At 66.2% G+C, this 56,479-nt stretch carries 50 protein-coding genes and 1 other RNA gene (2 of these 51 running past the window's edge); 25 read left to right on the top strand and 26 right to left on the bottom strand.

Annotated elements, in window-relative coordinates:
• On the bottom strand, window positions 1-5 hold the 5' portion of the coding sequence (locus DESPIGER_RS07330; RefSeq protein ID WP_072335009.1) for a BTB/POZ domain-containing protein KCTD2. The gene continues 256 nt to the left of window position 1, outside the view; only the first 5 of its 261 coding nucleotides appear in the window; the start codon lies at window positions 3-5; the stop codon falls past the left edge of the window.
• Between the two features lie 383 nt (window positions 6-388).
• On the opposite strand from DESPIGER_RS07330, the gene DESPIGER_RS07325 reads away from it, so the two are divergent.
• Complete coding sequence (locus DESPIGER_RS07325) at window positions 389-1,312, top strand: diaminopimelate dehydrogenase (protein ID WP_072335006.1); 924 nt, start codon at window positions 389-391, stop codon at window positions 1,310-1,312.
• Between the two features lie 403 nt (window positions 1,313-1,715).
• Here the strand turns inward: DESPIGER_RS07325 and DESPIGER_RS07320 are convergent, their stop codons facing one another.
• The 5 genes from DESPIGER_RS07320 to DESPIGER_RS07300 form a co-directional block, all read right to left on the bottom strand.
• The gene (locus tag DESPIGER_RS07320; protein ID WP_072335003.1) at window positions 1,716-1,949 is read right to left on the bottom strand and encodes a thioredoxin family protein; all 234 of its coding nucleotides are present in this window, start codon (window positions 1,947-1,949) and stop codon (window positions 1,716-1,718) included.
• A gap of 156 nt (window positions 1,950-2,105) precedes the next feature.
• The gene (locus DESPIGER_RS07315; RefSeq protein WP_156831650.1) at window positions 2,106-3,179 is read right to left on the bottom strand and encodes a permease; all 1,074 of its coding nucleotides are present in this window, start codon (window positions 3,177-3,179) and stop codon (window positions 2,106-2,108) included.
• Window positions 3,180-3,245: 66 nt separating this feature from the next.
• A complete protein-coding gene (locus tag DESPIGER_RS07310; RefSeq protein WP_072335000.1) occupies window positions 3,246-3,569 on the bottom strand; it encodes an ArsR/SmtB family transcription factor in 324 nt (107 codons plus the stop codon).
• A 231-nt stretch (window positions 3,570-3,800) separates the two neighbouring features.
• Window positions 3,801-4,631, bottom strand: a complete 831-nt coding sequence (locus DESPIGER_RS07305; protein WP_173783290.1) for a nitroreductase family protein — start codon at window positions 4,629-4,631, stop codon at window positions 3,801-3,803.
• A gap of 142 nt (window positions 4,632-4,773) precedes the next feature.
• Window positions 4,774-5,796 carry an alpha-hydroxy-acid oxidizing protein gene (locus tag DESPIGER_RS07300; RefSeq protein ID WP_072334994.1) on the bottom strand — a complete coding sequence of 341 codons (1,023 nt, stop codon included), beginning with the start codon at window positions 5,794-5,796 and terminating at the stop codon, window positions 4,774-4,776.
• Window positions 5,797-6,552: 756 nt separating this feature from the next.
• On the opposite strand from DESPIGER_RS07300, the gene DESPIGER_RS07295 reads away from it, so the two are divergent.
• The 6 genes from DESPIGER_RS07295 to DESPIGER_RS07270 all read left to right on the top strand — a co-directional run bounded on the left by DESPIGER_RS07295 (window position 6,553) and on the right by DESPIGER_RS07270 (window position 11,611).
• Entirely contained in the window at window positions 6,553-7,341 is a 789-nt protein-coding gene (locus DESPIGER_RS07295; RefSeq protein ID WP_072334991.1) for an HpcH/HpaI aldolase family protein, read from the top strand.
• 26 nt (window positions 7,342-7,367) lie between these two features.
• A complete protein-coding gene (locus DESPIGER_RS07290) occupies window positions 7,368-8,282 on the top strand; it encodes an NAD-dependent epimerase/dehydratase family protein (RefSeq protein ID WP_072334988.1) in 915 nt (304 codons plus the stop codon).
• A 156-nt stretch (window positions 8,283-8,438) separates the two neighbouring features.
• Window positions 8,439-9,209: a 3-deoxy-manno-octulosonate cytidylyltransferase gene (locus DESPIGER_RS07285; protein WP_072334985.1), complete on the top strand. Its 771-nt coding sequence runs from the start codon at window positions 8,439-8,441 to the stop codon at window positions 9,207-9,209.
• On the top strand, window positions 9,210-9,815 hold the full coding sequence (locus DESPIGER_RS07280; RefSeq protein ID WP_072334982.1) for an acyltransferase: 606 nt from the start codon (window positions 9,210-9,212) through the stop codon (window positions 9,813-9,815).
• A 180-nt stretch (window positions 9,816-9,995) separates the two neighbouring features.
• Window positions 9,996-10,634 (top strand): HAD family hydrolase, encoded by a 639-nt coding sequence (locus DESPIGER_RS07275; RefSeq protein WP_072334979.1) that lies wholly within the window; start codon window positions 9,996-9,998, stop codon window positions 10,632-10,634.
• On the top strand, window positions 10,631-11,611 hold the full coding sequence (locus DESPIGER_RS07270; protein WP_072334976.1) for a hypothetical protein: 981 nt from the start codon (window positions 10,631-10,633) through the stop codon (window positions 11,609-11,611). The genes DESPIGER_RS07275 and DESPIGER_RS07270 overlap by 4 nt, the downstream gene beginning before the upstream one ends.
• Before the next feature lie 89 nt (window positions 11,612-11,700).
• Here the strand turns inward: DESPIGER_RS07270 and DESPIGER_RS07265 are convergent, their stop codons facing one another.
• The 4 genes from DESPIGER_RS07265 to DESPIGER_RS07250 form a co-directional block, all read right to left on the bottom strand.
• Window positions 11,701-12,651, bottom strand: coding sequence for a DUF5655 domain-containing protein (locus tag DESPIGER_RS07265; RefSeq protein WP_072334973.1), 951 nt, complete (start codon window positions 12,649-12,651; stop codon window positions 11,701-11,703).
• A gap of 108 nt (window positions 12,652-12,759) precedes the next feature.
• The gene (gene truA, locus DESPIGER_RS07260) at window positions 12,760-13,533 is read right to left on the bottom strand and encodes a tRNA pseudouridine(38-40) synthase TruA (protein ID WP_072337621.1); all 774 of its coding nucleotides are present in this window, start codon (window positions 13,531-13,533) and stop codon (window positions 12,760-12,762) included.
• Between the two features lie 339 nt (window positions 13,534-13,872).
• Window positions 13,873-14,664 carry a bifunctional hydroxymethylpyrimidine kinase/phosphomethylpyrimidine kinase gene (gene thiD, locus DESPIGER_RS07255; RefSeq protein ID WP_072334971.1) on the bottom strand — a complete coding sequence of 264 codons (792 nt, stop codon included), beginning with the start codon at window positions 14,662-14,664 and terminating at the stop codon, window positions 13,873-13,875.
• Window positions 14,665-14,850: 186 nt separating this feature from the next.
• On the bottom strand, window positions 14,851-16,284 hold the full coding sequence (locus DESPIGER_RS07250; RefSeq protein WP_072334968.1) for a carbon starvation protein A: 1,434 nt from the start codon (window positions 16,282-16,284) through the stop codon (window positions 14,851-14,853).
• 448 nt (window positions 16,285-16,732) lie between these two features.
• Here DESPIGER_RS07250 and DESPIGER_RS07245 point away from each other — a divergent pair, with 448 nt between their 5' ends.
• Together DESPIGER_RS07245 and DESPIGER_RS07240 are read left to right on the top strand one after the other, a co-directional pair.
• Window positions 16,733-18,283, top strand: a complete 1,551-nt coding sequence (locus tag DESPIGER_RS07245; protein WP_072334965.1) for a hypothetical protein — start codon at window positions 16,733-16,735, stop codon at window positions 18,281-18,283.
• 295 nt (window positions 18,284-18,578) lie between these two features.
• Complete coding sequence (locus DESPIGER_RS07240; protein WP_072334963.1) at window positions 18,579-19,262, top strand: hypothetical protein; 684 nt, start codon at window positions 18,579-18,581, stop codon at window positions 19,260-19,262.
• 241 nt (window positions 19,263-19,503) lie between these two features.
• Here DESPIGER_RS07240 and DESPIGER_RS07235 read toward each other — a convergent pair whose 3' ends face one another.
• The 3 genes from DESPIGER_RS07235 to DESPIGER_RS07225 all read right to left on the bottom strand — a co-directional run bounded on the left by DESPIGER_RS07235 (window position 19,504) and on the right by DESPIGER_RS07225 (window position 26,224).
• Window positions 19,504-20,736: an MFS transporter gene (locus DESPIGER_RS07235; RefSeq protein ID WP_072334961.1), complete on the bottom strand. Its 1,233-nt coding sequence runs from the start codon at window positions 20,734-20,736 to the stop codon at window positions 19,504-19,506.
• A gap of 202 nt (window positions 20,737-20,938) precedes the next feature.
• Window positions 20,939-23,509: a PEP/pyruvate-binding domain-containing protein gene (locus DESPIGER_RS07230; protein WP_072334959.1), complete on the bottom strand. Its 2,571-nt coding sequence runs from the start codon at window positions 23,507-23,509 to the stop codon at window positions 20,939-20,941.
• A gap of 153 nt (window positions 23,510-23,662) precedes the next feature.
• Window positions 23,663-26,224, bottom strand: coding sequence for a sigma 54-interacting transcriptional regulator (locus DESPIGER_RS07225; RefSeq protein WP_072334956.1), 2,562 nt, complete (start codon window positions 26,222-26,224; stop codon window positions 23,663-23,665).
• Between the two features lie 230 nt (window positions 26,225-26,454).
• On the opposite strand from DESPIGER_RS07225, the gene DESPIGER_RS07220 reads away from it, so the two are divergent.
• From DESPIGER_RS07220 to DESPIGER_RS07175, 10 genes are all read left to right on the top strand, one after another.
• Window positions 26,455-26,760 (top strand): DVU0150 family protein, encoded by a 306-nt coding sequence (locus DESPIGER_RS07220; protein WP_019246963.1) that lies wholly within the window; start codon window positions 26,455-26,457, stop codon window positions 26,758-26,760.
• A gap of 18 nt (window positions 26,761-26,778) precedes the next feature.
• Complete coding sequence (locus DESPIGER_RS07215) at window positions 26,779-27,834, top strand: sulfite exporter TauE/SafE family protein (protein ID WP_072334954.1); 1,056 nt, start codon at window positions 26,779-26,781, stop codon at window positions 27,832-27,834.
• An 11-nt stretch (window positions 27,835-27,845) separates the two neighbouring features.
• A complete protein-coding gene (locus tag DESPIGER_RS07210) occupies window positions 27,846-28,436 on the top strand; it encodes a DUF4881 domain-containing protein (protein ID WP_072334951.1) in 591 nt (196 codons plus the stop codon).
• Window positions 28,437-28,567: 131 nt separating this feature from the next.
• The gene (locus DESPIGER_RS07205) at window positions 28,568-28,882 is read left to right on the top strand and encodes a hypothetical protein (protein WP_072334948.1); all 315 of its coding nucleotides are present in this window, start codon (window positions 28,568-28,570) and stop codon (window positions 28,880-28,882) included.
• 110 nt (window positions 28,883-28,992) lie between these two features.
• Entirely contained in the window at window positions 28,993-29,835 is an 843-nt protein-coding gene (locus tag DESPIGER_RS07200; protein WP_072334945.1) for a hypothetical protein, read from the top strand.
• 323 nt (window positions 29,836-30,158) lie between these two features.
• Entirely contained in the window at window positions 30,159-30,671 is a 513-nt protein-coding gene (locus tag DESPIGER_RS07195; protein WP_072334942.1) for a YchJ family protein, read from the top strand.
• 12 nt (window positions 30,672-30,683) lie between these two features.
• The gene (locus tag DESPIGER_RS07190) at window positions 30,684-31,037 is read left to right on the top strand and encodes a hypothetical protein (RefSeq protein ID WP_072334939.1); all 354 of its coding nucleotides are present in this window, start codon (window positions 30,684-30,686) and stop codon (window positions 31,035-31,037) included.
• Between the two features lie 104 nt (window positions 31,038-31,141).
• Window positions 31,142-32,482, top strand: a complete 1,341-nt coding sequence (locus DESPIGER_RS07185; protein WP_083575328.1) for a glucose-6-phosphate isomerase — start codon at window positions 31,142-31,144, stop codon at window positions 32,480-32,482.
• A gap of 72 nt (window positions 32,483-32,554) precedes the next feature.
• Entirely contained in the window at window positions 32,555-34,144 is a 1,590-nt protein-coding gene (locus DESPIGER_RS07180) for an ATP-binding protein (RefSeq protein ID WP_072334936.1), read from the top strand.
• 180 nt (window positions 34,145-34,324) lie between these two features.
• Window positions 34,325-35,704, top strand: coding sequence for a sigma-54-dependent transcriptional regulator (locus DESPIGER_RS07175; RefSeq protein ID WP_072334933.1), 1,380 nt, complete (start codon window positions 34,325-34,327; stop codon window positions 35,702-35,704).
• Window positions 35,705-36,325: 621 nt separating this feature from the next.
• On the opposite strand, the gene ffs is transcribed toward DESPIGER_RS07175, so the two are convergent.
• The 13 genes from ffs to DESPIGER_RS07110 all read right to left on the bottom strand — a co-directional run bounded on the left by ffs (window position 36,326) and on the right by DESPIGER_RS07110 (window position 49,736).
• Window positions 36,326-36,411: signal recognition particle sRNA small type (ffs, locus tag DESPIGER_RS07170), an RNA gene on the bottom strand.
• A gap of 31 nt (window positions 36,412-36,442) precedes the next feature.
• Window positions 36,443-37,240: an amidohydrolase family protein gene (locus DESPIGER_RS07165; protein WP_072334930.1), complete on the bottom strand. Its 798-nt coding sequence runs from the start codon at window positions 37,238-37,240 to the stop codon at window positions 36,443-36,445.
• A gap of 157 nt (window positions 37,241-37,397) precedes the next feature.
• Complete coding sequence (locus tag DESPIGER_RS07160) at window positions 37,398-38,360, bottom strand: D-2-hydroxyacid dehydrogenase (RefSeq protein ID WP_072334927.1); 963 nt, start codon at window positions 38,358-38,360, stop codon at window positions 37,398-37,400.
• A 211-nt stretch (window positions 38,361-38,571) separates the two neighbouring features.
• Complete coding sequence (gene pal / locus DESPIGER_RS07155) at window positions 38,572-39,039, bottom strand: peptidoglycan-associated lipoprotein Pal (RefSeq protein ID WP_072334924.1); 468 nt, start codon at window positions 39,037-39,039, stop codon at window positions 38,572-38,574.
• 214 nt (window positions 39,040-39,253) lie between these two features.
• Window positions 39,254-40,567, bottom strand: coding sequence for a PD40 domain-containing protein (locus DESPIGER_RS07150; RefSeq protein WP_072334921.1), 1,314 nt, complete (start codon window positions 40,565-40,567; stop codon window positions 39,254-39,256).
• 25 nt (window positions 40,568-40,592) lie between these two features.
• Window positions 40,593-41,393 (bottom strand): TonB family protein, encoded by an 801-nt coding sequence (locus tag DESPIGER_RS07145; RefSeq protein ID WP_072334918.1) that lies wholly within the window; start codon window positions 41,391-41,393, stop codon window positions 40,593-40,595.
• A gap of 163 nt (window positions 41,394-41,556) precedes the next feature.
• Complete coding sequence (tolA, locus tag DESPIGER_RS07140) at window positions 41,557-42,558, bottom strand: cell envelope integrity protein TolA (protein WP_072334914.1); 1,002 nt, start codon at window positions 42,556-42,558, stop codon at window positions 41,557-41,559.
• A gap of 6 nt (window positions 42,559-42,564) precedes the next feature.
• A complete protein-coding gene (locus DESPIGER_RS07135) occupies window positions 42,565-43,020 on the bottom strand; it encodes an ExbD/TolR family protein (RefSeq protein WP_072334911.1) in 456 nt (151 codons plus the stop codon).
• A 1-nt stretch (window position 43,021) separates the two neighbouring features.
• The gene (locus tag DESPIGER_RS07130) at window positions 43,022-43,717 is read right to left on the bottom strand and encodes a MotA/TolQ/ExbB proton channel family protein (RefSeq protein ID WP_072334908.1); all 696 of its coding nucleotides are present in this window, start codon (window positions 43,715-43,717) and stop codon (window positions 43,022-43,024) included.
• Between the two features lie 238 nt (window positions 43,718-43,955).
• Window positions 43,956-45,869, bottom strand: coding sequence for a sigma 54-interacting transcriptional regulator (locus DESPIGER_RS07125; RefSeq protein ID WP_072334905.1), 1,914 nt, complete (start codon window positions 45,867-45,869; stop codon window positions 43,956-43,958).
• A 359-nt stretch (window positions 45,870-46,228) separates the two neighbouring features.
• Window positions 46,229-47,707, bottom strand: a complete 1,479-nt coding sequence (locus DESPIGER_RS07120) for an SLC13 family permease (protein WP_072334902.1) — start codon at window positions 47,705-47,707, stop codon at window positions 46,229-46,231.
• A 96-nt stretch (window positions 47,708-47,803) separates the two neighbouring features.
• Window positions 47,804-48,958 carry a sulfotransferase family protein gene (locus tag DESPIGER_RS07115; protein WP_072334899.1) on the bottom strand — a complete coding sequence of 385 codons (1,155 nt, stop codon included), beginning with the start codon at window positions 48,956-48,958 and terminating at the stop codon, window positions 47,804-47,806.
• A gap of 28 nt (window positions 48,959-48,986) precedes the next feature.
• Window positions 48,987-49,736, bottom strand: coding sequence for a sulfite exporter TauE/SafE family protein (locus DESPIGER_RS07110; protein ID WP_072334896.1), 750 nt, complete (start codon window positions 49,734-49,736; stop codon window positions 48,987-48,989).
• Between the two features lie 257 nt (window positions 49,737-49,993).
• Between DESPIGER_RS07110 and DESPIGER_RS07105 the strand changes: the two genes are divergently transcribed.
• The 6 genes from DESPIGER_RS07105 to DESPIGER_RS07080 all read left to right on the top strand — a co-directional run.
• Complete coding sequence (locus DESPIGER_RS07105; protein WP_072337617.1) at window positions 49,994-51,463, top strand: TolC family protein; 1,470 nt, start codon at window positions 49,994-49,996, stop codon at window positions 51,461-51,463.
• A gap of 10 nt (window positions 51,464-51,473) precedes the next feature.
• Entirely contained in the window at window positions 51,474-53,138 is a 1,665-nt protein-coding gene (locus DESPIGER_RS07100) for a ribonuclease J (RefSeq protein WP_072334894.1), read from the top strand.
• Between the two features lie 355 nt (window positions 53,139-53,493).
• Window positions 53,494-54,654 carry an FtsH protease activity modulator HflK gene (gene hflK / locus DESPIGER_RS07095; RefSeq protein WP_072334891.1) on the top strand — a complete coding sequence of 387 codons (1,161 nt, stop codon included), beginning with the start codon at window positions 53,494-53,496 and terminating at the stop codon, window positions 54,652-54,654.
• Window positions 54,654-55,502, top strand: coding sequence for a protease modulator HflC (gene hflC / locus DESPIGER_RS07090; RefSeq protein WP_072334888.1), 849 nt, complete (start codon window positions 54,654-54,656; stop codon window positions 55,500-55,502). Before hflK ends, hflC begins: the two co-directional genes overlap by 1 nt.
• Before the next feature lie 7 nt (window positions 55,503-55,509).
• Window positions 55,510-56,199, top strand: coding sequence for a LexA family transcriptional regulator (locus tag DESPIGER_RS07085; RefSeq protein ID WP_072334886.1), 690 nt, complete (start codon window positions 55,510-55,512; stop codon window positions 56,197-56,199).
• Window position 56,200: 1 nt separating this feature from the next.
• Window positions 56,201-56,479, top strand: the start of a protein-coding gene (locus DESPIGER_RS07080; RefSeq protein ID WP_072334883.1) for a lytic murein transglycosylase. The gene runs 822 nt beyond the window's last position; 279 of the gene's 1,101 nt are visible here — the first part of the coding sequence; it begins with the start codon at window positions 56,201-56,203; its stop codon lies off the right edge, out of view.

The raw sequence follows: 56,479 nt of genomic DNA, 5'->3' as shown, positions 1-56,479 counted from the left end.
TTCATACATACCTCGATGCGTTGGACAGCGGGGCTGTCGGTTGATTCCCATATGGGTCGTGTTACCTAAGCACACTTGCCGGCAGCAGGCAACCCATTATCACTTGCCATGGGGCAAGTTCCGGCTGTTTTTTGAAAAATCAAGGGTTGCGGAAGGTTGGAACATATTTTGCGTGCTACGCTGAGTGGGGGGACCCCTTTTGTGCCAGAAGGGAGAGCGGCAAAAGGACCGCCCTGCGCTTTGCGGCAGGCAGCGGGGCATGGGGGAGACCGCCTTGCCCTTGACGACGGGCGGCACTTCCATCTAAAAAAATGGCCTACTGACCAGGTCAGGAAAGTCTTGCGAGTGGCCAGAAGGCCGCTCCTGTTTTTTTGCCAAAGGAATGCATATGAAAAAGTTTACCCTTGCCGTCCACAGTCTCGGCAATATCGGTACCCGTGTGGTGGAAGCGGCCCTTGCCACTCCTGATTGCCAGTGCCTCGGCGTGATCCGTCGTGCCGAATCCCTGGGTACGCAGGGCCAGGCCCTGCGCGGCCTGCCCGAATTCGCCGATCTGGCCAGCCTGGAAGCTGCCCAGGGCCGCCCTGACGTCATCGCCCTGTGCGGGCCTTCGCGCAGCATCCCGGACACGGCGGAAGCGTTTCTGAAGCAGGGTTACAATTGCGTGGACAGCTTCGATATCCACACCGAGATCCCCGCCACCGTGGCGCGTCTGGATGCCGCCGCCAAGGCCGGCAACAGCGTCAGCATCACCGCCGCCGGCTGGGACCCCGGCACGGACTCCGTGCTGCGTGCCCTGTTCGAAGCCATGGTGCCCCGCGGCACCACCTTCACCAACTTCGGCCGTGGCCGTTCCATGGGCCATTCCGTGGCCGCCCGTGCCATCAAGGGCGTGGCCGATGCCGTGTCCATCACCATCCCCGTGGGGGGCGGCCGTCATTCGCGCCTGGTCTACGTGGTGCTGGAGGAAGGCGAGAACCTGGCTGACGTGACGGCCCGCATCAAGGCCGACGATTACTTTGCCCACGATCCGCTGGACGTGCGCCAGTGCCGTGACCGGGAAGAACTGGCTTTCGTGGCCGACCAGTCCCACGGCGTGCTCATGGAGCGCACCGGTGCCTCCGGCATGACCGACAACCAGATCCTCAAGTTCGACATGCGCATCAACAACCCCGCCCTGACCGCCCAGGTGCTGGTCTCCTGCGCCCGCGCCACGACCCGCATGCAGGCCGGTTGCCATACGCTCATCGAAGTGCCGCCCATCGCCCTGCTGCGCGGTGAACGCATGGACATCATTGCCCGCATGGTCTAACCAGCCATAAACGTTTGACGCGTTGTCCCCTGTCGCTTTTGGGCGGCAGGGGATTTTTGTTTCAGGAGGGGCGGAGGTCTGGCCCTGCCGGGATCGGACAGGCCGAGGGCCCTGCCGTGCAGAAGCAGGACAGCGCGCGGGGCCGGAGGGGCAAAGGCCGAAGGCCAGGGAGCCGGAGGGCGGAGCATGCGGGCTGCACGGCTCGTGGGGGGGACGGGTGACCGGCAGGATGTGGTCCGGGAAAGGGCGGTCTGGATACCGGGCATCAGGGCAGCGGACAGGGGGGCGCCTGCGCCCGCAGCCCGGGCCCCGTGAATGTGTGGCACCGGTCGCGCAACCAGGCCTCACCGGGTATTGCGCGACCGGCACTTGCATGGGTATGGCGTGATGACCGCCGGAAGCCTCAGGCGCCGAGCCAGCCCCGGACTTCTTCCGCACCGGGGACGCGCCCCGTGCACATGATGCCGCCATCGATGACCACCGCAGGGGTGGCCAGCACGCCCAGGGCCATGATCTCCCGCAGGTCGGTGACTTTTTCCACCGTGGCGTCGCTGCCGGAAGCAGCCACCGCCTTGCTGACGATCTCGTAGGCTTCGACACATTTGGAGCAACCGGGACCAAGGACTTTGATGATCATGATGCTGTCTCCTTCAGGATATTGAGAGGAAGTGCGGGAACGGGCTGTGCGGGGGCTGCTCTCCGCATACGGCTGGGGAAGGGCCGCCCCCGTCCCTGCCGTTCCCGCCGATGCCGGGAAGGGCCCGTGCTGCGTTCAGGCACGGGCCCGGTCTGCCTAGAACAGCGTGAGCTGCAGGCTGTTGAACAGCCAGCCCACCAGGGTGAAGATGACCAGCAGCAGGCCCAGGAAAAGGGCCAGCAGCTGCCAGCGCATGACCTGCTTGAGCATGAGTATCTCGGGCAGGCTGGCGGCCACCGTGCTCATGCAGAAGGCCAGGGTGGTGCCTACGGGCAGGCCCTTGAGCAGCAGGCTCTCCATGATGGGCACCACGCCCGTGACATTGCTGTACAGGGGGATGCCCACCAGCACGGCCACCGGGACGGACCACCACTGGCCCTGTCCCAGATGGGCGGCGAACCAGTCCTGCGGTACGAAGCCGTGCAGGAGCGCCCCCAGGCCCACGCCGATGATGACCCAGCGCCAGACGCGGCGGAAGATGCCCGTCATCTCGTCCCAGGCGAAACGGTGCCGCTCTTCCAGCCCCAGACGGGTCTCGCGCTCATCCCGTGCCGCCTGGCCGGAGACACCCAGCATGCCGCGCAGGAAGGGCTGCAACCAGCGCTCGGCGCAGAGCAGGTCCAGCAGCCAGCCTCCCAGCATGCCAGCCGCCATGCCGACGACCACATAGACCACGGTGAACTTCCAGCCCAGCAGGCCCCAGAGCAGGACCACGGCGATCTCGTTGATGAGCGGCGAGGTGATGAGGAAGGCCATGGTGATGCCCAGCGGGATGCGGGCCATGGTGAAGCCCAGGAAGAGCGGGATGCTGGAGCAGGAACAGAAGGGCGTGATGGCGCCGAACATGGCCCCCAGCAGATAGCCGATGCCCCGGCCCTTGCCGGAAAGATAGTCGCGCACCCGCTCCACATGCAGCCCGGCCCGCAGCCAGCCGATGCAATAGACCATCAGCACCAGCAAAAGCAGGATCTTGGCGCTGTCATAGAGGAAAAATTCCAGGGCCAGGCCCGGAGCCCCGCCGGGCGCCAGGGAGAGCAGGTCGAAGGTCAGCCAGGCGGCCAGAGGCTGGATGGACACATACAGGCCCGTCCAGGCCAGCAGCACGGCCAGGAATGTCAGGGCGTAACGCGGGGCGGAAAGAGGACGTGGCGCGGAAGGGGTCTGGTCCATAAAATATTCCTTATTGGCAAAATTGCCAAATTTAAAGGTAAAAAAATCCCGCCGCAGCGGGCCTGCCTAGTGGTTTCGCAGCATGTCCATCTGGCTCAGGATGCGTTTTTCCAGCAACTGGCCGGTACAGGCCAGGAACTGGTCCAGGCAGCAGAGGGCAAGGCTGTAATAGATGTTCACGCCCTGCTTGCGCCGGGTGACCACACCGGCGTCACGCAGGACAGCCAGATGCTTGGAGACGGTGGACATGTCGTCCCCCACCAGGGCCTGCAGGTCACAGACGCATTTTTCACCGTCGCGCAGGGCATCCACCATCAGCAGGCGGCTGGGGTGCCCCAGGGCTTTGAAGATCCGGGCCTGTGCCGCGATGAATTCCTTGTTGTGCTGCATGCTGTCCCTTTATTTGGTCATTTGGCAAAATAGTCTTTGATGGCCGTACTGTCAAGATGGTGCAGGAAAGACGCGCCCGGGTCAACGCCGACGGACGGCCCGAAGGCGGCAATCATGGCGACAGGGCCGGATAAAGAGACGGCGGCCGTACGGAAAGGATCCCGCATGCCGCCGTCCGTCATGGCCGGGCGGGGAGGTCTTGCCCTCCGCTCCGGCCAGGCTGGAAAAGGCTTACTTCCACTGGATGCGGTGCACGGTGGCCGGGCCGTATTCCACCGTGCGCGCGTAGCGGATGGCGGGCTCGCCCAGCAGCATGGCATACTGGAAGCTGTGGGTCTCGGGCAGGCCCAGCTCGGGCAGGAGCTCGGGCAGCATGAGCTGCAGGCACCAGTAGAGCAGGCCGCACCAGGTGGTGCCCAGGCCCAGGCTCTGGGCGTAGAGCTCCAGGTACGAAAGGTAGATGAGCGGATCCTGCTCCTGGCAGGGAGCGTCCTTGGCATTGCCCACCAGCACGAAGTGGGGCGCGCCGCGGAAGATGCCGTCGATGCCCTGTTCCTTCCACAGGCGCGGCGCCGCGGCGAAGAAGGCCGTGCGGCGGCACTGGGGCAGGGCATTGTGGAGGGCCTTGTCCGCCAGACGGGCATAGACGTCTTCACGGAAGGCCTGCATGCGGTCCATGTCGTCCATGACGCCCACCCAGAGCTTGCGGGCATTGACGCCGGTGGGGGCGTGGGCGCTCACGTCCAGCACCTGCCGCAGCAGGGCCGGGTCCACGTTTTCCGGCCGGTACTGGCGCACGGAGCGGCGGCCCTTGATGAGGGTCTCCAGCTGTTCGGGCCGGGGCCAGGCATTGAGGAGACGCCGGGAGGCGTCGGGGCTGTGCCCGTCCACACTGATGGCGCCCGTGGGGCAGAGGGCCAGGCAGTGGTGGCAGTGCATGCACAGGCGTTCGTCCTTGATGTAGGGGTGCCCTTCCTCGTCCATGCCCAGCGCGCGGGGCAGACAGTCGGAAAGGCACAGGCCGTAGGAGACACAGCGGTCGGTATCCACGGAAAACTGCATGATGCTGTCCTTTGAAAAAAAGAACCTGCCGCGGGGGCAGGCAGGGGAGGCCGCCGGTGCCGGGCCCCGCAGAGGGCGGCACCTTGCCGGGGCAAACGGAAACAGGGAGGGGCGGCCGCCCCTCCCTGAGATGCGTCAGCAACTAGCCGCGGTAGATGATGTGCTCGCGCACGTCGGCCAGGGAAGCGCAGCCGGTGAGCAGCATGGCCTGCACCAGCTGGCCCTGCATCTGCTGCCAGTACCTGGTCACGCCTTCCACACCGCCGCCGATGGCCGCGATGCAGAGCGGGCGGCCCACCAGCACGGCGTCGGCGCCCAGGGCCAGCATCTTGAGCACGTCCACACCGTCACGCACGGCGCCGTCGGCCAGGATGGTGATCCTGCCGCGCACGGCATCGGCGATGGCGGGCAGCACGGTGGCGGTGCCGGGGCAGTGGTCCAGCACGCGGCCGCCGTGGTTGGAGACCACGATGGCGTCGCAGCCGGCGTCGATGGCGCGATGGGCGTCATCGGGGGTCATGATGCCCTTGACGATGAACTTGCGGCCCATGTCATGCACATAGCGCACCACGGTCTCCAGTTCCGTCACGGACATGGGCATGACCGGGCGGCCCATCTTGCGCAGGGTGATGAGACCGGCGGCGTCCACGTCCACGCCCAGGATGGGGCTGCCGTCGGCCAGCACGCGGTCGATCTTTTCGAACAGTTCCTTGCCTTCCCAGGGCTTGATGAAGGGGATGCCGTGGCCGTTGCAGGCCTTCAGGGCCTTGACGGCGGCGTCGATGATGAAGGGCGGCACGCCGTCACCGGTACAGCCGATGACACCGGCGGCGCGGCTGCCTTCCAGGATGGCGAAGATGTAGTCGTCTTCGCTCATGGCATCGCTCATGTTGAAAGAGACGCCGCCGATGGGGGCCGCCATGACGGGGAAGCTCAGGTCGATGCCCAGGATGGTGCAGCCGGTGCGGGGCTCGCGGGCGTCGTGCAGGGCCGTCATGTTGAGTTTGCAGGCATTGAGGGCCTCGCGGTTGTTGCGGAAGCTGGCACCGGTGCCCAGGCCGCCCATGCCGGGCACTTCACCGGCACAGGCCTTGCCGTCGCAAACGGGACAAACGCGGCAGTGACCCTTCATGCGCTCGCGCGCGGCAGCTCTGATCTCTTTCATGGGATGACTCCTTGTAGGACAGGATGGTTGTGTTCGGGGCAGGCCTCCCGGATGCGGGGGCGGCATGGGCAGTATAGGTCAGGGCAGGGGACTTGTCATCCGCTGGATGGGGGCATATATTGTGAAAAAAATAACAAAACTGGGGGCACGGCGTCTTTCTCTGTACAGAGGGCATGTTCCGTGCTAGTTGCGACAGCAACATGCGGTAAAACCCCTTGGACACAACGGTCCCTTTCGGGGGAACGTCCCGGGGTAGTTTAAAAAAGATGCATGAAGATGGGCACTTACAGAAAAATGGTAAAATCCGTTCTTTCTGCAAAAAAAAGAGTGGATTTTTCATAAAAAATTTCATAAAAAATAGCCAGCCCAACGGACTGCCCTTTTCCGGGATTGGCGAAGAAAAATCTTCGTGAATTTTGGAGCAAAGACTTGACGGCAGAGCACGCTCTGCGTAATCTCGTATCGTGCGTGGCTGTTTGTTTGGTCAAACAGTATTTTCTCCGGTGCGGCACGGTCCGCCAGACTCCGTGCCGCATTTCCCCCCGCTGGCGACGCATGCTTCCAGAGCGCACCACGCAGCCGTGGCCCTTCCTCCTCAAGGCCCGGCGCTCCCCCGCCCGGTTCCGGGCGGGTTTTTTATTATGCCTGCCTCCCCGTCCCCCTTCGCCGGGCCCGCTTGCGCCCTGTGCGGCCACGCGCTATGCTGGCCCCGCTTTCCGGCATAACCCGAGCCCGGCGGCGGCAAGCCGTTTTTTTATGGATATTCATGCTATTCGCGCCAGACTGGCACAGGATGAGCCCACCATCGGCACCTGGCTGCAACTGCCTTCCGCCGATGTGGCGGAACTGATGGCCCGTGCCGGCTATGACTGGGTGGCCGTGGACATGGAGCACGGTTCCTTCGGCCGCACCGGCCTGCCCGACATCTTCCGTGCCATCCAGTGCGGCGGGGCCGCGCCCTTCGCCCGCTTGCCCGTGGCTTCCAAGACCGCCGTCAAGGCCGCGCTGGAGGCGGGCGCGCAGGGCCTGATCTTTCCCATGATCGAGAGCCGGGAACAGCTGGACCAGGCCATCAGCTGGGCCACCTATCCCGGGCATGACGACGGCCGCCGGGACGGGGAGCCCCCGCGCGAGAACCGCGGCGTGGGCTTTTGCCGGGCCAACGCCTTCGGCAGGGATTTCGATGCCTACATGCGGGACACGGCGCCCCGGATCTTTCTGGTGGCCCAGATCGAGCACATCCGCGCCGTGGAGGATCTGGACGCCATCCTTGACCAGCCGCGTCTGGATGCCATCATGGTGGGCCCCTATGACCTTTCCGGTTCCATGGGCCTGACGGGGCAGTTCGACCATCCCGATTTCAAGGCCGTCATGGCGCGCATCCATGAGGCCTGCCGGCGCCACCATGCCCGCATGGGCCTGCATGTGGTGCAGCCCGATCCCGGGGAACTGCGCCGTCAGGTGGCGGCGGGCAGCCGTTTCATCGCCTACGGCATCGATTCGGTCTTCCTCTGGCAGGCGGCGGCACGGCCCGCCGGCGTGTAGGCCGGGGCACTGGAGGGAGGAAGACCGTGAAGGTGACCGTTTTCGGCGGTTCCGGTTTTTTGGGATCGCACATCTGTGACAAGCTCTCCGCTGCCGGCCATGACGTGACCATCGTGGACGTGCGCCCTTCTCCCTGGCTGCGCGACGACCAGAAGATGGTGGTGGGCAGCATCCTGGACGAGGCCTGCGTGCGGGATGCGGTGGCGGGGGCCGACGCGGTCTTCAATTATGCGGGCATCGCCGACATCGGCGAAGCCAACGAGCGCCCCGTGGATACGGCCCGCCTCAACGTGGTGGGCAACGTCATGGTCCTGGAGGCCTGCCGCCGGGCCGGCACCGGACGCTATGTCTTTGCCAGCTCGCTCTACGTCTACGGCAAGTCCGGCGGCTTCTACCGGTGCAGCAAGCAGGCCTGCGAGATCTACATCGAGAACTACCAGGCCATGTACGGCCTGCCGTATACCATCCTGCGCTACGGCTCCCTGTACGGTCCCCGCGCCGACATGCGCAATGCCATCCACCGCTTCGTGCACGAGGCCCTGACCACGGGCGGCATCACCTATTACGGGACGCCCACGGCCCTGCGCGAATACGTGCATGTGGAGGATGCCTCCACGGCCACCCTGCAGGTCCTGGGACCGGAGTTCGCCAACCGGAACATCATCATCTCCGGCAACCAGCCCATGCGCGTGGCCGACCTGTTCAGGATGATCGGCGAGATGCTGGGCAGGGAACTGGAGATCAGATACCAGAACGATCCCGACAGCGGCCATTATCAGGTGACGCCCTACGCCTTCATGCCCCGGATGGGCCGCAAGCTGGTGCCGCCCCTGACCGTTGACCTGGGGCAGGGCATCCTGCGCGTCATGGAGGAGGAGCACCGGCGGCTCCATCCGGAACTGCGGTGCGAGGGCGGCTATCTGGTGCCCACCGGCGACTGAGGTCCGTTCGTTCCGCGCCGGCAGCCCCTGTGCGGCGGACGCCCCGGCCCCCGGGCCCTTTCCCCCGCGGCGCACGGGCTTTCCCGGCCTCCGGTCCGGCTGCGCCCCGTCTTCCCGTCATCCCCTTGCCGGGCAGTCCCTGCCCAGGGAGAAGTCATGAACATCATCGCCATCATCCCCGCCCGCATGGGCTCCAGCCGCTTTCCCGGCAAACCGCTGGCCCTGATCCACGGTGTGCCCATGGTGGGCCATGTGGCCTTCCGCACGGCCATGAGCCGCTGCCTTTCCGCCACCTATGTGGCCACCTGCGACACGGTCATCGAGGACTACTGCAAGGGCGCGGGCCTTGCATGCGTCATGACCGGCGACCATCATGTGCGCTGCTCCACCCGCACCGCCGAGGCCCTGCTCAAGATCGAGGCGGCCACGGGCCGGAAGGCCGACATCGTGGTCATGGTGCAGGGGGACGAGCCCATGGTGCTGCCCGGCATGATCGACGCCGCCGTGGGCCCCATGCTCAGGGACCCTTCCATCAACGTGGTCAACCTCATGGCCGACATGGACACCCCGGAAGAGTTCGAGGACCCCAACGAGGTGAAGGTCGTGGTGGACCGCAACAACGATGCCCTCTATTTCTCGCGCGAGCCCATCCCCTCCCGCAAGAAGGGGGCCGACACGGTGCCCATGCGCAAGCAGGTCTGCATCATCCCCTTCCGCCGTGACTATCTGCTCCGCTTCAACGAGATGGAGGAAAGCCCGCTGGAGATCTGCGAGTCCGTGGACATGCTGCGCATCCTCGAACACGGGGAAAAGGTCCGCATGGTGCCCACCGATGCCCGCACCTGGAGCGTGGATACCCCTGAAGACCTGGCCCGCGTGACGCGGCTCATGGAAGGGGATGCCCTCATGCGGGAGTACGCGAAGTAGATGGGGCCGCTGTCCCGCCTCCGCTCTGCCTGGGAAGAGCTCTGGATAGCCTGCTTCGCCTGGATACCCACGCCGCTGGGCCTGGCCCTGCGCTGGCTGGCCTGGCGCTGGCTCTTTGCCCGCTGCGGTTCGGTACGCTTCGGCACGGGCCTGGGCTTCGTGGGGTGCCGCCACATGCGGCTGGGCGATGCCGTCAGGCTGGGACGGGGCTGCATCATCACGGCCGGGGACGGCGAACTGGTCCTGGGCGACCGCGTGTCCATCTCTCCCTATGCCCATGTGGCGGCCGACGGCGGGCGCATCGTCATGGGCAGGCATGTGGCCGTGGGCCCCGGCACGGTGCTGCGGGCCGCCAATCACTGTTTTTCCCGGCACGATGTGCCCATCCTGCAGCAGGGGCACCATCCGGGCGAGATCGTCATCGGGGACGATGTCTGGATCGGGGCCAACTGCGTCATCACGCCCGACGTGCGCATCGGCCGGGGCGCCGTGGTGGGCGCGGGCGCCGTGGTCACCCGTGACGTGCCCCCGTTCACCATTGTGGGCGGTGTCCCGGCACGCCCCATCGGCCACCGCGGCCGCAGCCGGTGCCCGTCGCGGCCGTAAGGCTGGCGGGAACGGATGACTGTCCCGCATCCCCGGCATTTTTCCTGACCGGACAGGCGGCCTGGACCGCCTTCCGGCTCCGGCCCGCAGGGCTTCGTCCGCTTTGGCGGCGGGGCGCGGGCCTGTCCCCGTATCCTTCCTGTACGGCGCCGTCCCTGACGGCGCGAACAAGGAGTCTGCATGGCCCTGAAATGTCTTGTTTTCGACTGTGACGGCGTGATCCTCGACAGCGTGCCCGTCAAGACGCGCGCCTTTGCCCGCCTGGCCGAGCCCTACGGCGAGGAGGCCCGCGACCGCTTCGTCATGTACCATACCGTGCACGGCGGCGTGAGCCGTTACAAAAAATTCGAATGGTTCTTCCGCGAGATCCTGGACAGGGAGATCACGCCCGCCGAGTCCGGGGAGTGGGGCAGGCGCTTTGCCGAATACGCCCTGGACGAAGTGCGCCGCTGCGGGCTCATCCCCGGCATCGCCCCGGTGCTGGAGCACTGGCGGGGCAGACTGCCGCTCTATGTCTGCTCCGGCGCACCGCACGAGGAACTGAACTTCATCCTCAAGGAACGCGGCCTGGACCGCTGCTTCACGGGCATCTACGGCTCGCCGCCGGCCAAGGCCAGGCTGCTGGCCATGATCGTGGACAAGGCGGGCGTCCTGCCTGACGAGGTGCTCATGGTGGGCGATGCCTCCACGGACCGTGATGCCGCCGAGGAGGTGGGCACCCTGTTCTACGGCACCGGGCCGGAGCTCAGGGGCGGGGATTTTCCCTGGGGGCCCGACCTGACCGGGCTCGATGCCTGGATCGCGGAGCATGTGGCATGATGCAGCGTCCTGTTCGTTTCCTGTGGCTGGCGTGTCTCATGGCGCTGGCTTTGGGCCTGTGTGCCTGCCGGGAGGAGAGCGCCCCCAAGGCGGTTCTGGACAAGGAGAGCGCGTCCGCCGTGGTGGCGAAGGCCGCCGCCGGCCTGCATGTGCCGGAGGCTCCGGCCCCGGCCGGAGAGGCGGCAGCGGCCGCCGGGGTGCTGGATGCGGGCAATGCCTTCTGGCGCTGGGCCGATGTGGCGGGCATCCACGCCGGCCACCTGCTGCGGCAGGCCGAGGACTATATGCGTACCTGGCTGCTGGGCAAGGCGCCCCGGCGTCCTGCGGAGCTGGACGACAGGCCCGCTGTGGAAAAGGCCGTGTGGGGCGAGGCCGACGCTGCCCGTCTGCGGGATCTGGTGGCCACCATGCGGCGGACGCTGGCCAGCATGGAAAAGCTGGTCACGGCGTTCCGCAAGTACGCTCTGGACGACAGCATCGTGGATGACGGGGCGCAGGGCAAGAAGCTGCTGCGCCGCCTGCAGGACGCGCATGCCGAGTTTTCCAGGGCCCGTGACGCCCTGCTGGTGCTGGTGCGTGACCGCAGCCGCCAGGCCGAGGACGTGCTGCTGCGGGGCGATCCGCTGAAAGACGCCATCAGCTCGGCCCGCTTCCTGTTCAGCCGTTTCCTGCTGGGCAGCGTCCTGCTGCGCGAGGGCAATCCCGATGCCGTGGCCGTGGCGGGCTGGCGCAAGGAGATGGAAGAAGCCCTGGCCGCGGCCCGTGGCCAGACCCGGGGCATGACGGACGAAGAGCGGCGCCTCTGGCAGGCTTTTCTGGACAAGGCCGACCTCTTCCCCCGTACCGTGGCCCAGGGGCAGGAGGACGCGTTCAGCAATGCGACGCGCCGCCAGCTCAATCTTGCCTTGCAGGAGGCCCAGGAAGCCTATAATGCGTTCGTGGAGGCCCATAACAGGCGGGATGCGGTAAAAAAATAGTCTTTCCTGCCGGTGGAAAGGTAGGGACCGGATGAAAAGAGGACGCCTCTGGAGCGTCCTTTTTTTATGGTGGTGAGTACGGCGCGGGATCAGCTTTCCTGATAGGCGCGCTCCAGTAGAGGCTTGAGTTTGTCGAGATCGGTCAGGGTACGCAGGCTGATCTCAAGATCCCCGGTGGCCCAGTGGCCTATATTCCTGACATCGCGGCTGAAGCCTTTTTCCAGGTGGATGCTGTCCGGGGAAAGGTGCAGGTAGACTTTGAACCAGCCCTTCATGGGAACCAGACAAGCAAAGTTTTTCAGTCGGGTAAAGGCCACATAGAGCTGCAATTCCTTGCTGTTGACGTCATCCCCCAGCGAGGTGACGAAGCGATACAGTTCCTCGTACAAGGTACGCTGCTCGTCCGGCATGGTCGCCAGCTGGGAGGTCAGGCAGCCGACACTTTCGTCCGGGCTTTCTGGACAGGCGTCGGACTGGGAGTTTTTTCCCGCAGCTTCGATGGACTGCTTTCCGGTACTGACAGGCTCGATACTCGATTGTACCGGATTCAACCATTCCAGCATCAGGAGGTCATCACCGAAATATTTGTAGCGTATCAATTCGATATTGCGGCCGATCTGGGCAACGGCATGTTCATCGAACTTGGTGAAATCCCCGGCTATGCAAAGTACACGGGTTCCCCGCCATTCAATGGCATTGGCGATTTCCTGACCATAGCGTTCAAGGACCAGCAATTTGAAATCTGCCTGGTGGTCGAGCAGCCAGTCGAGGTAATAGAGGCCCTGATTGATAACGTTCTCATTGGTGTGGCGTTTGTACTCCAGGATGACGGGACAATTGTTCTCATCCAGTCCTAGGGAATCTATGCGGCCGCGATGGATTTTTCCCGTACTGAATTCATGCGCCACGAAGCGTATCCCCAAAAAGCATTGCATATGCTTTTCCATCAGATCATGCAGCTCGCGTTCCACCAGGGCCGTACGTGCCGGGAGTGCGGAGGCGCCTTCGGAAGAAAATCTGAACAGTTTTATATCACTCATGACATACTCCATGAATAGGGGACCGTCGCCGCAGAGAAGTATGGACGATACGAAAAACGGGGATATACTGACGCTGGCGATGGGCAGGCCGCGCTCAGTATAACAGTCTTAGTCCGAGTATTCCACATGGGCCAGGGCCAGGCCCTGCGGCGGGGCCGTGGGGCTGGGCAGGGCGCGGCGGTCGGCGGCCTCGAGGATGGCGGGGATCCGGTCGGGGCGCAGCTTGCGGCGGCCGCAGGCGGCCAGCAGCCCGGCCATGTTGCGGACCATCTGCTTCAAAAAACCGTTGGCCGTGACGGTCAGGCGCAGGCAGGGCAGGCAGGGCGGCATGAACTCCACGGGCGGCAGCTCCGTCAGCGTGGCCGCCTGGAGCTCGCGTACGGTGCTCTCCATCTCGGTGCCGGCGTTCTGGAGGCTGGCGAAGTCGTGCCTGCCCAGCAAAAAGGGCAGGGCCGCGCGCATGGCCCCGGCATCCAGGGGCCCGCTGCGCCAGACGAAGGGCGCCAGCCGGGGCGGGACGAAGCCTTTCTCCTGCCAGAAGTCATATACATAGGTCTTGCGCAGGGCGCTGATGCGGGCATGGAAGCCGGGGGCGGCCTCCTGCCAGTGCAGGACGCGCACGTCCGCGGGCAGCAGGGCGTTGAGGGCGTGGCGCCAGTCCAGACCGGGGCGGCGGGGCACGTCGCAATGGGCCACCTGACCGTGGGCATGGACGCCCGCATCGGTGCGGCCGGAGCCGAACACGCGCACGGGCCGCCCGGCGATGCGGCCCACGGCGGCTTCCACGGCGGCCTGCACGGTGGGCGGCGGGGTGGGGATGTCCTGGATCTGCCAGCCGCAGTAACGGCTGCCGTCATAGGCCAGCAAGAGCCTGAGACGCATGGGGGAAGAAATGTCCGGCATGGAGGATCTGGGGTTGATGTGGAAGGAAAGGGGGTCGGCGGCCCGCAGCCCGGCCTGGTGATGGTCAGGTGCCGTACGAAGGCCTTTTCCCGCAGGGGAGGGACCGGCATCCGCAATTCTTGGGCTCGATGCCGGGGAGGGGCGTTTTTCCATGCCCTGCCCGTGGTGGAAAGCCATTGCCTGCCGGGGCCGTTACCGGACGCCCCTTCCGGGATGCGGCGCATGAGCGGGGGCCGGGAGCCGGGGAAAGGGCCCTTCCTTGCCTCAGCAAAGAAGCTCCCTCTCCCCGCGGTCCTCTCCCCGCGGCATGTCTTGCGTCTAGCGGCGGGCGGCGTGGTTGACGGGCCCGCAGCCCTTGCCGGGCGCGTAGCTCTGGCGCAGGGCGAGGTTGAGGAATTCCTGGGCGCGGGTCACGGCCACCTGCAGGGGCAGGCCGTGGCCGAGACCGGTGGCGATGGCCGCCGACAGGGTGCAGCCGGTGCCGTGGTTGTTGGTGGTCTCCACCTTGGGCTGGGGCAGGAATTTGGGCGCCTGTCCGGCCTGGCAGAGGCAGTCCGTGACCACGATGGAGCTTTCCATATGCCCGCCCTTGATGAGCACGGCCTTGGCGCCCATCCTGATGAGCGCCTCACCGGCGGCAGCGGCGTCATCGGCGCAGCTGATGGTCATGCCGGTGAGCATCTCGGCTTCGGGGCGGTTGGGGGTCAGCAGGTCGCAGCCGGGGATCATGCGTTCCCTGAGGGCCTCCACGGCATCCTCACGCAGCAGGCGGCTGCCGCTCTGGCTCACGGAAACAGGGTCCACCACCAGCGGGAAGCTGCGGTCGCGCAGGGCGTCGGCCAGGGCGTTGATGATGCCGGCCGAGAAGAGCATGCCGGTCTTGGCGGCGTGCACGGGAAAACCGTCCAGCACGGCGCGCAGCTGCAGCACGACGAATTCGGGCCCGGGCGCGTGGATGCCGGTGACGCCCAGGCCGTTCTGGGCGGTCAGGGCCGTGATGACGCTCATGCCGTAGCCGCCCAGGGCCATGATGGTCTTGAGGTCGGCCTGGATGCCGGCACCGCCGCCGGAGTCGGAACCGGCGATGGTCAGGATGTTGGGGGTGCGCATGGATATCTCCTGTTCTGTGATGGCGGTCCGGCGGCCGTGGGAACAGGCGGCCGGACAGCAGGGTTATACGCTGCCTCCGGGAGCGGCGCAATGCCGGCGGCCAGGGCGCGGCGCCGTGCCGGGGCACGAAAAAAGGGCAGGGAAGATCCCTGCCCTTGTGCGTGACTGCGGGTGGAGCGGCGAGCGCTACACTTCGTCGATGCTGGGCGCGCCGGCGATGGGCTTGCGGGCCAGGGCCAGGAAGGCGACCAGGCAGATGGCGGCCGCGATCACGCCGATGATGTCGGCGGTCTGGATGCCCATGCCGAAGCCCATCTTGGGCTCATAGCAGATGTAGGAGGTGCACACGGCCGTCATGAAGGTGGCGGGCACGGTGCAGATCCAGTGCAGGCGGTGCTTGCGGTACAGGTAGGCGGCGGCGGCCCAGAGCATGATGGCGGCCAGGGCCTGGTTGGCGAAGCCGAAGTAGCGCCAGATCACGTTGAAGTCCACGAAGTTCAGCACCACGCCGATGGCGAAGATCGGGATGGCGATGGCCAGACGGGCCGGGATGGCGGACTGCTTGAAGTTGAACATTTCGGCGATGGTCAGGCGGGCGGCGCGGAAGGCCGTGTCACCGGAGGTGACGGGCAGGGCCACCACGCCCAGGATGGCCAGCACGCCGCCGATGGGGCCCATGAGGGCGCGGGCGGTCTCGTTGACCACGTTGGCGGGGCCGCCCGCGGCGGCCAGGGCTTCGGGGCTGGTGTAGAAGGTCATGCCCACGGTGGCCCACACGAGGCCGATGAAGCCTTCGGCCACCATGCCGCCGTAGAACACGGCCTTGCCCTGCTTTTCATTGCCCAGGCAGCGGGACATCAGGGGCGACTGGGTGGCGTGGAAGCCGGACAGGGCGCCGCAGGCGATGGTGATGAACACCAGCGGGAAGATGGGCAGCTGCTGGGGATGGGTGTTGGGGAAGGCGGCCCAGTTGTAGAACTCGCAACCGCTGGTGAACATGGTCACGGTCATGCCCACGGCCATGATGATGAGCACGGCGCCGAACAGGGGGTAGAGGCGGCCGATGATCTTGTCGATGGGCAGGATGGTGGCCAGGAAGTAGTAGGCGAAGATGACGGCGACCCAGAACATCTGGTCCATGTAGTCGGGGGTCAGCTTGGCCAGCAGGCCGGCGGGGGCGGCCACGAAGACCACGCCCACGAGCAGCAGCAGGATGACGGCGAACACGCGCATCACCTGCTTGGCCGCGTTGCCCAGGTTGTAGCCCACGATGGTGGGCACGTTGGCGCCCTTGTAACGCACGGAGAGCATGCCGGAGAAGTAGTCATGCACGGCACCGGCAAAGATGGTGCCGATGACGATCCACAGCAGGGCGCTGGGGCCGTACAGGGCGCCCAGGATGGGGCCGAAGACGGGGCCCACGCCGGCGATGTTCAGCAGCTGGATGAGCCAGACCTTCCACATGGGCATCTCGACGTAGTCGACGCCGTCGGCCATGGTCTTGGCGGGGGTGGGACGGTTCTCGTCCGCACCGAAGATCTTCGCGACGATGGAGCCGTAGACGATGTAGCCCAGGATGAGGCCGGCTACGGCAAGAAGAAAGTAAACGTAATTCGGCATAGTATCCGCTCCCTCTGCGGCTATTCCGGTTAAAAGGTGAAAGCGGCGGCCGGGCCTGTGGCATCTGGCTGCCCTTGTTAGTAGGGGTTCGTGATTAGCATGGCGCAGGGGGGGCGTCAACAGAGGGAAATGCTTTTTTTCCGCTGCCGGTGCGGCCGGGAAGGCCTTCCTGCCCGCCGGGCCAGGAGGACGTTCCCGCGCAAAAACAGGCAGTTGGCATGGGGCCTGTGGGCTGTGCCCGTGCCGGAGGGCGGGCCGCAGCAACGCAGGGACAGCGTCATCGGGCGGCTCCGGGACCGGAAGGGCGGCCGCCCCGCGAGGGCTGCGGCGGGGAGAAGCCCGCAAAATGCCTTCACAGCCGTGTGCCGGGATGCTAGCATGCCCCCAGCCTGCCGTGCAGCGGCAGCGAGTTTTTTGGGCGTGCCTTCCTGCCGCCCGGAGGTCCTGCATGAAACTGGAAACCAAGGCACCGGCCCAAAACCGGTTTGCTCCCCTTGCCTCCGCGTCCCCGTCCGGCGGACGGCTGGATGACCTGCCCGCCCCCAGGACGCCGCGCGGCGGCCACAGGCTGGGCTGCCTGGCCCTGCTGCTCCTTTTGCTGGTGGCCGGGGCCGCCGTCTGGCTGAGCCGCGACGACGCCACCCGCGATGCCTGGCGCACGGAGGCCGTGACCTGGCTGGATGCGCAGCTGGAAGGCACGGCCCTGGCGCCCCTCATGAACCTGCTGCGCGAGACGCCCCCGCCGCCCCCGCCCTCGGTGGCCACGCCCGCCACGGAGCCGGGCACGCTGGCCGGGCCCGTGGTGCAGGGCACGGTCAGTGCCCTGGTCAGGACGGATTTCGTGTCGCCCGGGGCCGCCATGCCTGCCCCGGCCGGACAGGAGGCGCCAAAGCGCCAGTACCCTGCGGACAGCCGTGTGCAGCCCGCTTTCGTGGATGACCTTGCCGGGCATGTGCTGGAACGCTTCCAGGGCAGCGGCCTGGATGTGAGCCTGCCGTCCCTCAACCAGCGTTACGGCGTCAGGCTGACAGGCCTGGCCGGCGGCAGCCGTGCCGCCGTGCTGCGTTATGCCTTCCATCCCGACATGCTGCGCAGCCTGTACACCATCTATGCCGACCGCTTCCTGGACAGCCTTGACCGCCAGTGCGCGGAACGCCACTGGAGCGACCTGCAGAAACGGCAGCTGCACATGGCCCTTGCCGGGCGCCTGAACGCCTGGGCCGCCGCTCTGGACGGCGTGGCCGCCGTACCGGACCTGAACGCGCGTCTGGCCGAGAGCGAGCGCCTGCTGCAGGAATCGCTGGACATCTACAGCCGCATGGCCAGCACGGTGTTCGAGCTGGACGAGGCCCGGCAGCGCAACGATGCCGCCGCCATCGCCACGGCCCAGCTGCGGGTGGACGACATCACGGCCCGCTACCGCCAGGCCATGGATGCCCGCACGGCAGCCCAGCATGCCCTGGTGGGCGACATCCGCCGTCATGCCGGTGCCGCCCTGGATGACGATACCCTGCTGTTCGTGGCCCAGTGGGTGGGCCGCCGCCTGCAGCAGGACGGCAAGGCCCTGGCCGCTGTCCGCGCCGGTTCCGCGGCGCTGCGGGACATGGCCGGGCGCTGTACCCGGATCGCCAGCGGCAAGGCGGCGGTGGAACAGCCCGCCGCCCCTGCCGTCAATGATGTGCCCCTGCGGCCCGGCCCCAAGCAGGCCCGGCCCCGTCCGGCGGCCGCTCCGGCACTTCCGGCCGCTGCCGGCGGGAACGCTCCTGCTGCCCCGGCCGCTCCGGTGACGGCACCGGTATCCTCCCCGCAGGGGACGGCTCCTGCGGCCCTGCCCGCCCAGGGGCCCGCGGTCGGAGGGACGGTCACGCCTCCGGCCCTCGCGGTCCCGCAACCACCTGCGGCGCCCGCGCCTGTGCCCGTGCCCGCGGCCATGCCGCCGGCCACGGGAGGCACATCGGCCGGTGGTCCCGTGCTGCCCGCACCGGCCCCGTCCCGTTAGGGCGGCGACGCACCGGCCCTGTCCCCGTGAACAGGAGCGGGAAGGGCAGAGGCATGGCGGGATGCGCCGCTGCACCCGGCCATACGGCCAGGCGGGAAGGATGTCCGCGGCAGGCCGGATCCGGCCGGGGACTCCGGCAGCTCCACGATCTTCACATTTCAAAGGCAAAGAGGGGGAGTGCCTGCGGGCGGCTCCCCTTTTTCACACGCCGGGCAAGGGCGCCGCAGCGTCCCCTCCCGGTCTGCCGGGATGTCCCGGCCCTAACGGCGGGCCCGTGCCCGCAAGGAGGCGTGCCATGCGCGCGGTGTTCCCCAAAGACTTTTCCTGCCGCGGCAGTGTCCTGTGCTGCCTGCTGCTCCTCGGCTGTCTGTGTCTCTGGCCTGCCTGTGCCCGCGCCCTTTCGGCCGATGCGGCCCGCGCCTGCGTGGTGGAGGCGGGCGGGGCCGTGGACAACGCGGACGCGGCCTGCTTCGAGCAGCTGGTGGACATGGATGCCATCCTCCACGAGGCCGTGGACCTGTTCATGAAGGAGGCCGCCAAACCGGAAAACTCCTCCCTGCTGCCGCCCATGCTGGCCCTGATGTTCTCCGGGGCCGCCCTGGCCGAGGACAACGGCCTGGGCGTGCGCACGCTGCTGGTCTCCGAGGCCCGGGCCTTCGTGCACAACGGCATCGCCTCCGGGGCCTTTGCCGGGAAGAGCGTGCAGGGCTACGAAGCGGAAGGATGGGTGGCCCCCCTGTTCGAGTCCGTGTCCAGGGGCCGCAAGGAGATCCGCAACGTGGGCACGCCCGTGCGGCAGGGCCAGGACTGGATCGTGCCCTTTGTGCTGCGCGACCACGGCAACGGCAACAGCTATGCCGTGCGTGCGCGGGTGAGCGACGCCGGGGGCAGCCCGCGCGTGGTGGCCGTGGAGAATCTGCGCCAGCTGTTCGTCATCCTGGGCAAGGAGGCCCGGGAGCTGGAAAGCCAGGCGCTCTGAGCGGCGTGCGGCCCTGGCCCGGAAGGCAGCGGAACGACGCCGGGCGAAAGCCGGAAGGATCCGTTTCGCGACGCGGGGCAGGCCCGTCCTCCATCCCGGCAGGCCCGCCGGGGACTGGCCCCCTTTTTTTTCAAAAGGGCAAAAACAGAAAACCACCCGTATGCCGGGTGGTTTTCTGCGTTGTGAGGGGGGGCGCCGGAGGGTCTCCCCGCCGCCGGATAAAACGGGAGGCGCCGGGGGATCAGCGCCTTTGCTGTTCCCTGCGATCCCAGAGGGCCAGGCGCAGGCGGTCGAGGACCATGAAAGCGCCGCTGCACAGCACCATGAAGGCCGCCGCCATGAAGACGCCCCGGTAGCCGAAACCGGCATGGATCACGGCGCCGCCCAGCAGGGGCCCCAGCATGCCGCTGGCATCGAAGGTGAGCATCATCACATTGGAGTTGATGGAGCGCGTGGCATCGGTGGAGCGGTCGTAGATGGTGGCCGCCAGCAAGGGATAGAGCAGGCCCAGGCCCAGGCCGTACAGGATGGTCAGGGGCAGGAAGGCCCAGAGGGGGCCCCAGGCCAGGCCGGTCATGCTGATGGCCAGCGCCACGGCGCAAAGGGGCACGATGCGGTAGCGGGGCAGGGTGTCCAGCACATGGCCGCCGAACAGGCGCACCAGGATGATGGTGATGGTGTAGCCCATGAAGAACATGGCCGGAGTGGCGCCGGTGGTCACGCACAGGCCCTTCATGAAGTAGATGGCCAGGGCCGTCATGATGCTGAAGGAAAGGCAGGCCAGATAGATGCAGGCCAGACCGGAATGGGTCATGGCATGGAGGACGGCCCGCGGCGTCATCTGGTTTTTGGCCGTGGCGGCGGATATCTCGGGCCTGCGCAGCTTGGGGGCCAGGGGCACGAGCATGCACAGGGCGGGGATGGCCAGCACGGCCATGAGGGCGAACAGGCGGGGCTCGCCGCCCAGCAGGGGCAGTATCTGCTCGCCCACGGCCGGGATGATGGAATAGGGCAGCAGGGTGGTCAGGGAGAAGATGGCGAAGCCCCGGGCGCTCTGGCCCTTGGGGATGCAGCTGACCAGCACGGCCACCACACAGCTGGAATAGACCGCCAGCGAGATGCCCTGGGCGATGCGCAGGGCCAGGATCAGCCAGATGCTGTCGGGCCCGTGGATGAAGGGATAGGCCAGCATGATGCAGCTGGAAAGGCAGATGGTGACCAGCAGGGCGGGCAGCTTGCTGCGCGAGAGCAGCACGATGCTGGCCAGGGGCCGCCAGAGCAGGACCATGGCGAACAGGGCCGAGAGCAGTATGCCGCGCCAGTTGGGGCTGACCTGCAGGCCTTCCAGCCATTGTTCGAAGCAGTAGAAGACGGCCATATAGCTGTTGTTGCACATGGCCATGCAGAAAAGCAGGATGAAATCACGGCTGAAGAGCGTCTGCGTTTTTTCGTTTCCGGGCAGCGTGGGGAGCATGGAAGAAAGACCGCCTTGCTGAAAAGGGAGGGGAGGGGACGAGACAATCTAAGGCCATTTGGTTGCGTCCGCAACCCGACCCGCCAAAAAAATGGTTACTCTGGCGGAAGGGAGCGGAACGGGAAAGCCCCTCCGAGGGGAGGGGCTTCCATAACAGTCATGCGCTCGCGCGCGGCAGCAATTAAGGGGTCCTCGCAGGGGATCAGTGATATTCGCCGTTGAGGAATTTCATGGCATAGCCGTGCACGGCCGCATCGGAGGTCATGAGCATGTCCATCTGGCGGGTCATGATGAGCAGACGGCCCAGCTGGTCCAGGCGCGAAAGGATCTCCAGCCGGGGGTACTTCTGGTAACGGGCGCGGATGCGGTCGCCCACCACTTCCACGGTGAAGCCCAGCTCCGTCAGGATGATCCCGATGCAGCGCACGCGCCGTTCGCGCTGCACGCTGCCGGCGGCCCCGCCGGCGAATTCGAAGCGGATGTAGTTCTTGCTCAGGGTCTCGCCGCACCAGCTGTCCAGGATGGCGTAGTGGTAGCCCACGCGCGAGGAGAAGTTCACATAGCGGTCCGAGACGATGGCGTAGCTGCGGTCCCCGAAACGCTGGCCGCCCTGCTGGTTGCCGCCGCTCATGTTCTGGCTCATGACCGACAGGAAGCCCCGCATGTTGACGGGGCGGGGGCCGCGGGCCTGGACGGCGGGGTTGAGCATGCCGGACAGCACTTCGGCAAAGGGCTCGCTGATGACGTCCCCGGGCGTGACGCGGCGGGATTCGGGGTTCCTGAGGCCGCCGCCGAGGTCGATGATGTACAGGTCCAGAGGCACCGGGCAGACCAGCTGGCTGGCCGCGCCCATGCTGCCTTCGGTGACGCTGTCGGAGATGAGGAACATCTCGCTGTAGCTTTTTTCATGGGCGTAGCGCATGACATCGTGCAGCGAGGTGCAGTTGGCCGGGCTGAAGAGCTCGGAATGCGGGTCCACCAGGTGCAGGGGCATGATGTAGCTGGCGATGCGGCGCAGCAGGATCAGGGCCGGGGTGTCCGCGGCGGGACGGCGGGGCTGCAGGCGCAGGGCCAGCAGCTCGGGGATCTCGCCCTTGAAGACGCGGCCGCCGATGGCGTCCACGGTGACGACCTCGCCCTCTTCCAGCAGGCTGGTGGCACCGGGCAGGTTGATGACCGTGGGCATGCCGAACTCGCGGCAGACGGAGGCCATGTGCCCGGTAAGGCTGCCGGTCTCGGCGATGATGGCCGAGGCCCGCTGCATGGCCACCATGGCATCGGGCGAGGTGTGCTGCAGGAGCATGACCGCGCCCTCGGGGAAGTGGGTGAGGTCCTGCGAGGGCTGCACATGGACGACCGGGCCGCAGCCTACGCCCTTGGCCGCCACCTCGCCGCCGCTGAGCAGGGGCCGCAGGTGTGCGAGCGCCGGGGCCGTCACTTCGCTGACCGAGGCGTCCAGGCCCATGGGCCGGGTCTGGAGCAGGATGATCTGGTCGTCCTCGTCCACGGCCCATTCCACGTCCTGCGGGTACTGGTAGTGCCGCTCCAGCTCCAGGGCCATGGCGGCCAGCCGCTGCGCCTGTTCGTGCGACAGGCTGGGCACGTTGCGCAGGCTTTCGGGCACGTCCTCTTCCTGGCTCTCCACGCCGTGGCGTCCGGGGGCCAGCACGAGGCGGACCTCCTTGTGGGCGATGGTCTCCTGCTGGATGCGCAGGTTGGCGCGCGAGACCAGCCAGTTGTCCGGGGTGGCCGTGCCGTCCACCACCATCTCGCCCAGGCCCCAGGTGCCCTGGATCATGACGCAGTTGGAGCGCAGGTCCACGGGATGCCGGGAGAAGGCCACGCCCGCCGCCTTGGCCTGCACCATCTTGAGGCAGCACATGCCCATGCTGGTGGCGTCCAGGGGGTAGCCGTTGCGGGCGCGGTAGGCCAGGGCCCGGGGCGAGAACAGACTGGCCAGCACACGCTTGAAGGCCGAGGGCAGGCTCTCGCGCGTGACGCCGAGGATGCTCAGGTACTGGCCGGCGAAGGACTGCACCCCGTCCTCGTCCACGGCGCTGGAGCGCAGGGCGGCCTGCACCTGGCTGTCCTTGCCGAAGGCCTCGTCCCAGCCGTCGAGCAGGGCTTTTTCCACGTCTTCGGGCAGGGGAGCCTCCAGGATCAGGTTCTGCACGGTACGGGCGGCGTCCTGCAGGCTGTGGGGCACGTCGGCGTCCACCTTGCACAGGGTGCTGTGGATCTTCTTGAACAGGCCGCTGGGGCGCAGCAGGGCCAGGCTGCTGGCCTGGATGGTCACGGCGAAGCCGGGGGGCACGGGCATGTCCAGCATGTTGCTCAGTTCGCCCAGGTTGGCGTTCTTGCCGCCCACGCTGTAGCCCATGCTGGCGTCCACTTCCGTCAGGGGCAGGATGAGCGCGTTGACGTCGCCGCGGGTGTGCTTTTCCAGCTCGTTCTCGATGCGCTGGCCGATGGCGGCCACGCTGCTTTCCAGTTCCTTGTAGTGGCCGCGCGACATGTCGTTGAGGCAGGCCGCCATGCGCTCGCAATGGAAGATGGCCTTGCGGGCGATGCGGCGTACCTGATGGGTCTCCAGATGTTTGTCGCCCCGCTGGGCCGCGTCCAGCTTGGCCAGGATGGCGGCCAGGTCCGCGTTGGACTGGAGCAGTTCGTTGAAGGAGGCGTAGCGGCGGCCGAAAGCGGCCATGGCCTGCTCGCGGCTGATGCGCGGCCCCATGCCTAACAGGCGTTTGAGGGTCTTGATGGTCGTGGTCATGGAACGTCCTTTTGCTTCCCCCGGCAGGGCAGTGGAAGGCAGGCGGCGCGGGGAGGCCCGGCCTGTTCTGGAGGCCGGGACCGCCCGGGACAGACCGCCGGGCATCCGGCAGGCGGCCGTACCGCCGTGCCGTCATGTCCCGGAAGGGCCGCCTCAGGCACGGAACCCGCGTGCTGCTGGCAACACTATATAGCGCTGGGCCGGGCCGCGTCCTTCCCTGCGGACAAGACCCAGGCGGACCAGGATCTGCAGGTCGTACTGGGCGGTGCGCATGGAGATGTCCTTGCCTGCCATGTCCTGGTATTCCTGCCGGCTGATGCTGCCGAGCTCCACAAGGCGGGGCAGCAGCCGGGCAAGGCGGGCATTGAGGCGCGGCGGGGCGTCTTCCGCGGCGGGCGGCTGTTCCCCGTTCCCGGCCGGAGCGGGCTGGACGGCGGGCGGTTCCGCCGTTTCCGCGGCGTCGCCGGAGGGCTGCCTGTTGTCGGCCCGCGCGGGCGGGCAGGAGAGCTTGCCGCGTTCCGGTCGCGCAATGTCCCCGGGAAGGGTGTCCGGTCCCAACTGGATGTTCTCTGCAAAAATGAGGCCATTTTCGCAAAAAGCCAGGGCCCGGGTCAGGCAGTTCTGCAGTTCGCGCACGTTGCCCGGCCAGTGGTATTCCTGGAGCTTGCGCAGGGCGCCGCGGCTGAGGCGCGGCGTGGGCAGGCCCTGGGATTCCGCGGCCCGGGTCAGGAAGAAGACGGCCAGCAGGGGCAGGTCGGACTTGCGCCGGCGCAGGGGGGGCGTGCGGATGGTGATGACGGCCAGGCGGTAATAGAGGTCCTCGCGGAAGGAGCCTTCCTGGGCGTCCTGCAGCAGTTCCGCATTGGTGGCGGCGATGATGCGGGTGTCGAAGGGCACGTCCTCGTCACTGCCCAGGGGACGGATCATGCGGGTGGAAAGGGCCCGCAGCAGGGCCTGCTGGACCTTGGGGGCCGCGTTGCCGATCTCGTCCAGCATCAGGGTGCCGCCCTCGGCCGTGAGAAAGGCGCCCTTGCGGGGCTGGCGCGCTTCGGTGAAGGCGCCCTTGACGTGGCCGAACAGGGTGTCCATGAGCAGGTTCTCGTCCAGGGCCCCGCAATTGATGGTGATGAAGGGGCCGTTGGCCCGGGGGCTGGCCTGGTGGATGGCCGCCGAGACCAGCTCCTTGCCGGTGCCCGTCTCGCCGATGACGAGGACGTCGGCCATGGTGGGCGCGGCCTTGAGGATGTTGGCGCGCAGGTCCTGCATGGCGGCGGAGGTGCCCACGAGGCCGTTCTCGGGGATGTCGTCCAGTTCCGGCATGTTCTCGGCGGGCTCGCGGGCCCAGCGGGCGTCCTGCATGAGCTGCTGGTTGAGCTGTTCCTCCTCGCTGCGGCGCAGGCGGTGGAGCAGGGCGTTGATGGCGTCCTTGAGCTGCTCCAGCTCGCGGGGCATGGGCGGCAGCACCAGCGGGTTGGAGCTGTGGCTGTCGATGCGCAGGTTCACTTCATTGGACAGGCGGCGCAGGCGTTTGGTGGTGCCGCGTGCCAGCCAGGCCAGGCCCAGGCCCAGCAGGCAGATGCCGGCCAGCAGGCAGATGCCGTAGATGCCGACGATCTGGATGCCGGTGCGCGTGGCGGTGAAGCTGGTGTCCAGCACGGCCAGGCCGCCCATGATGGTGCGCGGGCTGTCGGGGTTGGCGGCAAAGGTCACGGGCGCGAAGCTGACGCCTTCCACGGGGCTGTTCTCGTGCCCCCAGGCATCGCTGTTGTCCAGGAAGATCTGGCCGGAATGCCCGCCCTGGACGCTGGAGACCATGGCCCAGTAGTTGACGTGGTTGGGGCCGGGCCGGAAGGCGGTGCTGAAGCCGGCGCGGCCGAACTCGCCCTGGAAGCCCGCGCGCAGCGAATCGCTGTTGAGGCGGCCGCTGGCCTCGTCCGCGTCCAGGTTCTCGGACTGGAAGAGCATCCAGCCCTGGTTGTCGAAAAAGATGCTGCGGATGCGGGTCTCGTCATCGGCGGTGCGCAGGGGCGCGGCCGACGAGGAGAACATGCTGATGGCGTCACGCAGGACGGTCAGGTCCAGGGAGAGGATGAGCATGCCCTGGAAGACGCCCTGGGCGTCATAGATGGGCGTGGAGAAGCGGATGACGTAAAGGGGGATGCTTTGCACGGAATCGTTGAGCGGGACCATGGAATAGACCACTTCCAGGGGCTGGCTGACCTGCACATGACCGGGCCGCTGGGCCGCGCTCAGACTGGTGAAGGGGTTGCCCACGGTGGCGGAGGCGATGTCGGGAGGGATGGAGATGATCTCGCCGCCGTAGCTGAGCAGCAGATAGCGCTGGGAAGGATCCGTGCCCATGAAGGCCACCTCGCGGTAGCGCAGGCCCTCGGCGCGCACGCGGAACTGGAGGCGCCGCACCATGTCCTTGGGTTCCATGGAGCCCGCGGCCAGGATGAGGAGCTGGTTCCTGGTCTCTGTGAGAATTTGCTCAAGCGAAAGGCTCATGGCCTGGGCCTGCAACTGGGCATTGCGGGCTATTGCGCGGTTGACGAGGGTCTCGATACTGCGTCCCGTTGCGAGGAAAACAAGCAATAAAATCAGCGTCAAAAGCGGCAAACCAAGCAAAAGCACCCGGCCTGTCATGCTGCGGTTGACGAAGAAGCGGGTGGTATCCAGCGAATTTCCCAGGACGGGTCTGGTCCAGCTGCGCATACATCCTCCCGATAACGCAAAAAGCGTGCAACTTTCCCGAAAATCTATCCGCAATGCGCAGTTTTCGCAAGGGGAAAAAAACTTCGGAGTGTTGCCAGTCAACGATTTTCGGCATTTTTAGTGAAACTGGCACGGGTGTTGCTTAAAAAGAGCATGTGAAGTTTGGGACGAATGGTCCTGCCGTGGGACGCAGGATCTGGATGTAACAACCCCAAGACCCGGAGGAGAACATGAAAATGATGCGCAAGCTCTGGACAGCCATTGCGGGCAGCTTCGTCATGCTGCTGGTCATGATGCCTTCCCTGGCCCTGGCTGCCAAGAAGGCCGCGGCGAACGTGGTCATCGTGGCCGATACCCGTCGCCTGGATGGGCTCATGCTGTGGTGGGCGCAGATGTACAATGACAGCCATCTGTACTTCACCATCCTGACCATCATCATCATTCCTGTGACCGGTTGTATCTTCGGCATCCTGGCCGACCTCGTCATGTCGCACATCGGCATCGACCTCAAGCACCGCGAGCTGGCTGAACACTAGGCCGGAAGGGAGGAAAACATGGATTGGTTGTATGTTTTGATGCCCATTTCCGGCGTGACGATTTTCTGGCCCGGTCTGATCATTCTGGGCCTCGGCGTCGGCATCATCGGTGGTTTCTTTGGTATGGGCGGTGCCTGGATGGTTACCCCCGGTCTGAACATCCTCGGCTTCCCCATGGCCTTCGCCGTGGGCACCGACATGGCCCACATGGCCGGCAAATCCCTGATCTCGACCTTGCGGCACGGCAAGTTCGGCAACGTTGACTACAAGCTCGGTCTGACCATGCTGGTCGGTACCATCGTGGGCGTGGAACTGGGCGCCCAGATGCTCATGTGGCTGGAACGCCTGGGTTCCGTCGACCAGGTCGTGCGCTGGCTGTACGTGGTGCTGCTGATCGCCATGGCCTGGATGGTCTTCCATGACGTGGCCCTGCGCAAGAAGAAGGAACGCGAAGCCGCTGCCCGCGGTGAGGAACTGTCCAAGACCGCTACCGGTATCGACTGGGCCTCCAAGCTGCACGCCATCCGCATTCCCCCCATGGTCCACTACCACGCCGCCGGCATCTACTGCTCCATGTGGCTGCCCGTCGTGATGTCCCTCGCCACTGGCTGGCTGGCCGGTATCCTCGGTATCGGCGGCGGTCTGATCCGCATGCCCGCCCTCGTGTACCTGGTCGGTTGCCCCACCCACGTGGCCGTGGGTACGGACCTCTTCGAAGTGGCCATCTCCGGCCTGTACGGCGCCGCTTCGTTCACCTACAAGGGTCGTGTTGAACTCGTGGCCGCCCTCATCATGCTGATCGGGGCCGCCGTGGGTGCCCAGATCGGCGCCGTTGCCACCAAGTACATCAAGGGTTACGGCATCCGCGTCGCCTTCGGTACCGCCGTGCTGGGCTGCCTCGCTTCCGTGATCCTGAAGCTCATCCAGCCTTACTTCCCCGCCTACTCCGGCTTCATCAATGGCGTGGCTACCGTGGTGGTTCTGGGCTTCGTGAGTGGTATCTCCATCTACATCGCCGTCCGTATGGTGCAGGGCGCCAAGGCTGAACTCGCAGCCAAGAAGCGCCAGGGTTAAGGAGGCAGCACATGAGAATGCGTAACGTAATTCTGACTCTGGTACTGGCGCTCAGCCTCGGTCTGACCGCGTGCGAATTCGGCCAGGTGGAACAGGGCCGCTGCGTGGCCTTCAACCCCGAAACCAAAACCCTGCTGGTGGTGCTGGACGTCAACCATGACCAGCTCAACCCCCACTACTCCGGCGGCATCCATGAGTACACCCTGCCCGCCGACCCGGCTGAAATCGGTCCCCTGCCCGTCCCCGGCGGCCGCGTGATGTTCGACCTCGACAAGTCCACCGTCACCATCTACAACCCCGCGACCAAGGCTCTGGAAGTCCTGAACGTGCAGTTCACCGATGTGGAGAAGGGCATCAAGCGCACCCATCCCAAGGTGCAGGGCAAGACCTTCCCCATCATCGACAAGGACAAGATGACCGTGACCGAATACTCCGGCCGCCTGCAGGCCCTGGTGACCTTCACCATCCCTGCCGACAAGCTGGACATGCCCCCGGCCACCTGGGAAGCCGGTGACGAAGTCCGCATGTACTACAAGGAAAATGCCAAGCATCAGGCCCTGCGGTTCATGAACATCACCCGCACCAACATCTTCAAGAAGTAAGCAACAGCAGCATCCACAACCAGGGGGGCGGCCCCTCCGCCCCCCACCCCTCCCTCCAGACGAGACTGCCGTGAAGACCCTTTCCCGGCAGTCTTTTGATAAGAGACCCTCTTCCCGCCAAGGAGCCCGCCATGACCAGCAGCTACAAGCGTTCCCTGTATTGCAGCATCGTCCGCATCGCCGCCAACGTGGTGATGATCGCCGCTGTCTTCCTGGGCATGTACATGGCGTCCCGTGCTCCCATGTCCTCCATGGGCACGTTCTGCCTCTGGTTCTTTGGCATCTCCATCCCTGTCTGGATGGGGGCGTTCGCCCTGATCCGCAAGATCCGCCAGCTGTATGCCGATGAAGGCGCCACCTACATCGAACTGCCCCGGCAGGGCGCCAGCCTGGTCTACTGGCGGGTGCTGGAACAGCCCCGGGACCGTCTGGGGATCGTTCGCTGACATTCGCCTCCGGAAAAGCCCGCCGCCCTCCGTCCCCGCCGCTTTGGGCCGGGGCCCGAAGCGGAGGCGGCGGGCTTGCCGGAAGGCCCCTCTTCTTCTAGACTGTTCCCATGAGCGACACCCCCCTTTCCTTCTGGCAGACATTGCCGGCCCTCAAAGAACGCCAGCGCCGCACGGGCCTGCTGGCCGCCCTTGTGCTGGGGCTGGCCGTCCTCGTCCTTGCGGACGGTCTGCAGGGCCTCATGCGGGCCGGATCCAGCCATCTGGACATCATTGCCGGGCAGGGCACCATGCTTTCCGGCCCCATCGGCATCGACAAGCCGCGGGACAGCGACCTGCTGGTCTCCGTGGCCCCGGAAGGCGCGCCGCTGGCTTTCCGCCTGGACGGCTTTTTTGCCAGCTACTGGTTCGGCAACGCCATGTGGCGCGGCGAGATCGTGGCGGAGCACGGGGCTGCCCCCGGCACCTACACGCTGAGCGTCCGGGTGCGCGGCACACCGGCCAGCGCCACGCAGCGCTACGAGATCACTGTCTGGAGCGACACCGCCAGCCTGCGCCAGGGCTCCTTTTCCCTGACCGTGTCCCTGCTGGGGTTCAACCCCTTCTGGCTGTCCGGCATCCTGGCCTGTATCGGCATCGTGCCGGGCCTGCTCTCCTTCCTGTGCGGCCGGCGCATCGTCCGCCTGCTCTGGCAGGCGGGCTTCAGCGAGGTCTTCCGCACGGCGCCCCAGAAGGACGGCAGCCTGCTGCTCTGGTGCCCGGGCTCCAGGAAGGAAGGCCCCGCCGAAGGGGCCCTGTGCGAGGTGGTGGATGCCGGCGGACGGCGGCTGGGCCGGGCCAGACTGGAGAAAAAGGCCGCCACCTGCATGGAATGGCGCCTGGCTGCCGGGGACCTGCCGGCATCCGGCCTCCCGGAAAGCTGCTATGTGCGGCTTTCCGCACCGCGCGACTGACGTTTTTCCCCTTGTGAAGGGCGCATGGAGGGGCTCCCCGGCAGGGGGCCCCTTTTCCGTCTCCTGTGGTGGCCCGGACGTGTGGCGGCCATATGCGGGGCGGTCTTTCCGGCAGGGCCATGCGCGGGGAGGTCAGGCACCGCCCGGGGTGTCCGGCAGCGGCCTGGGCGAAGGGCGGCGGGCCCGGGAACAGCGCCTGCCCCGCAAAGCGTCCCGTTCCGCCGTTCCCTGTCCCGCTTGCCGCCGGGGCGGGCATGGGCTACACTTGTCAGGCGCCGTGGCCCCCGTCATGGCAGCTGTCATAACAAGGATGAACCTGCAAGATGTCTGAACTGTGTCCCTGCGGCAGTGGCCGCCCTCTGGATCAATGCTGTGGTCCCTATCTGGAAGGCAGGGCCTGGCCCGATGATGCCGGCACCATGGTGCGTTCGCGCTTCAGCGCCTACTGCCTCGGCAAATTCGACTATCTGGTGGAGACCACCCATCCCGCCTATCGCGAAGATCTGACCGCCCAGATGCTGGAAGAGCAGACCCGTGACGTCCACTGGCTGCGCCTGGACATGGGCCCCTGTGAAAAGGACCAGCCCGAAGGCGGGAACGGCGAGCTCTTCGACACGGCCGAATTTTATGCCTACTACGAACTGGAAGGCTCCGTGCGCCAGATCGGCGAACGCAGCTTTTTCCAGCGCAAGGACGGCAAGCTGTACTATGTGGACGGCGTGGCCCGCCGCCCCAAGGCCTATCGCCGTCCCGAGCCCAAGGTGGGCCGTAACGATCCCTGCCCCTGCGGCAGCGGCAAAAAATACAAGAAGTGCTGCGGCCGTGAATCGGCCTAGGCGGGGGGATGCATGGCCAATCCCGGCCCTGTTGCCGCCATCCGGCAATTCTGTCTTGAATGTCAGGGCAATTCCTCCCGTTCCGTGCGCCAGTGCGCGGATGAGGACTGCCCCCTGTGGGGCTGGCGCATGGCCGCCATCGAAGCGGAGGGCCGCCCGGAATGGCATGGTCCCGATGCGCCGCGCCGTGCCCTGCGCGTCATCCGCGGGCAGTGCATGATGTGCGCGGGCAGCCGTGCCGACGTGCGCCAGTGCGCCGCCCGCGGGGACTGCGTGCTGTGGCGCTACCGTTTCGGCGTGCGGCCGCAGACCTACAAGGACGTGCGGCGGCGCTTCTTCGCCCCCAGGCCCCTGAAACTGTTCTGATCCCCGGAGCGGCACCGTGGTGATGCCGCTCCGGGCCCCTTTCCGGCCCTGCCGGGCCTTTCGGCTTCCCTTGCGGAAGACACCTCACCTACGGGGAGGACACCATGATGCATACGCTTGAATGGTCCCGCGCCTATGCAGGCCGCCTGCAGCGGGACGCTGCCGCTGTTTTCGCCGCGCGTGCGCCGGAACTGGCGCGCCGTCTGGAAACGGAATGTGCGCAGGGGCTGCTGCCCTTCCTGACCATGCCCTACCGGGAACGCCTGGAGCGGGAACTGCCGCCCCTGCTGCCCCGGGTCCGTGCCCGGCGCCACATGCTGGTGCTGGGCATCGGCGGTTCCGCGCTGGGCGCCCGCGCCCTGCAGCGCGCCTTCGCGCCCGGGCAGGATGGCCCCTGCCACGACGGCCCCTGCCTCTGGATCGCGGACAATGTCTGCGCCGCCACCTTCGAGAGCTGGCTGGCCAAGCTGCCGCCCCGCGAGACCACCGTGGTCTGCATCAGCAAATCCGGCGGCACCATCGAGACCCTGGCCCAGTATTTCCTCTGCCGGGACTGGCTGCGCCGGGCCCTGGGCGAGGGCTGGCACGAGCACATGATCGTGGTCACGGACCTGCACAAGGGCTTCCTGCGTGAAGAAGCCGCCCGGTACGGGCTGGATTCGCTGGAAGTGCCGGACAACCTGGGCGGCCGCTATTCGGCCCTGTCGGCCGTGGGCCTGCTGCCCGCCGCCTTTCTGGGCATCGACTGGCAGGCCCTGCTGGACGGGGCGGCCGCCGTGGCCCTGCCCCTGGCCCGGGACCCGTCCTGCCTTGCCGGGCATCCCGCCTTCCATCTGGCCTGCTGGGCCAACGCGCTGGAGAGCCGCGGCTACAGCCAGCTGATCTTTTTCTGCTATGTGCCGCAATGGGCCACCTACGGCCCCTGGTTCGCCCAGCTCTGGGCCGAGAGCCTGGGCAAGGAGGGCAAGGGCATCATGCCCGTGCCCGCCACAGGGGTCACGGACCAGCATTCCGTCAACCAGATGTTCCTGGACGGCCAGCGCGACAAGGGCTGCCTCTTCGTGACCGCCCGGGGGCTGGAGCAGGGACGGCATTTCGGCCAGGATCTGCCGGAGGCCTGGGCCTGGCTGCGCGGCAAGCCCTTCGGGGCCCTGCTGGAAGCCGAGGGCCTGGGCACGCGCATGGCCCTGTGCAAGAGCGGTGTGCCCCTGCTGCACATGGAGATGGGCGAATGCACGCCCCGCGCGGCGGGCAGCATGATGCTGCTGCTGGAAGCGGCCACGGTCCTCACCGGCTGGCTCATGGGCATCAACCCGCTGGACCAGCCCGCTGTGGAGCTGGGCAAGCGCCTGGCCAACACCCGGCTGGGGGCGTCCGGTCATCCCCGGGAGGCCGCCGACCTTGCCGCCTATCTGGCCGTGGCACAGGAGCCCGAGAGCTTCTAGGGATCCCGTTTTTTCCTGCCGTGCCCCCGGCCTGCCGTATCGGGGGCCGGGCACGGCGGACTGGAGCGTCACATGTTCAAAGGTGGCACCGCCGCAGCGGGGGCGACGGCAGAGCAGGATCTGCCGCTGAGCTATGCCCGAACGCTGTCCTGGCTCTCGCTGCTGGTCATCATGGCCACCAGTCTGGTCCTGTCGTTCTTCATCGCCAATTCGGCGCGCGAGGCCCTGCTGACACGGCAGGAGAACTTTTCCCGCCTGCTGGCCGAGAACCTCAACCACCAGATCTACCGGCGTTTCGCCCTGCCCACCCTGCTGGCCCACGGCCGCATCGCCCTGCGCCAGCCCAGCCAGTACGAGAGGCTGGATCAGGTGGTGCAGTCCGTGGTCCACGGCCTGCCCATGGAACGCCTGCGCATCTACGACTTCACGCGCGTGGTGGCCTATTCCACCAGCCGGGAAGAACTGGGCCGCATGGGCGTGGGCCCGGAAAGCCTGGACAGCACCCTGCGCGGCGGTGTGCCCAAGCCGGAGCTGATCTCCAATATCCCGGACTGGCGGGCCCTGTTCCACCTGCCCCTGCCGCCGGGGACCTTTGTCCTGCGGACCCTCTATCCCCTGCGCGGGGAGCCGCTCCAGCCCGGGGCGGAACCGCCCATCATGGGGGCGCTGGAGCTCACGCAGGACATCACCGGCGATTACGAGCAGATCCTGCTTTTCCAGGGCGTGGTGGTGGTGACCTGCCTGCTGTCGTCGGTCATCATGTTCGCCCTGCTCCTGATGCTCATCCAGCGGGCGGAGCGCGTCCTGGCCGACCGCATGGCCAAGAACCGCCAGCTGGAGAACGAACTGCACAGCAACGAGAAGCTGGTCAGCATGGGGCGCGTCATCGCCAGCATCGCCCACGAGATACGCAACCCGCTGGGCATCATCCGCTCCAGCGCCGAGCTGCTGCAGCGCCGCATGGGCAAGGCCGATGCCGGGACCTCGCGCATCCTGCAGGCCATCTATGACGAATCCGTCCGCCTGTCGCAGACGGTCAACGATTTCCTGGACTATGCCCGTCCCCGCCAGCCGCGTCAGGACCTGGTGGATCTGGATCTGGTGCTGGGCCAGGTGCTGGCCTTTCTGGAAGGGGAGCTGGGCCGCGTGGGCGTGGCCGTGGAACGGGCCACCTCGCCCGGCCTGTGGGTGCGCGGTGACAAGGACCTGCTCTACAGGGCCATCTACAACATCCTGGTCAACGGGCAGCAGGCCATGGACGGGCCGGGCATCATCCACATCAGCAGCCGCGCAGACGACGGGCGCGTGGTGCTGGAGGTCCTGGACTCGGGACCGGGTTTCGATCCGGCCCTGCTGGACAGCGTGCTGGATCCCTTCTTCACCACCAAGGACGGCGGCACGGGCCTGGGCCTGCCCATCGTCAGTTCCATCATCAACAGCCACGGCGGCGAGATCCAGCTGGAGAACGGGCCCGAAGGCGGGGCCCTGGTGCGCATCCTGCTGCCCGCGGCGGAGCCTGAGCAGCCCGAAGAGCCTGAAGCTCCGGCCGTCGCCCCTGCCACGGCGGAAGTCCAGTGCGCCGCGGCGGAAGGCGGGGAGACGGCCGCCCGGCCCGCTGCCGGCAGGGAAGGCGGGACGCCGGAGCCCGGCAAAGAGGGCTAGGCGTCTCCGTATGCCGGACTGCCGCCGTGCCTGCGGGCAGTCTGGAGCAAGAGGGTGTCGCAGGCCGGCCATGCAGGGCCTCCCGCTGGCGGGGCCGCTGGGTGGAGAATCAGTTTTTTGCGGGCAATACGGTCCTGGGCCTGATCGGAGCCGCCCCACGCCTGTATCGGGAGAAACACCATGAGTGACAAATCGCATATTCTGGTCATCGACGACGAAAAGAACTATCTGCTGGTGTTGCAGACCCTGCTGGAGGATGAAGGCTACACCGTCACCGCCATCAGCGATCCCGAGACGGCCCTGGCCTTCCTGGCCGAGAGCGAAGTGGACGTGGTGGTGACGGACATGAAGATGCCCAAGGTCTCCGGGCGGGAGGTGCTCCAGCATGTGAAAAAGAGCTGGCCCTACATCCCGGTGCTCATCATGACGGCCTTCGGCTCCATCGAAAGCGCCGTGGAGGCCATGAAATACGGGGCCTTCGATTACATCACCAAGCCCTTCTCCAACGACGAGCTGCTGCTCTCCATCCACAACGCCACGGAGCTGGCCCGCGCCCACCGGCAGTACCGTCTGCTGCAGGAAGCCATGGAAGAGCGCTACAGTGTGCACCAGATCGTGGGCCGCAGCCGCGCCATCCGCGATGTGCTGGTCATGGTGGACCGCGCCGCGCCCAGCCGCTCCACGGTGCTCATCACCGGCGAGTCGGGCACGGGCAAGGAACTGGTGGCCCGCGCCATCCATTACGCCAGCCCGCGCAAGGAAAAGCCCTTCGTCTCGGTCAACTGCATGGCCCTCAACCCCGGGGTGCTGGAGAGCGAGCTCTTCGGCCATGAGAAGGGCTCCTTCACCGGTGCCGTGGCCATGCGGCGCGGCCGCTTCGAGCAGGCCGACGGCGGCACGCTCTTTTTGGACGAGATCGCCGAGCTGACGCCCGATCTGCAGGTCAAGCTGCTGCGTGTGCTGCAGGAGCGCCGCTTTGAGCGCGTGGGCGGCGGTGAGGAGATCGAGGTGGACATCCGCGTGGTGGCCGCCACCAACAAGGATCTGGCCGCCATGGTGGAGAAGGGCACCTTCCGCGACGACCTCTATTACCGCCTGAACGTGGTGCAGATCCCCCTGCCGGCCCTGCGCGAGCGCCGGGAGGACATCCCGCTGCTGGTGGCCCACTTCATGGACAAGGTGGCGCGCGAGAACGACATGCCGGCCAAGAAGTTCACCACCGAGGCCCTCAACTATCTGAGCGGCTACGAGTGGCCCGGCAATATCCGCCAGCTGGAGAACGTGGTGGAATCCTGCATGGTTCTGGTGCCCGGTACGGTCATCGACGTGGACAACCTGCCCGCCGAGATCCGGGACGAGGACTCGCAGTTCAAGAGCGCCGTGGACCTGCTGCCCGTGCAGCTGGATCTGGCCGATACCCTGGAGAAGATCGAGGCCGCTCTCATCCGGCGTGCCCTGGTGCGCGCGGATCTGGTGCAGGTCAAGGCTGCCGAGCTGCTGGGCATCTCCAAGAGCTTGTTGCAATACAAGCTCAAGAAATACGCCATCACCGGACATTAGGCCGGGGAAGGATGTTTGCGGGGGGAGGGAAACCTTTTCGGGGAAAAGGTTCTCCCTCCCCCCGATCCCCCCACCTTTCCAAAACCTTTTATTCAGGTCCCTGATGGCTGTCGTGACATGAAGATCTTGTTGGCCTTGCTGGTCCTCCGGCAGGGCCTTTTTGTTTTTGGAGAAGGCCGTTTGAATGGAGCGTTTTGTGAGGATGATGGATGTTTTTTTTGCAGGACAGGCTGTTTCCCTTCGTGCGGGCTCTTGGGAGGCTGTTCCTATGAATTGCGGGTGGCTTGAAGCGTGCGCCAGGGCAGGGGACCGGGGCCTGGAGAGGGCGGCAGAGGGCCTGGTGCCGGTCGGGCCGATGCCGCTTGGTAGAGGACCATCAAGCCGTATTTCGTGACGCACCGGCGTCAGAGTTTTTATAAAGCGCGCTGGGGAGGGGATAGGGGCCCCTCTCACGCGAGTAACGACCGAATGGCGGCCCGAAGGGCCGTGCCCGTTAGCGACGAAGGATCTTTACGGGCATCGACAGCAGAGATGAGGGGCTCCCTTCCCCCCAAAAAGCACCTTTCCGAGACCGTTTGCTACGAACGCAAAAAGCCGCGAACGTTTCCACGCTCGCGGCTTTTGTGGGCCGGACACCCGGCAGCGGCTGTTACCGCTGCTTTCTTTCGAACCTGACGGGGTTGGCAGTGCTGCCGCCGTCCGGCTTGAGGGCAAGCTAGCCGTAAAAGGGGGGTGCTGTCAAGCCCCGATGCCCAGCAGGCGGCCTGCATTGCTGAGGATGCGCTCCACGGCATCTTCGCCAAGGCCGCTCATGGTACGCAGGCGCTCCAGTTCGTGGACGGGGTCGTAGAGCGGCCAGTCCGTGCCGAACAGCAGCCTGTCCGGGTCATGGCGGGCCAGCAGCCGCTGCAGGAGCGAGGGCGTCACATAGGGCGTGGTGCTGGAGGTGTCTATCCAGAGGTTCTCGAAGTCGCCCAGGGCCTCCAGGCTGTAGTCCCACATCTGGTAGCCGCCGAAATGGGCCCCGATGACCCGCAGGCGCGGGAAGGAGCGCATGAGGTCGGCCAGCATGAAGGGGCTGGACGGCGCCTTGTCCAGGGGATCGTCGCTGCCGATATGGATCTCGAAGACGAAGTCGTCCTGGGCGCTCTCGAAGATGGGCAGCAGGCGCCGGTCATTGAGCGCGAAGCCCTGGAAATCGGGATGGAGCTTGATGCCGCGCAGGCCGCCCGCCTTCATGCGCTCCAGTTCGTCTTCCCAGTCCACATAGGCCGGATGCAGGGTGCCGAAGCCGATGACTTCCTCGTGTTCCCGCTGCAGCTTCATGGCGTAATTGTTGGCCGGGATGACCTGCGCGGGGGCCGTGGCCGCGCAGAGGACGATGCATCTGTCGATGCCGGCGGCCTTTTCACGCTCCAGAAGGTGTTCGATGGTGCCGTCACCGCGGCAGTCGAGATGGTAGACCGTGTTGAGGTGCTCCACGGCCTTGTGGGCGATCTTGGGATGGAAGGCGTGGGTATGGATGTCGAAAAACATGATGGGCTCGGATGGCTTGTGGGGCGGAAGGCGGCGTCCCTGTTCCGGCGCGTGCCGCGGGGGAGGGGCCGGACAGGCGCTGTCTGCCGTCCCGTGGGGAGAAGGGGCACAGCCGTCGGGGCCGTGCCCGCGCCTCCGGTATTGGTTCGGTCGCTGCTCAGTCCTTCACGCCGTTGACCACATTGACGGGCGTGCCCTGCTGCCAGCGGAGGATGTTCTCGGCCGTGAGGTTGATGATGTTCTGCCGCGAACGGGCCGTGGCCCAGGCCATATGGGGCGTGATGAGGGTATTGGGCGTGTGCAGCAGGGGATTGTCCGCCGTGGGGGGCTCCTTGGCCAGCACGTCCACGCCCAGGCCGCCCAGCGCACCGCTGCGCAGGGCCTCGGCCACGGCGGCCTCGTCCAGCAGGGGGCCGCGGGCCGTGTTGATGAGGATGGCGCCGGGCTTCATGCGGGCCAGGGCCCTGGCGTTGATGATGGCCCGGGTGGCATCGGTCAGCGGGCAGTGCAGGGAGATGACATCGGCCTGCTGGAAGATCTGGTCCGTGGAGGCGAAGGCGAACGGGCTGTAGGACGGAGGGTTGCGGGGGGTGCGGCAGTTGGCCAGGACGGACATGCCGAACGCGTGCCCCAGCTCGCCCACACGGCGGCCGATGGAGCCGAAGCCGATGACGCCCAGGGTCCGCCCGCGCAGGCAGACAGGCGTGGTCTTCCAGTAGCACCAGGTGTCTTTCCATTCCCCGGCACGGACGCTGGCCGTATGTTCGCTGGTGCGGCGGCACAGCTCCAGCAGCAGGGCCCAGGCGTGCTGGGCCACGTCGTCCACGCCGTAGGCCACCACATTGCAGACGGGGATGCCGCGCGCGGCGGCATCGGCGGTATCGATGATGTCGTATCCCGTGGCCAGGACGGCCACCATGCGCAGGTCGGGCAGGCGGGACAGCGTGGCCGCCCGCAGGGGGACCTTGTTGGTGACCAGCACGTCCGCACCGGCGGCGCGCGCCGCGATCATGTCCTCGGGCGTATGGCCGTGGATGACCACCTCTCCCAGTTTTTCCAGGGGCGCCCAGCTGATGTCGCCGGGGTTGATGACGTCGCCGTCAAGCACAACTATCTTCATGTGGATCCTTGCTGCGCGCACTGCAAAACGGGCAGGCAGTGTCTGCGTGGCCTGTTGCCCGGACAGGCAGGGAAAGAAAAACGGGAAGTCCCCGGGTTTTCGTGAGCAGTGTAGCCTTAGCCGTACGGCCCCGCAAGGGGCGGCTCCCGGGCCGGGGACGAAAAAAAAGGGTCGCCCCGAAAGGCGACCCTGAAAGCCGTATGGCCGGCGACTAGTGAGCGATCACGCAGAAGTCGTCGCGGCGGTTCTGGGCCCACACGCTTTCGCCGGTACCCTGCACCGCGGGCTTTTCCTTGCCGTAGCTGATCATTTCCAGCTGGCCGGGGTTCACGCCCAGGCGGACCATGTAGTCATAGGCGGCACGGGCGCGGCGTTCGCCCAGGGCCAGGTTGTATTCCTGGGTACCGCGTTCGTCGCAGTTGCCTTCGATGCGCACGCGGATGCTGGGATACTTCTTCATCAGTTCAGCCTTGGCGGTCAGCATGTCTTTGTACTGGGGCTGAATGTCGAACTTGTCGAAAGCAAACAGCACGCGACCGTCAGTGATCTGCTGGATGGCAGCACGCATTTCGGGGCTCATGTCATCGACATCGCCGGTAGCGTCCTGGGTCTTCTTGGCGCAGCCGAAACCGGCGGCGAGGGCCATAACCAGAGCAAGGATAAGAGCGTAGCGTTTCATTGTGTGTCCTCCTGAACAGCTCTAACTCCAAAAAGGTACCTTTCCTTTCTGTACACAGCGGATGGATGGTATCCATCCGCAGAACGGATGGTATATGTGAACCAAGTTTTGTCAAGTCAGGATAGGGGGGATTCCCCTATTTTTTCCAGAAATCTGCCCGGTTTTTCCCGAAAAGCCGGGCAGGGGCCCCGGATTTTACAAAATCCGCACGCAACTACTTGCCGTCGGGCATGCCCCAGCGGGGGAACGAGGCCGCGCCGCCGCCGGTGGGCACCTTTTTGGCGTCGCCGCCGTGACGGGTGGTCAGGTAGATGCCGCGGGAGCCGCCCCGGCTGGAGGCGAAGGCGATGAAGTAGCTGTCGGCGCAGAAGGAGGGCTGCTCGTCACTGCCGGGGCCGAAGGTGATCTGGCGTTCCAGGCCGGTGACCATGTCCTGCACGAAGATGCGGTGGCCGTATTCGGTCATGCGGCTGTAGGTCACCAGGGTGCCGTCAGGCGAGAGGTTGGCCTCGGTGTTGTAGCCGCCGTTCTTGCTGACGCGGGTGATGCTGCCGGAGCTCAGGTCCTTCATGAAGATCTGGGGGCCGCCCAGACGCGAGGAGGTGAAGGCCATCTTGGTGCCGGTCTTGTCGAAGGTGGGCGAAACGTTGATGGAGTTGCCGCCTTCGAGGATGCGCTCCTTCTGGAAGCCGTGGTTCAGCAGGAAGATGACGGGGTAACGGCCGTTGGAAAGGGCCACGGCCACCTTGTTGTCGGGCGTGAAGGACGGCCCGATGACCACGTTGCCGGGAAAGCGCACGCGCTGCACGCTGCCCTTCTTGCGGTCCCATACGCCCAGGGAGTGGGATTTTTCGTCGATATGGGTGAAGACGATGAAGCGGCCGTCCGGGGACCAGGCCGGGGACATGGCCTCGCCCTTGATGTTGGTGATCTGGCGCAGGTCGCGGCCCGTGGGCTTGACCAGCCACACGTTGGCGGACAGGCGGCCGGACTTCTTGACGAAGGCCAGGGTGGAGCGGAAGAAGGCACCGCTGCCGGTCAGCACTTCGAGCAGGTCGGCGCAGAAGCGGTCGGCCACTTCGGGCAGGTCGCCGGTGCGCACCTGAGGATATTCCTTGCCGAACAGGCGGCCGCCGGTATTGGTCTCGAAGGCGCGGATCTGCACGGAGCTGGTGCCGCTGTCGCCGTGGGGCCAGTAGGTGGTGACCACGATGTCCGAACCGGCCAGCTGGAAGCGTTTGAAATCCAGGCTCGGGGGCTCGTAGCCGGGCAGCAGGGTGCCGCCCAGCACGGAGGAGGCGGGCGTCAGGCGCATGAAGGGCAGGAAGCTGAGGTTCTCCTCCACCAGCTTTTGCAGTTTGGCGCCCATGCCGCTGGCCTGCTTCTGGGGACCGGTGAGGGGCGCGGCCAGGGCGAGGTTCACGATATTCTGGCCGGGGCCGTAGATATCGACACGCATGGCGGCCTGGGCGGCGCTGCCCAGGGACAGCGTGACGGCCAGGGCCAAAAGGATGGCAAGACGTTTCATGGCGTAATGGTCCTTGTGGTGGTGTCTAGCGCACCAGAGTTAGGGTGACGTTCACAAATCTGCCCACAGCCGCGGGCGGGGGGCTGACCTTTCCTGCCCGGCGTATGCCCTGCCGGACATATCTGTCAAGCAGCTCGCTGCCGCTGCTCTGCAGGAGGCTGTGATTGAGGATCTTCCCCGTGGCGTCCAGCTCCAGGCGCACCGTGGCATAATAGGTACCTTTGGCCAGTTCTGCGGGGATGTAGGTGGCATCGCGCAGCTCCCTGACCAGCTTGCGGAAATAGGCCGCGTGGCCGGGGCCGTAGGCGTCCTGGGCTTTCAGCGGCGTGGTCAGGGTGGCGGGCTTGCTGTCCAGCGTGACGGGCCCGCTCCTGTCCTCCGGCGCGGCAGCAACGGCAGGCGCGCCGGCCCCGGAGGCCTTGCGGGCGGCCTGGCGGCGGCTGATGCCGGAAAGGTCGGCCATGCCGCCCTGCCAGAAGGTCAGGTAGACGTCCTGGCTCATGCCGTAGGGCGGCTTGCCCAGGTCCGCGGTCTTCATGACCGCGCTGCAGACGGAATCATTGAGGGCCTGGCTGGCGGACTTTTCAAGATAGCCGCAGCGCTCCACCTTGCCTTCCGCGTCCACGCGCACCACGATGCGCACCTTGCCGCGGTCGGCCGGGGCGGCCCAGTTGGCCAGGATCTTGGCCATGGCCTCACCGGCGTAGCCGTTGGCCACGTCCGCGGCGGCGGCGCCCGCGGCCCGTGCGTGCAGCGGTGCCAGGCACAGCAGGAAGACCGGCAGCAGGGACAGGAGGGCCGCCGGGCGGGAAAGGGTTCGTTTCATGTGACCTCCATGAGGGCATACAGGGGCATGACGGCGCAGCCCGCAGGCGGCGCTCCCGGCGCAACGCAACGCCGGAGGGATCGGGGGGACCGGTCCCGGCGGGCAGGATCCCCAAGACGGCAAGGCGGCCGTACCACCGGGCACGACCGCCTTGACGGACCGGCTAGCGGCCCATGAGTTCATTGAGGGTGAAGACAAGGTCCAGCTCGGTGTACTGTTCCGACGGCGGCGGCGGGAAGGCCCCCGCCCGGCTGGTGCGCCAGATGGCGTTGGCCGCCGAGGAGTCGTACTGCGCGTTGCCGGAGCTTTGCGTCACGTCGACTTTTTCCACCTCGCCCTGCAGGTTGACCTTGACCCGGACAACGCAGACCAGGTTCAGGCGCGTGGCGGAGGTGAAGCTCCAGTTGGGACGCACGGCAAGCATGACCTGGCCCATGTAGACGTCGTTGAGGCCACCGCCGCCGGGGCCGTCGCCCTCGCCGCCGCCACCGCCGCCATCGCCGCCGGCATTGCGGCGGGCCTGGGCCAGGGCCTGTTCCACGCTGCTGCCCCTGTCCCCGGATTCGACGCGGGAGGTGGCCTCGCGGCGGGCCTGTTTCATGGCCGCGGCCACGGGGTCGCCCTGGGACGGCTTGTCGGCCTTTTTGTCGGTCTTCTTGTCATCCTTGGGCGTGGACTTCTTGTCGTCCTTCTTCTTGTCGTCCTTCCTGGGCTTTTCGGGCTTCCTGTCGTCGTCCTTTTTCTTGTCCTCTTTCTTTTTCTTGTCTTTTTTGTCGGCCACGGGGGTGGCGTCCTTGGGTTCGGGCTTGGGCTTGGGCTTGACCTCCGGCTTGGGCTCCGGCTTGTGCTCGACCCGGGGCTCGGGCTTGGCCTCCACCGGGCGGGCCTTGTCCGCCGTGGGGTCGGCCTTGACCTCCGGCCGTTCGGGCGCGGCCGCGTCGGCCTTTTTGGCCGGGGGCGAGACGTCCTTGGGGCCGTCCGTGGGCTTGCCCATCTTGCCCAGGATGCTCGAGGGCGTGCGGTTGCCGCCCGGAGCGCCGTCCACCAGGCTGATCATCACCGGCGGCGTCTCCAGGTTCACCGGCGGCGAGCTGGGCCAGAACATGATCAGCAGGAAGACCGCCAGATGCAGGCAGAGGGAAAGAAGATACGAGGCCCAGTTCATCGCTGACTACTTCCCGCCCTTGGCGGCTGCCGCGGCGGCAGCGGGCGACAGGCTCTCGGAGGAATCGGCCACCACGCCGAGCTTTTCGATGCCCACGGCCTTGATGCGGCCCATGACATCCACCACCACGCCGTAGGGGACTTCCTTGTCGGCACGCAGGAAAAGGGTCTTGTTCTTTTCCTTGACCAGGGTCTGGAGGTAGCCTTCCAGGTCGTCCAGGGTCTGGACCTCGTATTCGTCCAGGAAGATCTTGCCGTCGTGGCGGACGGTCAGCATCATGTTGTCGTTTTCGGTCGGCAGCACTTCCACCTGTTTGGTCTGGGGCAGGTCCACTTCCAGCCCCTGGCTCATCATGGGAGTGGCCACCATGAAGATGATCAGCAGCACCAGCATGACGTCCACGAAGGGCGTCACGTTGATCTCGGAGACAAAGCGGTTGTTGCCGCCCACGCTGGCGCCCATCTTACATCTCCGTGGCGCCCGTGCGCTGCACGGGGCGGTGGGCATTGAGTTCGCGCTGCACGCGGTTGAGGAACACGCCGGCAAAGTTCACCAGCAGGGTGTCCACCTGCGAGAGCTTGCCCATGAAGATGTTGAACCCGATGGTGGCGGGCACGGCCACGCCCAGGCCGATGGCCGTGGCCACCAGGGCTTCGGAGATGCCGGGGGCCACCGTGGCCAGGGAGGCGGACTTGAGCAGGCCGATGGAGTGGAAGGAGTGCATGATGCCCCACACCGTGCCGAACAGGCCGATGAAGGGGGCCGTGTTGGCGGTGGTGGCCAGCAGGGAAAGGGAGCGCTCCAGGCGGGCCATCTCGCTGGCCACGCCCTGGCGCAGGGAGCGGCGCACGTTGTCCACCACGATCTCGCTGCTGTTGCCGGCCTCCTTGGAGCGGTTGAACTCCATCACGCCCTGATGGGCCACGAAATAGAGCGGGGAGGCGCGGTCGGAGCCCAGGGAGAGCACGGCCTCGCGCAGGCTGGGGGCCTTCTCGAACAGGTCGGTGCCCTGCAGGGCCTTGCGGTAGGCGGCGTTGAGGGCCAGGGTTTTCTGGATCATCATGCCCCAGCTGCCCACGGACATGAGCACCAGGATGCACAGCACGATCTTGGCCACGAGACTGGCCTGGCTGATCATCGAAAAGAAACTGAACTCCATGTATCACTCCTGGAGATGGAAAAGGGTGTGCCTTGGGAGGGAGCCTGTGCCCTGCCGGGACACGGCACGGTGTGCACCGGAAAAAGGAAAACGCCAAAGAGCCCCTGCCGTCCGGGCGGACCCGGAAGACAACGGCTGTGCGCGGCGTTGGAACGCCCGGAGAATGCAACGTTCGGCGTCTTTTTTCAAGCGTTTTTTCTGTGCCGGGGCCGGATGGCGGCGCCCCGTGCCTCCCGCCCTAGTCGGCATCGCACATCTTGCGCCAGAGGGTATTGAGGCTGATGCCCAGGGAACGGGCGGTGCTTTTTTTGCTGTACTGCTGGCGGGCCAGTTCCTGCCGGATGATCTTTTTTTCCATGAGGCGCAGGCGCTGGCGCAGGCTGCCGTTTGCGGGCAGGTCCTGTTCCTCCCGTTTTTCGGATGCCCTGCCGGGCGAGGCCAGGATGCCCTGCGTCTGGCGCATGTCCAGCAGCAGTTCCCGCAGCAGGGGCATCTGGCAGGTATCGCTGGTGGACATCAGGCAGTAGCGGCGCAGCAGCGCGTCCAGCTCGCGCACGTTGCCGGGCCAGGGATAGCTGCACAGGAGCTCGATGGCCTCGGGGGTCATCTTTTTGTGGATCATCCCCATGCGGCGCATGATGTGCCGGACCAGCAGGGTCATGTCCTGGAGGCGTTCGCGCAGGGGGGGCATCTCCAGGCGCAGCAGCGTCAGGCGGTAATAGAGGTCGGCCCGGAAGCGCCCTTCCCTGACCTCCTGCACAAGGTCTTTCCAGGAGGAGCAGACCACACGGGCATTGACGGTCACGGGCCTGTCGCCGCCAAGGCGGAAGATCTCGCCGCTTTCCAGGACACGCAGGAGCCTGACCTGTACGGCGGCGCTGATGTCCGCTATCTCGTCCAGGAAGATGGTGCCGTCCTGGGCCAGTTCGAACAGGCCCTGCTTGCCGCCGCGGCGGGCACCGGTGAACGCCCCCTCGGCATAGCCGAACAGTTCGCTCTCCAGCAGGCTTTCCGGCAGGGCGCCGCAGTTGACGGCCACGAAGGCCGCGTGGCGCCGGGGGCTGGCGTTATGGATGGCATGTGCCAGCAGTTCCTTGCCCGTCCCGCTTTCCCCGTGGATGTAGACCACCGCGTCGGATTCGGCGAAACGCTGGGCGTGGACCCGCAGGGTCTGCATGGAGGGGCTTTCGCCCAGCAGGTCGTTCAGCGTGAACCTGGCCCGCAGGCCCGCCTGGCGGGAATGCTTGAGCCGCCGCTGCAGGTCCGTCAGGACCACGTCGGGCGTCAGGACGCTCAGGGCCCCTTTCTGGATGCCGTCGACCACCACGGCGCTGCTGGTGAAAACGAGATCCTGGCCGTTCTCCCCTTTCAGGGTGCCTTCCGTGGGCCGCCCCGTCTCCAGGCTCTGGGCAAGGCCGAGGTGCTGCAGCGCCCAGCCGTCCCGGAGGCGCTCCCGCCCCAGGGCCTGCCTGGCCACGGGGTTGCTGATGGCCAGCTTGCCCGCGGGATCGACACCGATGACCCCTTCATGCAGGGCATCGACCACGTCCTGGAGCCAGGCCGCGTGCTCGCGGTCACGGCGGCGGGCCTGGGCGATGTTGGACGCTTCCTCGAAGGCCCGCTCCAGGGCCTCGTTGCCCGGGCAGACCACGATGCCCGGGCAGTGGTGGGCCTGGGCGATGGAGACGCAGACGCCGCCCCCCACGACGCAGCCGGCGCCCTGGGCGATGGCCTGGGTGATGCCCAGGGTCAGTTCGCGGGAATTGGTGAAGCGGATGGGCTGCAGGCGGATGTGCAGCAGGCGGGAGAACAGTTCCGTCCAGGGGGGGATGGCGTCATAGCAGGTCACGGCCACATTGTCCGTGTATTCGCGGGCTTCCATCAGGGCCTGCAGGATGGACATGTGGCTGCGGGAGATGGTGACGACGGGTTCGTTGAGGTGACGGCGCAGGAGCTTGCCGGTCCCGCCGCCGCCCAGGATCACGTCCACGCCCTGGGCGAACAGGCGTCTGGCCACGGGCAGGGCCTCCTCCATGGTGGCCAGGCGGACTTCTTCCAGCGGCCAGCCGTGTTCCTGGGCATAGGCCTGGACTTTTTCTGCCACCACAGCGGAGTTGGAAACGAAGGCGAAGGAAAAGGGGGTGGACGGCATATGCTCTCCTGCTCCGGTGGGATGGGATGCGGGCCGCCGGGGGTACCGGTCATGCAGGTGCAGGGGGCGGGGGCCCGCAGGGGCGGGCGACAGACGGCATGTTTCAGCGGCTATCCGTTATCCGTATTTTCATCTGTTATCTGTATTTTTTCATTTTTATCCATAGGTTGCCTTGCTACGCCGCGTCTGTCAATGCAGGTCCGGGACCGCCGATCGCTGCGACGGTCCCGGAGTGGCAGGGGAGGTGTGGTGTGCCCCGCCGCGGGACCGGGAGGACGGAACGGCCGTCTTCCCGGTTTTTGCCGCCATGCCGGGCCCGGAAGCGGAGGAACAGGCCGGCATGGCGGTAAAACAGGCTGCTACACCGGCGGCATGATGTAGAAGTCCAGGCCGAGGACCACGATGGTGAACCAGAAGTAGAGGATCGTCAGCAGGACGGAGATGAGCGCCGCGATCATGCCCCAGACGAACATGGTGCGCAGGTTGGCGCCGTAACCGGCCACGATGCCCTGGGCACCGGTGGCGGAGGCCACCGCGTACGACCAGCTGATGGCGGACCCCGTCACCCAGACCCAGGGCACGGCCCCGAAGGCCAGCCCGCGCCAGTTGGCCATGGATTCGATGGCCAGGGGCACCATGACACCGGCGGCCGCGGTATCGCTGGTCACCTGGGACAGGGCGTTGGACGCCACGGTCCAGGCCACGATGGACAGGGTATCGTCGATGCCGACGAGGGGCGTGATCCAGCTCCCGAACACGGCGCCGGCCCCTGTCGTGGAGAGGATCTTGCTCAGCGCCACGGAGGCGGGCCACATGAAGAGGATGGTGATGGGGAAGTGGTCACGCAGGGCCTTGACGGACAGGATGCTCTCGCCCTTGACGCTGCGGGAGGGCCAGAACAGCATGATCAGCGGGATGATGCAGAACAGCTGGGTGGGGTTGAGCCAGGCCCACTGGGGCCCCTTGGTGTAGGGCGCGTACAGGGGCTGGATGATGGCCAGGATGATGGCCAGCGCGAAGCCGTAGAGGGAGATCTTTTCCTCATAGGTCATGGGACCGAGCTTTTCCAGCTCCTGCCGGTAGAATTCCCTGCTGCCGCTGAAGCGCTCCATGTCCGTGCGCATGAAGTACATCATGGCGCCGACACCGGCGATGATGAGCAGGGAGATGGGCACCATGCGCAGGGTCCAGTCGATGAAATAGATATTCTGGCCAAGATACTTGTTGAGCAGCCCGTAGGTCACCACGGACTGGCCGCCGCCCAGGGGGGTGGCCATGCCGCCCACACTGGCGCCCCAGGCCACGGCGATGAGGATGTTGGACGCCGCCTTGGACTGCCAGCGCTGTTCGTTGGTGTTGAAGCCGGCGTACATCAGCGATGCCACGGCCACAGGGGCGAACATGGCCGCCACGGTGGTGTTGCCCACCACGAAGGAGGTGATCCCGCAGAGGATGAACCAGCCTGCGGTCTGGGCGCGCACGCTGCCGTTGACGCGCATGAGGAAATTCAGGGCCAGGCGGCGGGCAAAGCCCCAGCGCACCCAGGCGCAGGTGATGGCCGTGGCGCCGAAGATGAGGACGGCCTCGCGGTGCACATAGGCCTGCAGCACCTGGCCCAGCGGCATGTAACTGTAGATGCAGGCCACGAAGATGGGCACCAGGCAGGTCAGTTTGATGTCCACCACGCAGGTGATCCACCACCAGACCATCCAGAACAGGATGCCGAAACCGAAACGGGACTCGATGGGGCCGAAAATGGGCAGGGCCAGGGCAAGCAGCAGCAGCGCGGGCCCTCCCAGAAGATACAGCAGACGGGAAGAAGACGACGATTCAGACATGAGGGGCTCCAGTCCTTTTCCGGGCGGGCCTTGCGGCCCGCCCCTCGATATCATGCCGCCCGCAGGATCCGGGCAGACTACAGGTGGCCGGACGTATTAAAGGACGACATCACCGACATAGCGGCGCTTGATGGAGAAATGCTTCTTCCACTTGGCGGACGCGCGCAGGCCGATGATGTATTCTTCGTCGGGGTCGCCGGCGGGGAAGACCTTGGGCGCCGTGGCGGGATCCCACAGGCCCTTCTTGCGGCGTTCCTCGCGCTGGTCCACCAGCCAGTCGTTGTAGCTTTCGAAGACGATGTGGCCTTCAAAGCCGTCCAGGGTGGCGGCCCGGATGCGGCCGTCGAATTCCAGGTATTTTTCGATCATGCGCTGGCTGGGCATCTCGGGCTCCACCGTATTGGTGTAGCCGGCCTCTTCCAGCTCCTTGCCGGCCACGGCCGCAAAGATGCGCTGGTCGCGCAGGGACAGCAGATCCTTGTGGATACCGATATACTTGTCGCTGATGGGCTTGCCCAGAGGGGCATGGTCGCGGGAAGCGCCGCGGGCCTTGCACAGGTCCGTCTTGTAGAAGTCGAACATGCCTTCTTCAAAGTCCTCGCCCAGGAACTCGCAGACGCCGCGCATGACTTTTTCCGGCTCGCGCACCAGTTCTTCGTAGCGCACATCCAGCCACAGGCCTTTTTCGCGCAGGGGCTCGCGCCATTCCTTGACGGCGTTCCAGCAGCGCTTCCAGGACTGGGCGGCGCAATAGATGTTGGTGGGACCAAAGGAGGATTCCATGTAGTCCACGCTGGCATCACGGCCGTCCCGGGTGATGTAGATGAACTGGGCATTGGGGAAGTCGTGGTGCATGGGCCCCACGAAGTAGAGGTTGTGCGGCGTCTTTTCGCCCCAGCGGGGCTTGTTCACATACTGGGCAAAGCGCAGGTGCATGCCCGCGTACAGGCCGGCGAAGCTGCGCTCGGGGGCCAGCTCGATGACTTCGTCGACGATGGTGCGGGGGTTGACCTTCATCCCCCAGAAAGGCGTCTTGAGGCCAAAGACCATCTCCTGGGCCAGGGTGCGGAAGTTGGCTTCGACGGACAGGTCGCCGTAGGTGTGCAGGTAGGGATAGAAGCGGGGGTAGTACCACACCACTTCCGGGACGGCGATGCGGGAGTGGCAGCCCAGCAGGGCCATGACCAGGGTCGTGCCGGAACGTTCGGCACCGATCATGAAAATGGGACGTTCTTGAAGGTTGAGAGGCATGGGTGTCTCCTTGTTGGGATTTGTGCGATCAGGCCTGCAAAAGCGCACGGACGAAGATGAACGCGCCCACGATGATGCAGACGACAGAAACCATTTTTTTCAGGACGCCGGACGAGACGCTGTGGGCCAGCCTGGCGCCGGCCACGACACCGACGAGCTCGGCCGCCGTGACCAGGAAGGCCATGTGCAGGTCGACGAAGCCGTTGGCGAAGTTGCTGATGGAGCCGGAAGTGGCAGCCGTGATCTGGATGACCTGGCTGGTGGCGATGGAGGTAAGGGGCGTGAAGCCCAGGATGACCATGAGGGGCACCGACAGCACGGGGCCGCCCACACCGGTCAGGCCCGAGCCGAAGCCCACGGTGGCGCCGATGAGCAGCAGCTGCAGGCGCTGCCGGCCGTCACCGGGGCGGTAGGTGATGGTGCCGCCTTTGGCCGGGAACAGGGCATAGATGCCCGCGAAGATGATGATGCACCCCAGGATGAGGTTGAGGATCCAGGCCGGCGCGATGGCGTTGGCCAGGGCCCCGGGGTAGCCGCCCACAAGGCCGCCGATGCAGACGGGGATGGTGATGCCCCAGTGGATGCTGCCGTGCTTGCAGTACAGCCAGGTCCCCAGGAGCCCGGTAAAGATGAAACTGAACAAGGACGTGGCCATGGCCGCATGGGTGGTCAGGCCGCCAAGGCCGCTCAGGGCGGGGATCAGCAGGATGCCGCCCACGCCGACAGTGCCGATGAGGCCGCCGACGAGCAGGGCGACAGCCAGAAGGATGATGATCATGACGTGCTCCGATGTGACGTTGTTCACAAGCAGAGCAAGCAGTGTGCCACGAAAGAAAATTTCTTTTAATATATTGTTTTTGTTTATTTTTAATGAAATTTGCCCTGAATGCGCCACAATGCGTTTTTTGCAAAAACGAGGTGAAACAGTCGAACTGTGGAGTGCCGCGCACAGGGGCCTGAGGTCCCGCCCCGGCTCTTGTGCACGCACGGAGAAAGCGCATTGCAAGGCCGCCGGTGAGGGTGTATGCTGCGGCCATGTTGACGAAAAGCTTTGCTTCCTTCCGGGGGCGCGGTGTCCGGCATCTGGGCGCGGCGGTCTTGTGCGTGGTCTTGCTGGGATCCCCCCAGGCTGGTTTCGCTGCGTCTGCCGGCCGGCAGGATGCCGTTGCCCGGCAGCCCGTCTATACCGGCCAGCGCTCCGCGGAGACGGCGGACAGGCCCGTGGCGGGCCGGAGCATCGGCATGTCCGAGGCCGTGGAGCACGCCCTGCGCTTCAACCCCGGGCTGGGGGCGCAGGAAGCCGAGAGCCGTTCCTCCGAAGAGGGACGGAAATCCGCGCGCGGCGCCTTCGGGCCGCGCCTGGGGCTGACCTATTCCGCCACCAAGACCGAGAGCAAGCGCGATCCTTCCGCCACCATGGGCACCAGGAATCCCAAGATGGGCGTCTACAGCTGGGGGGTGGAAGTGACCCAGCCCATCTTCCAGGGCTTCCGCCTGCTCTCCACCTATCAGAAGGCCGCCCTGCAGGCCGACAGCGACAAGGCCTCGCTGCGCAAGGCCGAGCTGGACATGACCGAGCAGGTGCAGACGGCGTTCCTGGAATACCTGAAAGCCGGCGAGAACACCCGCAGCATGCGCGACAGCCTGACCCGCCTGCGCGAACAGCTGCGCATCGCCCAGGCCTATTTCGAGGTGGGCCTGAGCCCCCGCCTGGACGTGCTCCAGGCCGAGGTGGACGTGAGCGAGGCCGAGCGCCTGCTCATCGAGGCCGAGAACACCCAGGCCACCACCCTGGCCAGGCTCAACACCCTGCTGGGCTTCGATGCCACGGCCGTCAACACCTACACCGGCACGCTCAGGGAAGTGGCCTTCCGCTATACGCTGGAGCAGTGTCTTGAGCTGGCCTACCGCCAGCGCCCCGACCTGTATGTGGCCCAGAAGGCCGTGGAGATAGCCCGCAAGAGCCAGAAGGAAGTGCAGAGCGACTACTATCCCCAGATCGAGGGCTATTACAGCATGACCCAGAGCGGCAACACGCCCGGCATGCAGCGTTCCGGCGAGAACGGCTCGCACGTCACCAACTGGGAAGTGGGGGCGCAGGCCACCTGGAACGTGTTCGAATGGGGCACCACCTACTACGCCGACAAGCAGGCCGGCTGGCAGGTGACCAAGATGCGTTACGAACAGGAGAACCTCAAGCTGGAAGTGGGCTACGACATCAAGTCCAAGTATCTGGCCGTGCAGGAGGCCCGCAAACGCATCGCCGTGGCCCTGAACAGCGTGGCCCAGGCCACGGAGGCCTATAACGTGGCCCTGGCCCGGTACCACGAGCATGTGGGCACCAACTTCGACGTGCTGGATGCCTCGGCCAACCTCACCTCGGCCCAGTCCTCGCTGACCGGCGCCAAGGCCGACTACCTGACGGCCCTTTCCCAGATCTATGTAGCCATGGGCGAATATCATCCCGACCTGCTCCGGGAAGGTGGCGCCGCCAGAAGAAAATAAACGGTCCCGTATGAGTGATTCTGAACGATTTTTGACAGTGACCCCCCTGGGCGGCCTGGGGGAGATCGGTCTCAACTGCCAGCTGTGGGAGACAGCCGCGGGCGTGGTCATGGTGGACTGCGGCCTGATGTTCCCGGATGATTTCCATCTGGGGGTGGATGTGGTCATCCCGCATTTCGGTGCGGTGAGCGGCGTGCGTGACAAATTGCTGGGCATCGTCCTGACCCACGGCCACGAGGACCACATCGGGGCCCTGCCGTGGCTGGTGCCCCAGCTGCGCGGCACGCGCATCTACGGCTCCTATTTCACCCTGGCCCTGGTGGAGCACAAGCTCAGGGAGCACGAGCTGCTGGACTGGGTGGAGCTGTGCCCGGTGGAGCCCGGCGACAAGGTGGTCCTGGGCGACATGACCTTCCATTTCTTCCCCGTATGCCATTCCATCCCCGAAGGTTTCGGCCTGGGCGTGGAAACGCCCGTGGGCCGCGTCGTCCACAGCGGGGACTTCAAGATCGACCCCCAGCCCCTGGCCGGCAGCGGCACGGACCTGGCGACCTTCCGCGACTTCGCCGGACCGCAGGGCGCGCGCCTGCTGTTCTCCGATTCCACCAATGTGGAGCGCGACGGCCGCTCCCTCACCGAACGGGCCGTCATGGAATCTTTGGGCAAGGTCTTCGACGAGGCCCCGGGCCGCATCGTGGTGACGCTGTTCTCCAGCCACATCCAGCGCATCCAGGAGGTCTTCGACCTGGCGCGCGAGCGCGGGCGCACCGTGGTCATCAGCGGCAAGTCCCTGGCCAACAACATCGAGATGGCCCGTGACCTGGGCATCGCCAAACTGCCGCCCAGCTTTTTCAATGCCCATAACGGCGTGCCCGACCTGCCTGACGAACAGCTGGTGCTGGTGGTGACCGGCGCCCAGGGCGAACCTTTGTCCGCGCTTTCGCGCATGGTGCTGGGCGGCCACCGGCAGCTCAGCATCCGCAAGGGCGACACCGTGGTCATGAGCTCGCGCATGATCCCCGGCAACGTCAAGGCCGTGTCGCGCCTCATCAACGAGATGTACCGCCTGGGCGCCACGGTCCTTTACGAGAGCGTGCGGGCCATCCATGCCTCGGGCCATGCCCACCGCGACGAGCTGCGCGAGCTGCTGGGCGCCGTGCGGCCGGAATATTTCGTGCCCGTGCACGGGGAATACCGCCATCTGTTCAAGCACGGCCAGCTGGCGCGCGAATGCGGCGTCAGGCCCGACAACGTGGTCCTGCTGGAGGACGGCTGCCCCCTGACCCTGCTGCCGGACGGCATCCGCCTGGAGCCGCCCGTGCCCGTGGAATGCACCCTGGTGGACGGCAAGGGCGTGGGCGACGTGGGCTCGGCCGTGCTGCGCGAGCGCCGCATCCTCGGCGACGAGGGCATGGTCATCGTGGTGCTGGTGCTGGATGCCGAGACGGGCAGCGTCCTGCACGGGCCGGAGATGTTCTCCAAGGGCTTCGTGTTCGAGCAGCATTACAGCCATGTGCTGGAGGATGCCAAATGTCTGGTGCTGGACGAGATCGAGTCCGTCCGCCCCGGCCAGCTGACCCGTCTGCAGGAAGGCATCCGGGCCTCGCTGCGACGTTTTTTCCGCCGGGTCCTGGAACGGGACCCGGTGGTGGTGCCCATCGTCAGCGAGGTGTAACACTTTTGTATCGTTACAGGAATGGACAGGGTCGTGGTGCTGCCGCGGCCCTGTTTCGCTTTTTTTATCCGGGGAGCGATGCACCGGGCGCATTGACAGTGCTCATGTATTTCTTACTATTGTGCTATCATTATGCCCGTCCGTCAGGAAAGGCCGTCCGCCTTGACCACGGGGGCATATCCTCATACTATTTGAAATCCTTTCATATTGCCCGGCGCATGTCCCGCCGCAAAGACGGGTTTCTGGCAGGATGGTACCTGCCGCGGGCAAAGGCGGTACCGGCCGTCCCCCGGTGACGGTGCTGCCGTTCCCACAGCTTTCTTTAACCCCATTCAGCAAAAGGGATGTCCTCCACATGACTTGGGATTGGGATAAATTGCAGGAAAAACGGCAACGGCAACAGGGGCAGCGCCCCTCCCGTCCGCTCTTTGGTGATACCGATGACAGCGACACGCAGGACGAGCCCCGGCGCGCCCGGCGCTCGCCCTTTGGTGACGGCGGCAACGGCAACGGCTTTGACGGCAAAAATGTCCTCAAGAAGCTCTCCGGCATGAAGATGCCGGGCGGCATGGTGGTCTGGCTGGTGCTGGGCCTGGTGGGCCTGTGGCTTTTGTCCGGCATCTATATCGTCAACCCGGACGAGGAGGGCGTGGTGCTGCGCTTCGGCAAGTATGAACGCACCGAAGGCCCCGGCCCCCATTACGCGCTGCCCGCCCCCATCGAGAGCGTCTACAAGCCGCAGGTGACCCAGGTGCTGCGCTGCGAGGTGGGCTTCCGCTCTACGGGGCAGGCCACCACCTTCCGCCAGGGCGAGCTGCGCAGCGTGCCCAAGGAAGCCTCCATGCTCACCGGTGACGAGAACATCGTCAACGTCCAGTTCAGCGTGCAGTACAAGATCAGCGACGCGGTCAAGTACCTGTTCAACATCAGCGACCCCACCAACCTGGTGCGCAACGCCGCCGAGGCCGCCATGCGCGAGGTCATCGGCAACAGCCTCATCGACTCGGCCATCACCGACGGCAAGCTGAAGATCCAGAGCGACGCCACCGTGCTGCTCCAGCAGGTCCTGGACCGCTACGAGGCCGGCATCCAGGTGCTGGCCGTGCAGATGCAGGACGTGCATCCGCCGCAGGAAGTGAGCGACGCCTTCAAGGACGTGGCCAGTGCCCGCGAGGACAAGAGCCGCATCATCAACGAGGCCGAAGCCTACCGCAACGCCCTGTTGCCGCAGGCCCGCGGCGAGGCCGCGGCCACCCTCAACCGGGCCGAGGCCTACCGGGTGGCGCGCCTGCAGCAGGCCGAAGGCGAGTCCCGCCGCTTCGACGCCCTGCGGCAGGAATACGAAAAGGCTCCCGACGTGACCCGCCAGCGCCTGTATTACGAAACCATGGAAGAGATCCTGGCCGCCTCCAAGGACAAGACCCTGCTGGACAGCGGTGTCTCCGGCAAGGTGCTGCCGCATATGCCTCTTCCGGGTACGCCCGCCCCCGGCGTCCTGCCCTCGGAGAAGAAATAATGACCAAAAATCCCCTTTTTTATGGTGTCCTGCTGCTGGTGCTGGCCGTTTTCGTGACCCAGTGCTGCTTCACCGTGCACCAGACCCAGCAGGCCCTGGTGCTCCAGCTGGGCGATCCCCTGCCCGAGATCTACCGGCCCGGCCTGCACTTCAAGCTGCCCTTCATCCAGAAGGTGGTCTATTTCGACGCCCGCGTGCTCGACTATGCCGCCAGCTCGCGCGAGGCCTTCACCGTGGACAAGAAGACCATCGTGCTGGACAACTACGCCCGCTGGCGCATCAGCGATCCCCTGCAGTTCTACCGCACCATGCGCACCATCCCCGGCGCGCAGGCCCGTCTGGACGACGTGGTCTATTCGCAGCTGCGGGCCCTGGTGGGCGCCTATACCCTGACCGAGGTGGTCTCCAAGGAGCGCGCCACCATCATGGCCCGGGTGACGGAAAAGGTCTCCGACCTCATGAAGCCCTACGGGGTGGAGGTACTGGACGTGCGCATCAAGCGCACCGACCTGCCCACGGAGAACCAGCGCTCCATCTTCGACCGCATGCGGGCCGAGCGTGAACGCCAGGCCAAGCAGTACCGTTCCGAAGGTCAGGAACAGGCCACGCGCATCCGTTCCGATGCCGACCGCCAGAAGGCCCTCATCCTTGCCGAGGCCAACCGCGAGGCCCAGGTGCTCTACGGCCAGGGCGATGCCCAGGCGGCCGCCGTCTATGCCGCGGCCTACAGCAAGGCGCCGGAGTTCTATTCCTATCAGCGCTGGCTCGAGGCCCTGCGCAAGTCCTTCAAGGAGAACAGCAAACTGGTGCTGGACAGCCAGAGGCCGTTGCTGGATCTGCAGAAGTAGGTGGATCATGGGCTTTACGGAAATCTATGAACGCATCAAGCTGGCCGCCAACTGCCGCACCCAGGTGGAACTGGCGGAGCTGCTCAACATACGCCAGTCCAGCATCTCGGACGCCAAGCGCCGCGATTCTGTACCGGGCGACTGGTACATGAAGCTCTTCGAGCGTTTCGGCCTCAACCCCGACTGGCTCAAATACGGGGTGGGGCCCCTCTATCTGCGTACGGAAAAAGGCTATTGCCCGCAGGAGGCCCCCCAGGCCCTGGCCGAGACCGTGGCCTGCTACGGGGGCGACTTCACCCGGTCCACGGTGGTGGACGTCTACGACATGGCCTGTGCCTATACGGACGAGGCCCCCAGGCCCGCCCTTTCCGTGGCCGGCAGGGTCCCCCTGCCCCAGGCCTTTCTGCGGCCCTCGCTGCAGGTGCTGCGTCTGCGCGGGCGGGCCATGGAGCCCCTGCTGCGCGAGGGCGCCTATATCGGGGTGGACATGGAGGACCCGGCGCCTGTCTCCGGCAGGACCTATGCCCTGTTCGCCCCGCTGGAAGGCGTGGTGGTCCGCCAGGTGTTCCTGGACGGCCCGCAGCAGGGCTATGTCCTGCGGGCCCAGTCCCCGGACTATCCCGAAACGTCCCTGGACGCCGCCCTGTTGCAGCGCCGCATGCTGGGGCGTGTGGTCTGGACTTTCCAGGAGGTATGACATGAGCATCTCCCGCAGGCACGGACGCGTCGCCCTGTGCGGTGTCCTGTGTGCGCTGTGCTGCCTGCTGCTGGCCGCCTGCGGCGGCAGGGAGCCCGCGGATGACGTGGTGCCCGGCGGCACCGTGATCCTGGAGCCGCCGTCCGCAAACGGTGACGGCGATGCCGGACTGAAAGAACGTTCCCTCGGGCCTTCCCCCGCTGCTCCGGCGACGGTGGTGACGCCCGCAGCGGCCCCCGCTCCCGGGGCCGTCCGCCCGTCCGCCCCGGCCGTGGCCCCT

This window comes from Desulfovibrio piger, assembly GCF_900116045.1.
GTDB lineage: Bacteria > Desulfobacterota > Desulfovibrionia > Desulfovibrionales > Desulfovibrionaceae > Desulfovibrio > Desulfovibrio piger_A.
Note: the sequence above shows the minus strand (reverse complement) of the source record. Positions and strands in the feature narration are given on the sequence as shown.

Coding starts and splice junctions, on each gene's coding strand:
- DESPIGER_RS07295 (WP_072334991.1), top strand. CDS start 6,553: ATGGATATTCATGCTATTCGCGCCAGACTGGCACAGGATGAGCCCACC.
- DESPIGER_RS07150 (WP_072334921.1), bottom strand. CDS start 40,567: ATGAAACGTCTTGCCATCCTTTTGGCCCTGGCCGTCACGCTGTCCCTG.
- DESPIGER_RS07310 (WP_072335000.1), bottom strand. CDS start 3,569: ATGCAGCACAACAAGGAATTCATCGCGGCACAGGCCCGGATCTTCAAA.
- DESPIGER_RS07200 (WP_072334945.1), top strand. CDS start 28,993: ATGAGCGACACCCCCCTTTCCTTCTGGCAGACATTGCCGGCCCTCAAA.
- DESPIGER_RS07130 (WP_072334908.1), bottom strand. CDS start 43,717: ATGGAGTTCAGTTTCTTTTCGATGATCAGCCAGGCCAGTCTCGTGGCC.
- DESPIGER_RS07085 (WP_072334886.1), top strand. CDS start 55,510: ATGGGCTTTACGGAAATCTATGAACGCATCAAGCTGGCCGCCAACTGC.
- DESPIGER_RS07145 (WP_072334918.1), bottom strand. CDS start 41,393: ATGAAACGAACCCTTTCCCGCCCGGCGGCCCTCCTGTCCCTGCTGCCG.
- DESPIGER_RS07230 (WP_072334959.1), bottom strand. CDS start 23,509: ATGACCACGACCATCAAGACCCTCAAACGCCTGTTAGGCATGGGGCCG.
- DESPIGER_RS07215 (WP_072334954.1), top strand. CDS start 26,779: ATGGATTGGTTGTATGTTTTGATGCCCATTTCCGGCGTGACGATTTTC.
- hflK (WP_072334891.1), top strand. CDS start 53,494: ATGACTTGGGATTGGGATAAATTGCAGGAAAAACGGCAACGGCAACAG.
- DESPIGER_RS07185 (WP_083575328.1), top strand. CDS start 31,142: ATGATGCATACGCTTGAATGGTCCCGCGCCTATGCAGGCCGCCTGCAG.
- DESPIGER_RS07105 (WP_072337617.1), top strand. CDS start 49,994: ATGTTGACGAAAAGCTTTGCTTCCTTCCGGGGGCGCGGTGTCCGGCAT.
- DESPIGER_RS07205 (WP_072334948.1), top strand. CDS start 28,568: ATGACCAGCAGCTACAAGCGTTCCCTGTATTGCAGCATCGTCCGCATC.
- tolA (WP_072334914.1), bottom strand. CDS start 42,558: ATGAACTGGGCCTCGTATCTTCTTTCCCTCTGCCTGCATCTGGCGGTC.
- DESPIGER_RS07285 (WP_072334985.1), top strand. CDS start 8,439: ATGAACATCATCGCCATCATCCCCGCCCGCATGGGCTCCAGCCGCTTT.
- DESPIGER_RS07305 (WP_173783290.1), bottom strand. CDS start 4,631: ATGCAGTTTTCCGTGGATACCGACCGCTGTGTCTCCTACGGCCTGTGC.
- DESPIGER_RS07165 (WP_072334930.1), bottom strand. CDS start 37,240: ATGTTTTTCGACATCCATACCCACGCCTTCCATCCCAAGATCGCCCAC.
- DESPIGER_RS07315 (WP_156831650.1), bottom strand. CDS start 3,179: ATGGACCAGACCCCTTCCGCGCCACGTCCTCTTTCCGCCCCGCGTTAC.
- DESPIGER_RS07240 (WP_072334963.1), top strand. CDS start 18,579: ATGCGCGCGGTGTTCCCCAAAGACTTTTCCTGCCGCGGCAGTGTCCTG.
- DESPIGER_RS07270 (WP_072334976.1), top strand. CDS start 10,631: ATGATGCAGCGTCCTGTTCGTTTCCTGTGGCTGGCGTGTCTCATGGCG.
- DESPIGER_RS07120 (WP_072334902.1), bottom strand. CDS start 47,707: ATGTCTGAATCGTCGTCTTCTTCCCGTCTGCTGTATCTTCTGGGAGGG.
- DESPIGER_RS07110 (WP_072334896.1), bottom strand. CDS start 49,736: ATGATCATCATCCTTCTGGCTGTCGCCCTGCTCGTCGGCGGCCTCATC.
- DESPIGER_RS07280 (WP_072334982.1), top strand. CDS start 9,210: ATGGGGCCGCTGTCCCGCCTCCGCTCTGCCTGGGAAGAGCTCTGGATA.
- DESPIGER_RS07125 (WP_072334905.1), bottom strand. CDS start 45,869: ATGCCGTCCACCCCCTTTTCCTTCGCCTTCGTTTCCAACTCCGCTGTG.
- DESPIGER_RS07250 (WP_072334968.1), bottom strand. CDS start 16,284: ATGCCGAATTACGTTTACTTTCTTCTTGCCGTAGCCGGCCTCATCCTG.
- DESPIGER_RS07235 (WP_072334961.1), bottom strand. CDS start 20,736: ATGCTCCCCACGCTGCCCGGAAACGAAAAAACGCAGACGCTCTTCAGC.
- DESPIGER_RS07220 (WP_019246963.1), top strand. CDS start 26,455: ATGAAAATGATGCGCAAGCTCTGGACAGCCATTGCGGGCAGCTTCGTC.
- DESPIGER_RS07225 (WP_072334956.1), bottom strand. CDS start 26,224: ATGCGCAGCTGGACCAGACCCGTCCTGGGAAATTCGCTGGATACCACC.
- DESPIGER_RS07320 (WP_072335003.1), bottom strand. CDS start 1,949: ATGATCATCAAAGTCCTTGGTCCCGGTTGCTCCAAATGTGTCGAAGCC.
- DESPIGER_RS07195 (WP_072334942.1), top strand. CDS start 30,159: ATGTCTGAACTGTGTCCCTGCGGCAGTGGCCGCCCTCTGGATCAATGC.
- DESPIGER_RS07135 (WP_072334911.1), bottom strand. CDS start 43,020: ATGGGCGCCAGCGTGGGCGGCAACAACCGCTTTGTCTCCGAGATCAAC.
- pal (WP_072334924.1), bottom strand. CDS start 39,039: ATGAAACGCTACGCTCTTATCCTTGCTCTGGTTATGGCCCTCGCCGCC.
- DESPIGER_RS07160 (WP_072334927.1), bottom strand. CDS start 38,360: ATGAAGATAGTTGTGCTTGACGGCGACGTCATCAACCCCGGCGACATC.
- DESPIGER_RS07325 (WP_072335006.1), top strand. CDS start 389: ATGAAAAAGTTTACCCTTGCCGTCCACAGTCTCGGCAATATCGGTACC.
- truA (WP_072337621.1), bottom strand. CDS start 13,533: ATGCGTCTCAGGCTCTTGCTGGCCTATGACGGCAGCCGTTACTGCGGC.
- DESPIGER_RS07100 (WP_072334894.1), top strand. CDS start 51,474: ATGAGTGATTCTGAACGATTTTTGACAGTGACCCCCCTGGGCGGCCTG.
- DESPIGER_RS07245 (WP_072334965.1), top strand. CDS start 16,733: ATGAAACTGGAAACCAAGGCACCGGCCCAAAACCGGTTTGCTCCCCTT.
- thiD (WP_072334971.1), bottom strand. CDS start 14,664: ATGCGCACCCCCAACATCCTGACCATCGCCGGTTCCGACTCCGGCGGC.
- DESPIGER_RS07265 (WP_072334973.1), bottom strand. CDS start 12,651: ATGAGTGATATAAAACTGTTCAGATTTTCTTCCGAAGGCGCCTCCGCA.
- DESPIGER_RS07190 (WP_072334939.1), top strand. CDS start 30,684: ATGGCCAATCCCGGCCCTGTTGCCGCCATCCGGCAATTCTGTCTTGAA.
- DESPIGER_RS07115 (WP_072334899.1), bottom strand. CDS start 48,958: ATGCCTCTCAACCTTCAAGAACGTCCCATTTTCATGATCGGTGCCGAA.
- DESPIGER_RS07300 (WP_072334994.1), bottom strand. CDS start 5,796: ATGAAAGAGATCAGAGCTGCCGCGCGCGAGCGCATGAAGGGTCACTGC.
- DESPIGER_RS07210 (WP_072334951.1), top strand. CDS start 27,846: ATGAGAATGCGTAACGTAATTCTGACTCTGGTACTGGCGCTCAGCCTC.
- DESPIGER_RS07175 (WP_072334933.1), top strand. CDS start 34,325: ATGAGTGACAAATCGCATATTCTGGTCATCGACGACGAAAAGAACTAT.
- DESPIGER_RS07180 (WP_072334936.1), top strand. CDS start 32,555: ATGTTCAAAGGTGGCACCGCCGCAGCGGGGGCGACGGCAGAGCAGGAT.
- DESPIGER_RS07275 (WP_072334979.1), top strand. CDS start 9,996: ATGGCCCTGAAATGTCTTGTTTTCGACTGTGACGGCGTGATCCTCGAC.
- hflC (WP_072334888.1), top strand. CDS start 54,654: ATGACCAAAAATCCCCTTTTTTATGGTGTCCTGCTGCTGGTGCTGGCC.